General features: G+C 35.2%; 56 protein-coding genes and 3 tRNA genes (1 of these 59 running past the window's edge). 32 read left to right on the forward strand and 27 right to left on the reverse strand.

Annotation, left to right across the window (positions count from 1 at the left end; translation table 11 throughout):
• The coding region (locus tag ZA07_RS16110; RefSeq protein ID WP_197276679.1) for a hypothetical protein at positions 1 to 501 on the forward strand (501 nt) is incomplete at its 5' end.
• A gap of 506 nt (positions 502 to 1,007) precedes the next feature.
• Here the strand turns inward: ZA07_RS16110 and ZA07_RS01005 are convergent.
• From ZA07_RS01005 to tsaD, 11 genes are all read right to left on the reverse strand, one after another.
• Positions 1,008 to 1,081, reverse strand: a tRNA-Arg gene (locus ZA07_RS01005).
• A 37-nt stretch (positions 1,082 to 1,118) separates the two neighbouring features.
• A tRNA-Pro gene (locus ZA07_RS01010) sits at positions 1,119 to 1,193 on the reverse strand.
• A 6-nt stretch (positions 1,194 to 1,199) separates the two neighbouring features.
• Positions 1,200 to 1,283 (reverse strand) — tRNA-Ser (locus tag ZA07_RS01015).
• Between the two features lie 139 nt (positions 1,284 to 1,422).
• Positions 1,423 to 2,082 (reverse strand): HAD family phosphatase, encoded by a 660-nt coding sequence (locus tag ZA07_RS01020; RefSeq protein ID WP_053969873.1) that lies wholly within the window; start codon positions 2,080 to 2,082, stop codon positions 1,423 to 1,425.
• 77 nt (positions 2,083 to 2,159) lie between these two features.
• Positions 2,160 to 3,338: a hypothetical protein gene (locus ZA07_RS01025; RefSeq protein ID WP_053969874.1), complete on the reverse strand. Its 1,179-nt coding sequence runs from the start codon at positions 3,336 to 3,338 to the stop codon at positions 2,160 to 2,162.
• Between the two features lie 7 nt (positions 3,339 to 3,345).
• On the reverse strand, positions 3,346 to 4,434 hold the full coding sequence (locus ZA07_RS01030; protein ID WP_053969875.1) for an AI-2E family transporter: 1,089 nt from the start codon (positions 4,432 to 4,434) through the stop codon (positions 3,346 to 3,348).
• Positions 4,435 to 4,456: 22 nt separating this feature from the next.
• The gene (locus ZA07_RS01035; protein ID WP_053969876.1) at positions 4,457 to 4,954 is read right to left on the reverse strand and encodes a TrmH family RNA methyltransferase; all 498 of its coding nucleotides are present in this window, start codon (positions 4,952 to 4,954) and stop codon (positions 4,457 to 4,459) included.
• A 17-nt stretch (positions 4,955 to 4,971) separates the two neighbouring features.
• Positions 4,972 to 5,613 carry a DUF4159 domain-containing protein gene (locus tag ZA07_RS01040; protein ID WP_053970004.1) on the reverse strand — a complete coding sequence of 214 codons (642 nt, stop codon included), beginning with the start codon at positions 5,611 to 5,613 and terminating at the stop codon, positions 4,972 to 4,974.
• Position 5,614: 1 nt separating this feature from the next.
• A complete protein-coding gene (locus ZA07_RS01045; RefSeq protein WP_053969877.1) occupies positions 5,615 to 6,319 on the reverse strand; it encodes a 16S rRNA (uracil(1498)-N(3))-methyltransferase in 705 nt (234 codons plus the stop codon).
• The gene (locus ZA07_RS01050; RefSeq protein ID WP_053969878.1) at positions 6,319 to 6,945 is read right to left on the reverse strand and encodes a peptidylprolyl isomerase; all 627 of its coding nucleotides are present in this window, start codon (positions 6,943 to 6,945) and stop codon (positions 6,319 to 6,321) included. The genes ZA07_RS01045 and ZA07_RS01050 overlap by 1 nt, the downstream gene beginning before the upstream one ends.
• A 98-nt stretch (positions 6,946 to 7,043) precedes the next feature.
• Positions 7,044 to 8,069 carry a tRNA (adenosine(37)-N6)-threonylcarbamoyltransferase complex transferase subunit TsaD gene (gene tsaD / locus ZA07_RS01055; RefSeq protein WP_053969879.1) on the reverse strand — a complete coding sequence of 342 codons (1,026 nt, stop codon included), beginning with the start codon at positions 8,067 to 8,069 and terminating at the stop codon, positions 7,044 to 7,046.
• A 129-nt stretch (positions 8,070 to 8,198) separates the two neighbouring features.
• Between tsaD and ZA07_RS01060 the strand changes: the two genes are divergently transcribed.
• The 4 genes from ZA07_RS01060 to ZA07_RS01075 all read left to right on the forward strand — a co-directional run bounded on the left by ZA07_RS01060 (position 8,199) and on the right by ZA07_RS01075 (position 15,683).
• Complete coding sequence (locus ZA07_RS01060; protein WP_231628609.1) at positions 8,199 to 12,569, forward strand: translocation/assembly module TamB domain-containing protein; 4,371 nt, start codon at positions 8,199 to 8,201, stop codon at positions 12,567 to 12,569.
• Between the two features lie 155 nt (positions 12,570 to 12,724).
• The gene (pfkA, locus tag ZA07_RS01065; RefSeq protein ID WP_053969881.1) at positions 12,725 to 13,711 is read left to right on the forward strand and encodes a 6-phosphofructokinase; all 987 of its coding nucleotides are present in this window, start codon (positions 12,725 to 12,727) and stop codon (positions 13,709 to 13,711) included.
• 16 nt (positions 13,712 to 13,727) lie between these two features.
• Positions 13,728 to 14,729, forward strand: coding sequence for a type I glyceraldehyde-3-phosphate dehydrogenase (gap, locus tag ZA07_RS01070; RefSeq protein ID WP_053969882.1), 1,002 nt, complete (start codon positions 13,728 to 13,730; stop codon positions 14,727 to 14,729).
• 84 nt (positions 14,730 to 14,813) lie between these two features.
• On the forward strand, positions 14,814 to 15,683 hold the full coding sequence (locus ZA07_RS01075; RefSeq protein ID WP_053969883.1) for an N-acetylglucosamine kinase: 870 nt from the start codon (positions 14,814 to 14,816) through the stop codon (positions 15,681 to 15,683).
• Positions 15,684 to 15,716: 33 nt separating this feature from the next.
• On the opposite strand, the gene ZA07_RS01080 is transcribed toward ZA07_RS01075, so the two are convergent.
• The 4 genes from ZA07_RS01080 to ZA07_RS01095 all read right to left on the reverse strand — a co-directional run bounded on the left by ZA07_RS01080 (position 15,717) and on the right by ZA07_RS01095 (position 21,326).
• Positions 15,717 to 16,754: a GMP reductase gene (locus ZA07_RS01080; RefSeq protein WP_053969884.1), complete on the reverse strand. Its 1,038-nt coding sequence runs from the start codon at positions 16,752 to 16,754 to the stop codon at positions 15,717 to 15,719.
• A gap of 121 nt (positions 16,755 to 16,875) precedes the next feature.
• Positions 16,876 to 18,087 (reverse strand): ATP-binding protein, encoded by a 1,212-nt coding sequence (locus tag ZA07_RS01085; protein ID WP_053969885.1) that lies wholly within the window; start codon positions 18,085 to 18,087, stop codon positions 16,876 to 16,878.
• A 71-nt stretch (positions 18,088 to 18,158) separates the two neighbouring features.
• The gene (locus tag ZA07_RS01090) at positions 18,159 to 18,821 is read right to left on the reverse strand and encodes an ABC transporter ATP-binding protein (RefSeq protein ID WP_053969886.1); all 663 of its coding nucleotides are present in this window, start codon (positions 18,819 to 18,821) and stop codon (positions 18,159 to 18,161) included.
• A 66-nt stretch (positions 18,822 to 18,887) separates the two neighbouring features.
• Entirely contained in the window at positions 18,888 to 21,326 is a 2,439-nt protein-coding gene (locus ZA07_RS01095) for a DUF5916 domain-containing protein (protein ID WP_053969887.1), read from the reverse strand.
• Positions 21,327 to 21,528: 202 nt separating this feature from the next.
• Between ZA07_RS01095 and folE the strand changes: the two genes are divergently transcribed.
• On the forward strand, positions 21,529 to 22,125 hold the full coding sequence (folE, locus tag ZA07_RS01100) for a GTP cyclohydrolase I FolE (protein WP_053969888.1): 597 nt from the start codon (positions 21,529 to 21,531) through the stop codon (positions 22,123 to 22,125).
• A 55-nt stretch (positions 22,126 to 22,180) separates the two neighbouring features.
• Entirely contained in the window at positions 22,181 to 22,471 is a 291-nt protein-coding gene (locus tag ZA07_RS01105; RefSeq protein WP_053969889.1) for a hypothetical protein, read from the forward strand.
• A 36-nt stretch (positions 22,472 to 22,507) separates the two neighbouring features.
• Here ZA07_RS01105 and ZA07_RS01110 read toward each other — a convergent pair whose 3' ends face one another.
• The 5 genes from ZA07_RS01110 to ZA07_RS01130 form a co-directional block, all read right to left on the reverse strand.
• Complete coding sequence (locus tag ZA07_RS01110; RefSeq protein WP_053969890.1) at positions 22,508 to 24,754, reverse strand: TonB-dependent receptor; 2,247 nt, start codon at positions 24,752 to 24,754, stop codon at positions 22,508 to 22,510.
• Positions 24,755 to 24,808: 54 nt separating this feature from the next.
• Positions 24,809 to 25,120, reverse strand: a complete 312-nt coding sequence (locus tag ZA07_RS01115) for a hypothetical protein (protein ID WP_157492013.1) — start codon at positions 25,118 to 25,120, stop codon at positions 24,809 to 24,811.
• Between the two features lie 24 nt (positions 25,121 to 25,144).
• A complete protein-coding gene (locus ZA07_RS01120) occupies positions 25,145 to 25,639 on the reverse strand; it encodes a DUF6787 family protein (protein WP_053969892.1) in 495 nt (164 codons plus the stop codon).
• Positions 25,640 to 25,665: 26 nt separating this feature from the next.
• Positions 25,666 to 26,115, reverse strand: coding sequence for a DUF6146 family protein (locus ZA07_RS01125; RefSeq protein WP_053969893.1), 450 nt, complete (start codon positions 26,113 to 26,115; stop codon positions 25,666 to 25,668).
• A gap of 167 nt (positions 26,116 to 26,282) precedes the next feature.
• Complete coding sequence (locus tag ZA07_RS01130; protein ID WP_053969894.1) at positions 26,283 to 26,924, reverse strand: hypothetical protein; 642 nt, start codon at positions 26,922 to 26,924, stop codon at positions 26,283 to 26,285.
• 406 nt (positions 26,925 to 27,330) lie between these two features.
• Here ZA07_RS01130 and ZA07_RS01135 point away from each other — a divergent pair, with 406 nt between their 5' ends.
• The 9 genes from ZA07_RS01135 to ZA07_RS01175 all read left to right on the forward strand — a co-directional run bounded on the left by ZA07_RS01135 (position 27,331) and on the right by ZA07_RS01175 (position 33,895).
• Positions 27,331 to 27,951, forward strand: a complete 621-nt coding sequence (locus ZA07_RS01135) for a hypothetical protein (protein WP_157492014.1) — start codon at positions 27,331 to 27,333, stop codon at positions 27,949 to 27,951.
• 51 nt (positions 27,952 to 28,002) lie between these two features.
• Entirely contained in the window at positions 28,003 to 28,734 is a 732-nt protein-coding gene (locus ZA07_RS01140; RefSeq protein ID WP_053969896.1) for a hypothetical protein, read from the forward strand.
• Between the two features lie 35 nt (positions 28,735 to 28,769).
• On the forward strand, positions 28,770 to 29,546 hold the full coding sequence (locus ZA07_RS01145) for an enhanced serine sensitivity protein SseB C-terminal domain-containing protein (RefSeq protein WP_053969897.1): 777 nt from the start codon (positions 28,770 to 28,772) through the stop codon (positions 29,544 to 29,546).
• A gap of 5 nt (positions 29,547 to 29,551) precedes the next feature.
• Entirely contained in the window at positions 29,552 to 29,995 is a 444-nt protein-coding gene (locus ZA07_RS01150) for a hypothetical protein (protein ID WP_053969898.1), read from the forward strand.
• 11 nt (positions 29,996 to 30,006) lie between these two features.
• Positions 30,007 to 30,327: a hypothetical protein gene (locus tag ZA07_RS01155; RefSeq protein ID WP_053969899.1), complete on the forward strand. Its 321-nt coding sequence runs from the start codon at positions 30,007 to 30,009 to the stop codon at positions 30,325 to 30,327.
• Between the two features lie 171 nt (positions 30,328 to 30,498).
• Positions 30,499 to 31,578, forward strand: a complete 1,080-nt coding sequence (locus ZA07_RS01160; protein WP_053969900.1) for a serine hydrolase — start codon at positions 30,499 to 30,501, stop codon at positions 31,576 to 31,578.
• 24 nt (positions 31,579 to 31,602) lie between these two features.
• Positions 31,603 to 32,109: a DUF4440 domain-containing protein gene (locus tag ZA07_RS01165; RefSeq protein ID WP_197276681.1), complete on the forward strand. Its 507-nt coding sequence runs from the start codon at positions 31,603 to 31,605 to the stop codon at positions 32,107 to 32,109.
• 31 nt (positions 32,110 to 32,140) lie between these two features.
• Positions 32,141 to 32,992 carry a TlpA disulfide reductase family protein gene (locus ZA07_RS01170; protein ID WP_053969902.1) on the forward strand — a complete coding sequence of 284 codons (852 nt, stop codon included), beginning with the start codon at positions 32,141 to 32,143 and terminating at the stop codon, positions 32,990 to 32,992.
• Between the two features lie 309 nt (positions 32,993 to 33,301).
• On the forward strand, positions 33,302 to 33,895 hold the full coding sequence (locus tag ZA07_RS01175) for a helix-turn-helix domain-containing protein (RefSeq protein WP_053969903.1): 594 nt from the start codon (positions 33,302 to 33,304) through the stop codon (positions 33,893 to 33,895).
• A gap of 108 nt (positions 33,896 to 34,003) precedes the next feature.
• Here ZA07_RS01175 and ZA07_RS01180 read toward each other — a convergent pair whose 3' ends face one another.
• From ZA07_RS01180 to ZA07_RS01195, 4 genes are all read right to left on the reverse strand, one after another.
• A complete protein-coding gene (locus tag ZA07_RS01180) occupies positions 34,004 to 34,642 on the reverse strand; it encodes a DUF937 domain-containing protein (protein ID WP_053969904.1) in 639 nt (212 codons plus the stop codon).
• Between the two features lie 89 nt (positions 34,643 to 34,731).
• A complete protein-coding gene (locus ZA07_RS01185; protein WP_053969905.1) occupies positions 34,732 to 35,694 on the reverse strand; it encodes a D-2-hydroxyacid dehydrogenase in 963 nt (320 codons plus the stop codon).
• A gap of 33 nt (positions 35,695 to 35,727) precedes the next feature.
• Positions 35,728 to 36,789, reverse strand: a complete 1,062-nt coding sequence (gene serC, locus ZA07_RS01190) for a 3-phosphoserine/phosphohydroxythreonine transaminase (RefSeq protein ID WP_053969906.1) — start codon at positions 36,787 to 36,789, stop codon at positions 35,728 to 35,730.
• Positions 36,790 to 36,905: 116 nt separating this feature from the next.
• Entirely contained in the window at positions 36,906 to 37,970 is a 1,065-nt protein-coding gene (locus ZA07_RS01195) for an acyl-CoA reductase (RefSeq protein ID WP_053969907.1), read from the reverse strand.
• Positions 37,971 to 38,089: 119 nt separating this feature from the next.
• Between ZA07_RS01195 and ZA07_RS01200 the strand changes: the two genes are divergently transcribed.
• The 4 genes from ZA07_RS01200 to ZA07_RS01215 all read left to right on the forward strand — a co-directional run bounded on the left by ZA07_RS01200 (position 38,090) and on the right by ZA07_RS01215 (position 40,412).
• Positions 38,090 to 38,443, forward strand: a complete 354-nt coding sequence (locus ZA07_RS01200; protein WP_053969908.1) for a 4Fe-4S dicluster domain-containing protein — start codon at positions 38,090 to 38,092, stop codon at positions 38,441 to 38,443.
• Positions 38,444 to 38,540: 97 nt separating this feature from the next.
• The gene (locus ZA07_RS01205; protein ID WP_053969909.1) at positions 38,541 to 39,059 is read left to right on the forward strand and encodes a DUF3124 domain-containing protein; all 519 of its coding nucleotides are present in this window, start codon (positions 38,541 to 38,543) and stop codon (positions 39,057 to 39,059) included.
• Between the two features lies 1 nt (position 39,060).
• Positions 39,061 to 39,678, forward strand: a complete 618-nt coding sequence (locus ZA07_RS01210; protein WP_082316480.1) for a MarC family protein — start codon at positions 39,061 to 39,063, stop codon at positions 39,676 to 39,678.
• Positions 39,679 to 39,794: 116 nt separating this feature from the next.
• Positions 39,795 to 40,412, forward strand: coding sequence for a matrixin family metalloprotease (locus ZA07_RS01215; protein ID WP_197276682.1), 618 nt, complete (start codon positions 39,795 to 39,797; stop codon positions 40,410 to 40,412).
• Between the two features lie 51 nt (positions 40,413 to 40,463).
• On the opposite strand, the gene ZA07_RS01220 is transcribed toward ZA07_RS01215, so the two are convergent.
• Positions 40,464 to 41,591: a carboxypeptidase-like regulatory domain-containing protein gene (locus ZA07_RS01220; protein WP_053969911.1), complete on the reverse strand. Its 1,128-nt coding sequence runs from the start codon at positions 41,589 to 41,591 to the stop codon at positions 40,464 to 40,466.
• A 280-nt stretch (positions 41,592 to 41,871) separates the two neighbouring features.
• Here ZA07_RS01220 and ZA07_RS01225 point away from each other — a divergent pair, with 280 nt between their 5' ends.
• From ZA07_RS01225 to ZA07_RS01275, 11 genes are all read left to right on the forward strand, one after another.
• A complete protein-coding gene (locus ZA07_RS01225) occupies positions 41,872 to 43,770 on the forward strand; it encodes a M1 family metallopeptidase (RefSeq protein ID WP_157492015.1) in 1,899 nt (632 codons plus the stop codon).
• Positions 43,771 to 43,871: 101 nt separating this feature from the next.
• On the forward strand, positions 43,872 to 44,519 hold the full coding sequence (locus ZA07_RS01230; protein WP_053969913.1) for an FMN-binding negative transcriptional regulator: 648 nt from the start codon (positions 43,872 to 43,874) through the stop codon (positions 44,517 to 44,519).
• A 3-nt stretch (positions 44,520 to 44,522) separates the two neighbouring features.
• Positions 44,523 to 45,284 carry a DUF6090 family protein gene (locus tag ZA07_RS01235; protein WP_053969914.1) on the forward strand — a complete coding sequence of 254 codons (762 nt, stop codon included), beginning with the start codon at positions 44,523 to 44,525 and terminating at the stop codon, positions 45,282 to 45,284.
• Complete coding sequence (locus ZA07_RS16325; RefSeq protein ID WP_053969915.1) at positions 45,277 to 46,371, forward strand: DUF6090 family protein; 1,095 nt, start codon at positions 45,277 to 45,279, stop codon at positions 46,369 to 46,371. Before ZA07_RS01235 ends, ZA07_RS16325 begins: the two co-directional genes overlap by 8 nt.
• Positions 46,372 to 46,375: 4 nt before the next feature.
• Positions 46,376 to 47,122, forward strand: a complete 747-nt coding sequence (locus tag ZA07_RS01245; RefSeq protein ID WP_157492016.1) for a DUF6090 family protein — start codon at positions 46,376 to 46,378, stop codon at positions 47,120 to 47,122.
• 110 nt (positions 47,123 to 47,232) lie between these two features.
• Positions 47,233 to 48,012 (forward strand): DUF6090 family protein, encoded by a 780-nt coding sequence (locus ZA07_RS01250; protein WP_053969917.1) that lies wholly within the window; start codon positions 47,233 to 47,235, stop codon positions 48,010 to 48,012.
• Positions 48,013 to 48,287: 275 nt separating this feature from the next.
• Positions 48,288 to 49,382: a redox-regulated ATPase YchF gene (gene ychF, locus ZA07_RS01255; protein ID WP_053969918.1), complete on the forward strand. Its 1,095-nt coding sequence runs from the start codon at positions 48,288 to 48,290 to the stop codon at positions 49,380 to 49,382.
• Positions 49,383 to 49,522: 140 nt separating this feature from the next.
• Entirely contained in the window at positions 49,523 to 51,382 is a 1,860-nt protein-coding gene (locus ZA07_RS01260; RefSeq protein WP_053969919.1) for a DNA topoisomerase IV subunit B, read from the forward strand.
• Positions 51,379 to 51,873 (forward strand): hypothetical protein, encoded by a 495-nt coding sequence (locus ZA07_RS01265; protein WP_053969920.1) that lies wholly within the window; start codon positions 51,379 to 51,381, stop codon positions 51,871 to 51,873. The genes ZA07_RS01260 and ZA07_RS01265 overlap by 4 nt, the downstream gene beginning before the upstream one ends.
• Positions 51,854 to 52,039 carry a hypothetical protein gene (locus tag ZA07_RS01270; RefSeq protein WP_053969921.1) on the forward strand — a complete coding sequence of 62 codons (186 nt, stop codon included), beginning with the start codon at positions 51,854 to 51,856 and terminating at the stop codon, positions 52,037 to 52,039. Before ZA07_RS01265 ends, ZA07_RS01270 begins: the two co-directional genes overlap by 20 nt.
• A gap of 24 nt (positions 52,040 to 52,063) precedes the next feature.
• Positions 52,064 to 54,718 carry a DNA gyrase/topoisomerase IV subunit A gene (locus ZA07_RS01275; protein WP_053969922.1) on the forward strand — a complete coding sequence of 885 codons (2,655 nt, stop codon included), beginning with the start codon at positions 52,064 to 52,066 and terminating at the stop codon, positions 54,716 to 54,718.
• Here the strand turns inward: ZA07_RS01275 and ZA07_RS01280 are convergent.
• Complete coding sequence (locus ZA07_RS01280; protein ID WP_053969923.1) at positions 54,705 to 55,511, reverse strand: TerC family protein; 807 nt, start codon at positions 55,509 to 55,511, stop codon at positions 54,705 to 54,707. The genes ZA07_RS01275 and ZA07_RS01280 overlap by 14 nt on opposite strands.
• A 1-nt stretch (position 55,512) precedes the next feature.
• Positions 55,513 to 55,899, reverse strand: coding sequence for a hypothetical protein (locus tag ZA07_RS01285; protein ID WP_053969924.1), 387 nt, complete (start codon positions 55,897 to 55,899; stop codon positions 55,513 to 55,515).
• A 167-nt stretch (positions 55,900 to 56,066) separates the two neighbouring features.
• On the opposite strand from ZA07_RS01285, the gene ZA07_RS01290 reads away from it, so the two are divergent.
• A protein-coding gene (locus ZA07_RS01290; RefSeq protein ID WP_053969925.1) for a glycoside hydrolase family 3 N-terminal domain-containing protein crosses the window boundary here: on the forward strand, positions 56,067 to 57,671 show its 5' portion. It continues 1,317 nt past the right edge of the window; only the first 1,605 of its 2,922 coding nucleotides appear in the window; it begins with the start codon at positions 56,067 to 56,069; the stop codon falls past the right edge of the window.

A 57,671-nucleotide genomic window follows, 5' to 3' on the forward strand; every position in this document is an offset into this window, starting at 1 on the left:
ACATTTACTATTGTTAGACCTGTTGAGGATAAATTTTATTTTGAATTTACTCATGGAAGATTGGCTTCATCTGATGAATTATCTAAACAAGAAATTAATAATGAAGAATATTCAAATAGTTTAAAAGAAGCTTCTTTTGCTTGTAAAAAAGATGGAGAACACATTTTTAAAGAATTTGAAAAGACTAATTCAATTGAAGGTAATAAAGTAATTACTAACATAACAGAGGAACTTTCTGATCAAAAAGAATATCATATTAGTGGTAAAGTAATTATGCATCAAAATCTTAAAGAAGATAGAGAATATTCATTTGGTTCAAAACGTATAATAGATGATTTAACAGTTTTTATAGAGCATGATAATAATATTAATGTTATATTTAGTCCGTCAGGAGTTGATAGTATTGAAAAAAATAATGCTTTTCCTGATCATAAATTAGCATTTATAAATAGGGATGTTCTTTTGCCTGGAGAAAAGTTTAAGTTATTCTTTTATAAATAAAAAATTAAAAATTTTATATTCGCGAACAATTAACACTTAAAATAAGATAGAATGAAAAGACGTATAATAGTAGAAGGAAGTTCTTGGTATGGATAATTCATTCATACTTATAAAAACTATGTTTAATTTATAAATTACAAATGCACCTTCCAAGGGGCATTTTTTTTTAATAAAAGATTATAAAAAACTCATTGTAACTTATTTGCGCTTTTTATTTCCTAATAGTTTCCGTTAAATTTCTGAATCGGAATGTAACCTGAGTAAATTAAACAATCATAACAAATTAATAAATCATTAAAAAGCCTTTTAAATAAGGCTTTTTTTATGCGTCCTCTTAAACCATATTAACAGGTTTAATTGATAAGGTTATATTCTAAGTTGATTAAATCAATAATGTAGCTTAAACGGTGTTTGTGTTACAAATGTGTTACAAGAGTAAAAAAATGATAATTTATAAAAATTGTATAAAAACAAAAAAGCCACGTCATTACTGATGTGGCTCTTTGTGATCGCGACAGGATTCGAACCTGTGACCGTCTGCTTAGAAGGCAGATGCTCTATCCAGCTGAGCTACGCGACCCCTCAATCACGCTAGTGCGTGATGAAAATTTTAACTGTCGGGGTGGCAGGATTCGAACCTGCGGCCTCCACGTCCCAAACGTGGCGCGATAACCGGGCTACGCTACACCCCGAATCAGCGGAGAGACAGGGATTCGAACCCTGGCAACACTTACGCGTTGACAGATTAGCAATCTGCTCCATTACCACTCTGGCACCTCTCCTTAAAAACAAATAAAAGAACGTTCTTTAATTGCGGATGCAAATGTAACTTTTCATGCTTAAGAACGCAACTATTTTTTGCTTTTTTTCGTAAAAAATATTTAAAGTGCTGATATCATATTTTTTAGCTCTCTTGAATAATTAATGAAATTCCATTTGAATCAAATCGTGGTGTATTTCAGAATAATCTTTTATCACTTTATCAGCTTGTGTGTAATCTTGATCTTTTGAGTGGAAACTATCATAAGCTACGCAAAATAGTCCAGCCGCCTTAGCTGCTTTTATTCCGTTTGTAGAATCCTCAATAACCATACATTCCTGTTTTTGAAATAAAGTCGATTCATAGGCTTTAAGGAATATTTCTGGATGCGGTTTGGAGGCTTTTAATTCGGCACCACTAAACTTTTCTGTAAAATACTGGTTGAGCTCAAACCTGTCAAATACGCTGTTGATTGTGCTTCTATGTGCCGAAGAGGCCAAAACCAACTTAAGACCTTGAGCATGATAATTCTGAATTAGCTCTAAAACACCATCAATGAGACTCAATTCCTCATCAGTTACAAACAATTCTTTAAAACTATCCCTTTTGATTTGCACCAATTCTTGAGGTGCATGACTTAAATTAAAATCTCTGCAAACTCCCTTACAGGTATCTAGGGTTGAGCTTCCTGTCCAGGAGCGATAATAATCATCAGAGACCTCAATACCTATTTTTTTGAACATGGAAAAATAAGCTTTGTGATGTAAAGGTTCGGTGTTTACAATAACACCATCCATATCAAAAAGTACTGCTTTTAGCATATAAATTGTTTTGTCGCGAAGATACAAAGTGCTGACCTATCTTGATGTTAAAAAGATTTAAAGCTTTTAAATGGATCCTACAAGGGTTTTTGACAAACAAGAATTATTTTATCACCTTCACAATTGGTGGTGAAAAATAAATAAGTTTCACCGCCATCTTTTATCTTAAACTTTTTACGCAATTGCTCTACGCTTTCAGGAAAATTTCTAGTGGTGATATTGGCCTTGGTTATATTCAGTTGTTTCAAGGCCTTTTTATTATAGGTTAAAACATGAAGGATTTTAAATGACCTACCAGGGAATTCCAATAAGGAATCTGATGTGTATAAATGACTATGTTGATGAAGTTTTTCTACGTTGAAGTATTTGGTCAATACTTTAAAACCACCAGATTTTAAAATGGCTGAATTGGGCTCATATACAAATGTTTTAGGCATTCCATAAAGAACTTCTTGTTCCGTTTCCTCAGATGGAAAGAATGAAAATGAAGAATTTTCAGGACCTAAATTGATGGTTTGGATTTTTGGTTCATTTGTAAACCCTTTTTCTAATATCCAAAGGAGCTCTTTTACTTCATTGTTTAAAGCCACTACATGTATTTCCTTTACATATTGTAATTCACCTAAGCCAATGGATATATCAAGTAGAGGCGAGGTTTTAATGAGTATTTGATTTGTTTTTGAAAATAGTAAATCTAAATTCTTTGGGACGTTGGGTAGACAATCATCTAAAAGAAATACCTTTCCTTTATTTTCATTGCGCCGAGAAGGATCAATGTAAACCCAATTATAAGTTTCATCTGTTTTATCGAGGAAATCTAAACCATCTCCACTATAAGGTTGAATATTTGAAACATGGAGCTTTTCAAAATTATGGCGAGCTAGTTCTGATAAATATGAATTCATCTCACAATGAACAACTTGATTAAATTTTTTTGAGAAATAATAATCATCAACTCCGAGTCCTCCAGTAATATCAATTAAAGAATTTCCATCAATAATTTTAGATTTATACTCTGCTGTGACTTCTGAAGAGGTTTGTTCTACATTGAGTTTGTTAGGGTAGTAGATACCCGGTGTTTTAAACCAAGTAGGAAGTTTGTTTTGACATTTCTTCTTGGCTTCAATTTGCTCTGCTAATTCTTTGATATCAACATCACTAAATGGAGACCCTCTTAATATCAACTCATTAATGTTAGAATTAACATAATTTTTTATAAAGTCTTGTTTTTCAGTATGTAATATTGCTTTATTCAAACAATTACTAGATGTCTTTGGTGAGTTCTTTTACAATTTTATTATCAGCTAAAAACTCTTTTAAAATAACCTTGATACTTGAATAGGCAGGAACCGCAACAATTAAACCAATAACCCCAAAAAGGACACCAGCTATTAGGATAACCAAAAAGATTTCTAAAGGATGTGATTTCACACTTTTACCCAGAATTATGGGCTGACTAAAGAAATTATCAATCACCTGGCCAATACTCAAAACAATGAGAACATACATGGCCTTAGGCAAAATAACTTCACTAAAACTGCTGTCCAAATAGTTTGTCATGGTCAGTAGAATCATGAGGCCTCCACCAATCAAGGGTCCTACGTAGGGTATTAAATTTAACAAGGCACATAAAAAGGCAATGACAACAGCATTATTAACGCCAATAATCAATAACCCTATGGTGTAGATGACAAAGAGGACCGAAATTTGAGCAAATAACCCAATAAAATAACGAGATAATAAATCCTTGATTTTTTTTGAGGAATTCCGGTAATGGTCTTCCCAGTTATTTGGCAGGATAATTAAAATAATTCTATCAAACATTTTACTATCCCTTAAAAAGAAAAATGCTATAAATAAGACCGAAAATAATCCAATACCAAAGCTTCCCAATCCAGATACCAGTGCATTAAATAAATCTGGAAGAAAGGTGTAATCAATTTTGTTTAATAGCTCTGATTTCTCCAACTCTTCCTCAAGCGTGGTGGATCCCATATGAAAATGATCGGAGGCATAGGAGTAGATGGTTTCTACTTTTTCCCGCAATTGATCAATGTCCAATAGAGATAAGTTACTTCCCTGTTCCACTATTAAAGGTATAAACAAACTAACCAAGCCTAAAAAAAAGCCCAAAAACATGCAAATTGTTATAACTACGGCCACGGTATTATTGAATTTTAATTTTCGTTTCATGAAAATGATAATGGGCCTGCCTAAAAGTGAAAGCACAACGGCAATCACCAAATAGACAATTATGGAGCTTATTTGATATAAAATAAATAAAACCAAAACTATAGCTGCTATGGTTCCTACGGCTCTTAATATACCTTGGGAAATGATTTTTGCATTCATATTTGTAAATATATAAAATGCTTTACATTAATTGCTTAGTGATTTCATATAAAGCTATAGATGTCGCTTGAACCACATTCATACTGCTGTTTTGGCCAAACATGTCTATGTGTATGACGCTATCTGAAAGTTTAAGTCCTTCTTTCGAAACCCCAAAATTTTCATCTCCTACAATTAAAGCCAAAGGCTGTTTGTGAAACGTTGAAGAAGATAAAGGTCTACTATTGTCTGTGATTTCCAATGAAATTATTTCATAGCCTGACGATTTTAAAATTTGAACCGTCTCTTCAATGTTCTCTCGAATTTCATAAGGAACCACTTTTTCTGTCGATCTTGAAGTTTTGGTCATTTTCCTTCCATTCGGTATAGGTCCTCCTATGAAAATAATCTTTTCAATTCCAAAAGCATCCGCTGTTCTGAAAAGGCTTCCAATATTTGGAGCATTAGAAATATGATCGCAAACCAAAACGATAGGATGGGATTTCTTTTTAAACGTGGTGTTGTAATGCGTTAATTGCACTTTAAAGGTGTAGATTATTAATTGTCAAAAGCATATTTAATGATGTTGGCACCCATTTTCAGCGCTTTTTCCCTAACGTTTGAAGGATCATTGTGCACAATTTCATCTTCCCAGCCATCACCAAGGTCACATTCCAAAGTAAATAAGAGGATTAGTCTTCCTTCATGAAAAATCCCAAAGGCTTGAGGTCTTTTTCCATCGTGTTCATGGATTTTTGGCAATCCATCAGGAAAGGCAAAGGCCGTTGAAAAAATAGGGTGGTTAGCAGGTATTTCTACCAAATCCTTATCAGGAAATACTTTTTTCAATTCTTTAGTTATGTAAGGCTGCATTCCATAATTATCATCTATATGCAAAAAACCTCCAGAATAAAGATAATTTCTAAGGTTCTCAGAATCTTCCTCACTAAAGAAAACATTGCCATGGCCAGTCATATGAATGAATGGATACTGAAAAATATCCATGCTCCCCACTTCAACGGTCTCTGGTTTTGTCTCTATAGTCGTATTGATGTTATTGTTGCAATAAGTAATAAGATTTGGAAGTGCTGTTGGATTGGCATACCAATCACCACCACCTTTATATTTTAAAAGAGCAATTTGCTGGGAATGACCTAAAAGAGCGCAACTAAATAATATTAAAAATAGATATTTTTTCATGCTATTCATTGACAAATGCAACCGAGTGACAAGCAACAATAGCAGCTGTTTCGGTGCGTAAACGAGTGTTCCCCAAAGTTACAGGAATAAATTGGTTTTGGATGGCCATTTCAATTTCATTAACACTGAAATCTCCCTCGGGACCAATAAGAATAAGAATATCTTCCTTGGGATTAAGTTCCTGTTTTAGGGATTTTTTATCCAATTCTTCACAATGTGCAATGTATTTCTTTTCTGAATAATCCTGAGATATAAACGTAGAATAGGGTATAGGAGGATTGAGTTTAGGTAGATAGCAGGATAGAGATTGTTTCATTGCCGATTGCAAAATCTTCTCAAAACGATCCGTTTTTACAACCTTACGTTCACTATGGTCACAAATAATGGGTGTGATCTCATCGATACCAATTTCCGTAGATTTTTCCAAAAACCACTCATAGCGATCATTCATTTTTGTAGGGGCTACCGCTAAATGCAATCTATAAGCTCTTGGAGCCTGTAAGGTGCTTTTAACAATGTTGGCAACACAATTTTTTAAATCCGCCACAGAGATTTCTGCCTCAAATAAATAACCATTACCGTTGGTGATATGTAACATATCACCAACGGATTTTCTTAAAACTCTTACAATATGTTTACTTTCTTCTTTATCAAAGAAGATTTGAGAAGCATTTTCTGAAATGTTTGATTGATAAAATAGCTGCATTAATCTTTTGGTTCAATCACGCGTAATACTTTTATTTCTGTAAGTTCCTTTGGTGCTTGAGTCATAAAAACCATATAGTATTTATCTTCTACAGGAATATCGACGATAAAGATATCATTTTTAGCGTGACCACCATAAATAATAGCTTCTTCCAATTTGGGATGAAGTGAGCCTTCTGTAAACCAACCAGTGTCGCCCCCTTGGCTCGCATTTCTATCCATGGAATAGACTTGGGCCATTTTCACAAACGGGATGCCATTTTCGTAGGAGGTAAGGATACGTTGTCTCAAATCGTTCATTTTATCATAAGATATCTGCTTGCCATCAAAAAATATGTAATTGACGCGATAGTTAGGCACAATGTTTTTCTCTAAAACTTTATAGTGTATAGACTCAAAACCTTGATCATCCGTTAAGGAGCCACCAATAGATTTGTCAAACAATTGTTTGGCTAAGCTTGTTTGATGTTTAGCTTCATTAAAAGTGATGATTTTGCCTTTAAAGGCTTTTGTTTCTAAAAATGCTTCTGCTTGATTCATGTCAAAAATGGAATCCAATTGTTTGGTAGCATTTTGTGCCTGTAGCATGGAAGTGCCCACAAGTAGGGTGAGTAATGTTTTTTTCATTTGGGATTTAGTTTAGAATTTAAAATAAAGAAACTAAAAAATGGGGTGCCGTTTTACGACTCCTCAAAAGTTATCAACAGAGGTTTTAACAACTGAATTTATTGTATGGGTAATCGAGCGGCCGCAGCAACTTCTTGAGAAGCAAAGTCAGCTTCCAAATATTTTAAATATCCTACTATGGCAATCATGGCAGCGTTATCAGTAGTAAATTCAAATTTAGGCACATAGGTTTTCCATCCAAATTTGGATTCAGCATTTTTAAGGGCAGCTCTAATCCCTGAATTGGCAGAAACACCACCCCCAATGGCAATATGCTTAATCCCTGTTTCTTTTGAAGCCTTTTTTAGCTTGTCCATGAGAATTCCAATAATAGTATACTGTATGGAAGCGCAAATGTCATTAAGGTTTTCTTCGATGAAATTTGGATTGGCTTTAATTTCCTTTTGAATGAAATAAAGTATGGCTGTCTTCAATCCGGAAAAACTAAAATTCAAACCATCAACTTTAGGTTTTGTAAATTGAAATGCTTTAGGATTTCCCAATTGAGCATATTTATCAATTAGTGGTCCTGCAGGGTAACCTAAGCCCAATATCTTACCACTTTTATCATAGGCTTCGCCTACAGCGTCATCAATGGTTTCTCCTATGACTTCCATATCAAAATACCCTGATACTTTAACGATTTGGGTATGTCCTCCAGAGATGGTCATAGCTAAAAAGGGGAAGGGAGGTTTATCAAACCCTTCTTCATCAATATAATGTGCCAAAATATGACCCTGCATGTGATTAACATCTATGAGAGGAATGTCTAAACCAAAGGCTAAAGATTTTGCAAAGGACGTACCTACTAACAAAGACCCCATTAAACCGGGTCCTCGAGTAAATGCTACAGCATGTAATTGATCTGCAGTCAAGCCAGCTTTCTTAATGGCACGGTCTACAACCGGAACGATATTCTGCTGATGGGCTCTTGAAGCTAATTCAGGAACCACACCACCATATTCTTCGTGTATTTTTTGACTGGCTACAACATTACTTAAAATTTTGCCGTTATGAATCACGGCTGCAGCCGTGTCGTCACAAGAAGACTCAATACCTAGTATGTAAATATTTTCCGATTCCATTAATTAAAAATAGGCACAATAATTGTTAATTTTGACTCCAAAGTTATAACTTTAAAACGTATCAAAAAATATTTAAAAATACTCGCAAAGATTGCAGGCATTATTGTACTGCTATTTATCATATTAGTTTTGATACTTTCTATTCCCGCCGTACAGACCGCTTTAGGAAATTATGCAACCAATAGACTTAATGAAGATTTCGGAACAGACATTCATATTGGTAAAGTAGGGCTTCAATTTAATGGTGACGTTGAATTAAAAGAGGTTTTAGTAAAAGATTATACGAAGGACACACTTTTTGGAGCAGACGAAATCAATACCTCCATTATTAATTTCAAAAATGTAATGGATTCTAAATTGGCATTTGGGGACATTGATGTTTATGGCTTGGTGTTTAATTTAAAGACTTATCAAGGGGAAGTGGAAACCAATCTCGACCGATTTGTAGCTCTTTTTGACGAGGATCCACCTAGTGAAGAACCTAGCCATTTTTTGATGTCTTCGAGCGATGTGAGTATTTATGATGGTGTTTTTAGGTTGATTGATGAGAATAAGGAAACTCCTGAAATATTGGAATTCACAAATATTGGAATCAATACAACCAACTTCTTAATTAACGGGAGTAATGTAAGCATGCGTATCAATCAACTTACTTGCGACGATAGCAGAGGTTTACATATAGACAATTTAATAAGTGATTTCACCTATACTCCTTCCAATATTTTACTTGAAAATTTGAGTATCAAAACAACTAATTCTGAGTTAGAAGGTGAAGTTAAATTCCTATATAACAGGGAAGATTTAGCTTATTTTACTGATAAAGTCCAAGTCGATGCTACATTTGAAAAAGCAGATATTGCTTTAAATGAACTTAATCACTTCTATAATGAGTTTGGAATCAATCAAAGAGCTAAACTGAGCGCCAAAATATCAGGAACTTTAAATGATATGCAGGTTCGTGATTTAAGAGCTACAACTAGTTCAAGGAGTAAAATCTATGGGGATATAAATTTTAAAAATTTATTTAACGCCGCAGCTGACAATTTTTACATGAATGGTGACTTTACCAATTTAACTTCTAATTATAGAGATTTAAAGGCTCTTTTGCCTAATGTTCTGGGAGAAGCCATTCCATCGTCTTTTGATCGTCTTGGAGATTTTAGAATTGAAGGACAAACAGAAATTACTTCAACCATGGTCAAAGCTGATGTTGAGATTTTGACCGATTTAGGATTGATTGTTTCTGATTTAGAATTGCAAAAAATAAATGATATTGATAATGCATCCTATATAGGTAATGTGGTTTTTGATGAGTTTGATTTAGGTGTTTTTGTAGAAGATAGGTCCTTGGGAGTAACTTCATTTAATTTGGACATAGACGGAAAAGGATTTACTAGAGAGAATTTAAATACACACATCGATGGAGAAATTTTTAATCTTAATTATAATAATTACTCCTATAAAAAAGTTGCAGTTGCAGGAGACTTAACAAGTGACTTTTATAATGGATCTCTGGTTTCGCGTGACGAAAATCTAAATCTGGAATTTAACGGTTTAATTAGTTTTCAGGAAAAATCTAATTCCTATGATTTTGTAGCTGATGTTCAATATGCAAATCTTAAGGCTCTTAATTTTGCTAAAAATGATAGCATTTCCATATTTAAAGGATATATCGATATGCAAATGAATGGTTATGGGATCAATGATGCCGAAGGTGTTATTTATTTCTCAAACACGGTATATAAAAATGAAACTGATGAATATGTCTTTAATGATTTTGAAATCTCTTCAAGGTTCAATGGAAAAGAGCGTGTCATTACTGTTAACTCGCCAGATATTATTCAAGGAAAATTAAGTGGTGTTTTTGTTTTTGAAGAGATTCCCAAGCTTTTCAAAAATGCTATAGGAAGTAATTATTCAAATTTTAAACCCTACAAGGTTAAGCCTAATCAGCATATTGATTTTAACTTTAATATTTATAACAAGATTATTGAAGTTTTTATACCTGATTTAAATCTAGGGAAGGATACCTTTATAAAGGGGCGTGTTGAAAGCAATCAGGAGGAGTTTCAATTAGTTTTCAAATCTCCCGAAATTAAGTTGTTTGACTATTTTGCCGAAGGTTTGGAACTGCAGTTGGACAACAAAAATCCAATCTATAACGCTTATATTGAGGTAGATAGCTTAAACACAAAATATTATAATTTATCTGAGTTTAGTTTGATAAATAAAACATTTCGAGATACTCTGCATATACGAACAGAGTTCAAGGGTGGGCAAAACAACAAGGATGAATATAACATAAACTTCTACCATACAATTAATGAAGAGAACCGTTCAGTAATAGGTTTTAAACATTCTGATGTTACTTTTAGAAACAATAAGTGGATCATCAATAAGGAAAATAATAATTTAAATAGGTTTGAGTTTGATCACGATTTTAAAGAGTTTCAAGTGGATCGTTTAAAAATGGTTCATGAAGAAGAGGAGATCATGCTAACAGGGAGCTCAAAAGATTCTACATTTAAGGATATTCAGCTGCATTTTAAAGATGTTTATTTAAGTCATATAACACCAGAAGTTGAAGATCTTTCCTTAGAAGGAAAAGTAAATGGTAGCTTGGATATTGATCAAATAAAGGGAAAATACTTGCCTTCTTCTTCGATAACTGTAGATGATTTGGTGGTTAATGAAATGTTTTTAGGTGCTTTTAACGCCAACATTGTTGGTAATGAAGATCTAAGTAAATACAACGTGCATGTAACCATAAAAGATGATATTAAAAAAACTTTTGAAATAATAGGGGTCATTAATTCAGATCAGAGGGATACCTCCATGGAGTTGGATCTGATATTTAATAAGTTTAAACTAGACTTATTAAATCCATTTTTAGATGATGTCATCAATAATATAAGGGGAGAAGTAACGGGTACAGCTATAGCCCGTGGAAGTTTAAGTGATCCTGATTTCTTTGGAGATTTAATTCTTAATAAAGGAGGAATGAATATCGTTGAATTGAACACCGATTTTCAATTTGCAGATCAATCTGAAGTGACGCTGGCCAAACAGAGTTTTATGTTTAATTCATTGGATGTTACAGATTCTGTTTATCAAACCAAGGGCAAGATAGATGGTTCCATTTCTCATTCCAATTTTTCGGACTGGAGACTAGATTTGGCTATTTCAAGTGACAATTTATTGGTTCTTAATACAGAAGCGAAAGAAGATGCACTCTATTATGGAACGGCTTTTATCGATGGATCTGCAACCATTAAAGGGCCTGCTGATGAATTAGTTATTGATGTCATTGCAGAAACCAATCCTGGAACCGTATTTGTCATTCCTTTAAGTGAAACTGAAACAATTGGTGACAATTCCTATATTCACTTTTTATCTCCAGAAGAAAAGGCGGCCAAATTGAAGGGGGAAGAATTTATAGCTAGGGATGTAAAAGGATTGGAACTGGATTTTGATTTGGATATTACTCGAGATGCCGAAATTGAAATAGTGATTGATCCTGTTTCCAAAAGTACCATTAGAGGTAGAGGTGAAGGAGCCCTTTTGATTGATATCAATACCAACGGAAAGTTTAATATGTATGGAGATTTTGTAGTGATTGATGGGGTATATAACTTTAGATACGGTGGTGTGGTTCAAAAAACATTTAATGTATTGGAAGGGAATTTAATATGGGAAGGAGATCCTTTAGACGCAAGAGTAGATATCAAAGCCTTGTACAAAACTAGAGCCAATCCTTCACCTCTATTAGATAATCCTATTAATAGAAGTATCGATGTCAATCTAGTCACAGCCTTATCAGGTAAATTAGAACGTCCAAATATCAATTTTGATTTCCAATTTCCAAATGTAAATTCTACCGTTAAATCAGAGTTGAATTATAGACTGGAAGCTAAAGAGGAAAGGGATAACCAAGCTTTATTTTTATTGGCAACAGGGTCTTTCTCTAGTAGAGGAGCTAACGTTAATTTCACTGGTACATTTGCAGAACGGCTTAATGGTATTGTTAATAATATATTATCAAGTGATGGTGGTAAATTAAATGTAGGTGTTAATTATGAAGCGGGCCAAGTTACTCCAGAATATCAATCGGATGATAGGGTAGGGTTAACACTTCAAACCAATATTAGTGACCGCATTGTTCTTAATAGTAAAGTGGGGGTGCCGGTAGGTGGAGCGGAACAATCTGTTATCGCTGGTGATGTACAAATTGATTTTTTACTTAATGAAGAAGGAACTCTAACAGCTACAGTATTTAATAGAGAAAACAGTATTCGTAATTTAGGTGAAGAAATAGGTTATACACAAGGACTGGGAATTACCTACAGTGTCGATTTTGATACATTTAGGGAATTGCTTCAAAAAATCTTCACTGGCAAAGTAAAAACTCCAAAAGTTGAAGAGGAGAAAAAAGAGGAAGAAATTCAAGATAATGAAGTACTTCCTGACTACATGGGATTCAAAAAAGACAACGACGAATAATACCCCAATTTTGTTTTTTTGATCAATTTTTATAACAATTTCTAAAAAATTATTAACGAAAACGATTGAATTCAAAGAATGCTCTAAATAAATGATAAAGAGCATGTTTTAATTCCATTTTGTTTAGTAGTTTTACTCTCCGAAAGATAAAAATCATGTCAAAAAGCATAAAAAAAATTGGTGTTTTCACCTCTGGAGGAGATTCTCCAGGAATGAATGCCGCTATCAGGTCGGTAGTAAGAACCTGTGCCTACCATCAGATTGAAAGTGTAGGAATTTATCGAGGGTATCAGGGGATGATTGAGGGTGATTTTAAACCCATGAATGCTAGAAGTGTAAAAGATATCATCAATAAAGGAGGAACGATTTTAAAGTCAGCAAGATCCGATGAATTTCGTACTCCAGAAGGTCGAAAAAAGGCCTATGAACAACTTAAAAAAGAGAATATCGATGCCTTAGTGGCTATCGGAGGAGATGGAACTTTTACTGGGTCATTAATTTTCAATAGTGAATACAATTTTCCAGTAATTGGAATTCCGGGAACCATTGATAATGATATTTTCGGAACTTCACACACCTTGGGATACGATACCGCTTTAAATACAGTGGTTGAGGCAATTGACAAAATTAGAGATACCGCTAGTTCTCACAACCGTTTATTCTTTATTGAAGTTATGGGACGTGATGCTGGTCATATTGCCTTAAATGTGGGAGTAGGTGCTGGAGCAGAAGAAATATTGATTCCTGAGGAAGATTTAGGATTAGATAGACTTTTGGAATCTCTTAGAAGAAGTAGACGTACGGGAAAAACTTCTAGTATTGTAATCGTAGCTGAAGGAGATAAAATAGGTAAGAGTGTCTTTGAACTAAGAGATTATGTAGAAGAAAATCTTACCGAATATGAGGTGCGTGTCTCTGTTTTAGGCCACATGCAGCGTGGTGGTTCACCGTCTTGTTTTGACCGTGTACTAGCAAGTAGAATGGGAGTAAAAGCAGTAGAGAGCCTATTGGAAGGAAAAAGCAATTTCATGGTTGGTCTTAATGATGATAAAATGTCATTGACTCCATTAGATCAAGCCATAAAAGGACAATCAAAAATAAACTTAGAACTGTTACGTGTGTCAGATATCATGACCACATAAAATTTAATTAAATAATATGTCAACACTAAAATTAGGAATTAACGGATTCGGAAGAATAGGAAGAATAGTTTTTAGAGCTACCGTTAACAGACCAGATGTAGAAGTAGTAGCTATCAATGATTTACTTGATGTAGATCACTTAGCATACTTATTAGAATATGATTCGGTTCATGGAAAATTCGATGGAACGATAGAAGTAAAAGACGGCCATTTAGTAGTTAATGGAAAAACCATCAGAATTACTGCTGAAAGAGATCCAAAAGCTCTTAAATGGGATGAAGTAGGTGCCGATGTAGTTGCAGAATGTACAGGTATTTTCACTACTTTGGATACAGCACAATACCATATTGATGCAGGAGCTAAAAAAGTTGTAATCTCTGCTCCAAGTAAAGATGCACCTATGTTTGTTATGGGTGTAAACCATAAAGAAGCTAAAGCATCTGATACGATTGTATCTAATGCATCTTGTACTACAAACTGTTTGGCTCCAGTTGCCAAAGTATTAAATGACAACTTTGGAATTGTTGAAGCTTTAATGACCACTGTACATGCTACTACAGCTACGCAGTTGACAGTAGACGGACCATCAAGAAAAGATTTCAGAGGAGGAAGAAGTGCTTTATTGAACATCATTCCAGCTTCTACCGGTGCTGCTAAAGCAGTAGGTAAAGTAATTCCAGAATTGAATGGTAAATTAACAGGTATGGCGTTCCGTGTTCCTACGGCAGATGTGTCTGTTGTTGATTTAACAGTTAAATTGGAAAAAGAAACTTCTTTAGAAGAAATCAAAAAGGCTTTCAAGGCTGCTTCTGAAGGAGACATGGAAGGTGTATTAGGATATACAGATGAATTGGTAGTTTCACAAGACTTTGTGAGTGATGCTAGAACAAGTATTTTTGATGCTGATGCAGCAATCGAATTGAACTCTACTTTCTTTAAAGTAGTATCTTGGTATGATAACGAATTTGGATATTCCAACAAATTAGTGGATTTAGCCCTTTACGTTAATAAACTATAATTTAATTTATATACGAATTAAGGCCGCAGTAACATTTGGGCGACTGAACTTCTTACTGCGGTTTTTTTGTATCTTTATATAATTATGATTTTAATAGTTGATAGCGGTTCCACTAAGTGCGATTGGATGCCAGTTGACCTTAATGGAAACCAAATTTCCGAGAAAATCAGGACTAAAGGTTTAAATCCTGCCATTCTTGAACAAGATCAGCTTCGTGAACGAATTTTGGAGAGCGAAGAGCTGATGGCGTTTAGAGATAAAGCAACCCATTTATATTTTTATGGTGCAGGTTGTGGTACAGAGAAACCTAAGCAAGCGCTTAGAGAAGTTCTGAATGAAATTTTTCTTTCTACTCATGTAGAAATTGAAGAGGATACAATGGCAGCGGTTCGATCTACCATTAATCATGATGACGAAGCCGCAGTGGTTTGCATTATGGGTACGGGATCTAATTGTAGCTATTATGATGGAACTAAACTACATCAAAGAGTAAAGTCCTTAGGGTATAGCTTAATGGATGAAGCAAGTGGAAATTACTATGGTAAAGAGCTGATTAAGGACTATTACTATAACCACATGCCATCAAACTTAAGTGTGGCCTTTGAGCACAAGTATAATTTGGAAGCAGATCACATTAAGTACAATTTATACAAACAACCCAATCCTAACGCCTATTTGGCCGGTTTTGCTGAATTCATGATTTTGAATAAAGAATCAGAATACATGAAGGAGCTTATTAAAAGAGGATTTAGATCTTTTGCAAGAAACATGATTATGCAATTCAAGGAGGAGCTTAAAACGGCACCAGTTCATTTTGCAGGATCCATTGCTTTTTTTGCTAAGGATGAGATTATAGAAGTCGCTGAAGAAATGGGCTTTAAACCAGGAAATTTTATTAGAAGACCAATTGAAGGTTTAGTAGAGTATCACGTAAGAAGTCTAAAGCACGCTTAATATAAAAAGCCTTGAGAAATCAAGGCTTTATTTTTAGGTGTAAATTTGATTTTCCTGCTCAGAAACCCTTATAAAGGTTGTTCGTTTAGTAAGCTCTTTTAATCGTTGTGCACCAACATAAGTACAGGTGCTTCTTAACCCACCTAAAATATCTTGCAAGGTGTTTTCTACCTCTCCACGATAAGGAACTTCTACAGTTTTTCCTTCACTTGCCCGATATTCGGCTACACCACCAACATGTTTTTCCATGGCAGTTGAAGAACTCATACCATAGAATTGTTTAAAAACTTTCCCATCCTTTTGAATAATTTCTCCGCCACTTTCATCATGTCCAGCCAGCATACCTCCAAGCATGACAAAATCAGCACCGGCACCAAATGCTTTTGCTACGTCCCCAGGAGACGTGCATCCACCATCACTTATAATTTGTCCTCCCAAACCATGGGCGGCATCAGCGCATTCTATGATAGCTGATAATTGCGGATATCCTACACCTGTTTTTACACGTGTCGTACAAACAGATCCTGGTCCAATTCCTACTTTTACCAAATCTGCGCCAGAGAGTAATAATTCTTCAACCATTTCGCCTGTAACGACATTGCCAGCTATAATGACCTTATCGGGGTAATGTTCTCGTGTTTTTTTGACAAACTCCACAAAATGCTCAGAATAACCATTAGCCACATCAATACAGATAAACCTTAACTCAGGAAGTGTATGAAATAATTTCTTTAGTTTGTCAGAATCCATAGGACCTGTTCCTGTGCTGACAGCGATATGGTCGTAGATAGTAGTATGAGAAGTTTGAATGAAAGACTGCCATTGCTCTAAAGAATAATGTTTATGAATAGCGGTGAACAAATTTTTCTTGGCCAAGGCTTGCGCCATTTCAAAGGTGCCAACAGTATCCATATTGGCTCCCATAATGGGTATACCTTTCCATTTATATCCACTGTTTAAAAATGTGAATTCTCTTTCTAAATCTACTTCAGACCGACTTTTCAATGTAGATCTTTTAGGGCGAAACATGACATCTTTGAATCCCAACTTAATTTCATATTCAATACGCATATCTTCATAGGTTTAAAGTACCTTTAAAAATACGAGTTATCGACCTCAAATGTTCGGTCTATATAAAAAATTAAAGATTTTTTATCAACAATAAAGCTGATAAATAATGGCGTAGAAAATGTTATTCGGTTTTGATGGAAAAGATAAAGGACGTTCCTTGACCCAATTGGGATTTAACCCTTATTTTACCACCCAAACTATTCACTAATTTCTTTACCGTTGAGAGTCCAATACCATGGCCTTTGTTGCCAAATCGGTCGACATGCTCTAAGGTTGAGAATAACTCAAAAATTTGTTTCTTTTTTTCCTTAGGGATACCCATTCCATTATCTGTTACACTAATAATCACATGAGAATCCTGTCGTTCCTGATCTATAATAATTTCTGGGTCGTCCTTATCATTGTATTTCAAGCTATTGGTCAAAAGGTTTATGAGAATTTGCTCCAAAGCAGCCTTATTTGTATGTAGTTCAATGTCTTCTTTGGGAATTTCAATACTGCAATTGATCTTAATATTTAAAATATCAATGACCTCTTCAATAAGTTGGTTTAAGGAGAAGGTCTCTGAAGGGAAAGTACTTTCAAAAGTATTACTTTCGTAATAACCCAATAAGTTGTTGATATAATCACTCAAAGAAAGGGAAGAAGATTTTAAGTTGTCTAAATAACTTACTCCCTGATTATCCAATTGAGATTTGTATTTTGATTTTATGATGTCTGAGGTAACAATCATATTAGCCAAAGGCATTTTCATATCATGAGCTACCTGGCCAGCAAAATCTTTAAGTTGCTTGTTTTTCTCTGACAGTTTTTTTCTGGTTCGCTTTAATCTTTTATTGTATCTGTTTAATTCAATAAGTTTAACCGTTTGTTTGGCCAATAGCATCAAAACATCTTTTTGTTCCTTGCTAATTCTATTGGGTTTGCTATCTACCACACAGAGCGTACCTATTCGGTAATTATTTTTATCAATTAAACTTACTCCTGCATAAAAGATAACAGGGTTGGTTCCAGTTTGTGTAAATGGATTATTCAAGAATCGTGGATCGATGGTAGCGTCTTCAACAATAAAAATGTCCTCTGGATCTCCAATGGCGTGATTGCAAAATGAAAATTCCTTTTGCGTACTGCAGATATTCATTCCTTTTGCGGATTTTATCCATACATCATTCTCATCGACAATGGAAATTAATGAAATGGGTAAATTGGTGGCAGCAATGGCCAAGTCTGTGATATTATTGAAATCAGAGCTATTTTGGCTTCTACTTAATTGATAACTTTTAACGGCTTTCAGACGTTTTTTTTCATCAAAATTAACGATTGAGGTTTGCATGGATTTTTTTAAGGGATCTAATTTTCTAAGATAGTGATTATAAAGTAATAAACACTATAAACCGTGGAAAATTAAGAAATTATATTTCCATCCACCATTGTCAATTTTCTGTCGGCCATATCAGCCAATTCTTCATTGTGGGTCACGATTACAAAAGTTTGTCCGAATTCATCTCGAAGTTTAAAAAATAAATTGTGAAGATTTTCTGCAGATTCACTATCCAAATTACCCGAAGGTTCGTCAGCAAAAATAAGCCCAGGATTGTTGATTAAAGCCCTGGCAACCGCAACACGTTGTTGTTCTCCTCCAGATAATTCGTTTGGTTTATGGTCGTATCTGTGTTGTAAGCCTAAGAAGGATAATAATTCTTTAGCTCTTTTTTCAGCTTCTTCCTTCTTTGTTTTTTTAATAAAAGCTGGAATACAGACATTTTCAAGCGCTGTAAACTCTGGCAATAATTGATGAAACTGAAAAATAAAACCTATATGTTCGTTTCTAAATCGCGCCAAAGCTCTTTCTTTCATTAAATGGACATTTTCTCCATTGATGATCAATTCGTAAGGATCTTTAGACGAACCTTTATCTAAAGTCCCCAAAATTTGGAGCAAAGTAGTTTTTCCAGCCCCAGAAGCACCCACTATAGAAACAATAGATCCTTTATCAATATGTAGATCAACTCCCTTTAAAACATGTAATCCATCAAAATATTTATGGATATTTTTTGCCTGAATCATATTACTTTTAGTATGTGTGTGAAAATACCATTTTATGTTGATTTGGTAGTCAACTTTACTGAAATTTTAGGAATTTTCATTCTTTTTAAAAGCCTGTTTCAAATCGTTATAATCGATAAAATAAATGAGTTTCAGGGAAAAAACATGTTGGAAGGGCTCATCAAATAAATCCTTCATACTACGTCCATAGGTTTTTAAGGATTCTGAGGTGTAGCTAAACAATTGGTTTCTATAAAGAGCTGATAACTGACTACCAGGAGCAAACTGCCAAGAATAACCGAAATCTAAATTCCATGTGTTGAAGTTAATATCTGGGTCATTGATGTCTGATTTTCGCAGTCCCAATTCCTTGGATAAATGCCCATTGTCCTGCAAAGTAAATAATTCATCATTGTAGTTGACGGTTGACCAATAATTTCTAAAGGTGAGTGTCAAAGCATGGTAAGCATTGAAATTATAACTCCCAGAAAGACTGTTTACAATGGTGCGTTGGTCTCTTTGTCCAAAGACTATTTCTTCTTGATACTTGGTTGTGTAACCTCGATCACCATTAACATTGTCAAATTGAAAGTCGTATACAATTAATAGTCGATCACTTAATTTAAACCTGGGACTAACACCAAACCAATAATTAAACATATCCCTTCCTGTCTCTATAAGGCCCGCACCACCAAAATTAGTGTCTAGCGCAAAGGTTTTGTTGTAATTTGATGAGTACCACAAATTGAAATTGTACCAGTTTTCATAGATAAAGTATTTCCCTTTGGTTCTGGCCTCAAAATAATCGTATTGTTTTCCCGGTTCAAAATTGATGTTGGCACCGTAAGAATTAATTTTTTTGTTTGTAGCATTAAAACTAGCACCCAAATTCATCCCTGTGTAGGTACCTGGGTCGTAAAGCCTATTGTAATTGGCCCATACACCAACGTAGAAATTATTGAGCTTTTCTGTTGGTTCAAATATGCGATAAGAAGCATCAGCTGAGAAATTGTTATAGTTATTTCTTAGGTTCACACCAAGATCATTGATGTCAAAATCATCATCTGCCATGGTATTGTAAAGGCTGAACCTATAATTGCCACTTATTTCACTAATCCCCAAAATGGAACTCCAACCTGTTTTGGTACCGCCTTCTTCATTGATATTGCTCATTTTAAATTGAGCGTCCACATTATATGTATTGCTTTTATTGGTATAGTTAAGAAGACCGGCAGTAACATTACCATCCCTAAAATGACCATTTCTAGTTACATTGGTGTTGATCAAACTCACGGTTGAGTTTTTATTGAATTGTTGGTCTAGTACAAAGATGTTGTAATTAGCCAAAGGTTCTATCAATTCTTTTCTGGTTTCTCCATTCAGCACATTTTCGATTGTGGCATAAGTTTTTTCGGTGATGGCATTGAAGACTCCTATTCCCAAACCTTTTTTTGTTCTTCCTGATACCTTAAGGGCATTTAAGGTTTTAATTTTAGTTGGATACTCTCTTATTTGTTCGTTCTCTTCCAATTCTACATTTCCTACCGGAGCTCCACCAACACGACGGGAATAAAATAGATTCCCTTTATTGAATAAATCCACACCTTCTGTAAAGAATTGTCTTTGTTCGGCAAAGGTCTGCTCAAATGGCCCCAAGTTTAGAACGACATCATCAAAGGCGGCTTGACTAAAATCTGGAATCAATGTGGCATCCAATGTGAAATTCTCACTTATGCCATATTTTAAATCCAATCCTATATTATAAGTGTCTTCAAATTCACCATCATAACTTTCTAAAATGGTGGAGGCAAAGGGGTAAAAACTAAGACGGGTAGGAGGACTAATATTCTCAATACCGATAATTTCACCATGGTACAAACCTATGTTTCCTTTAGTAGGATCGATAGGATTCCAAGTGTACTGTTCTCTAGTAGTTCTAAAATGCCTATGAAATTGTAACCCCCAAGTTTGTACTTCTTTGTTGGCAAAACGCAAACATCTATAGGGAATTTTTATTTCAACAATCCAACCATCATCTACTAACTTTACGGCACTATCCCATACAGAATTCCAACTAAAATCTTCACCATTATATGGAGAGTAGGAGGCGTCTGCTTGGTTTCCTGTTGGAAAAACAAAAAATTCAGCATCGTTTTGTGCATCATTGTTTGGGTTTAATACCACTCCAAAGAAATCCTGTTGTCCAAAATTATCCCTTTGATTAAATTGTTTCATTATTTCATCGGGGTGATCATACAGGTAGGCCGCAAAATAGATGGCATGGTCATCATAAGTAACCTTAACTTGAGTTGTTTGGTAATTTTTTGGAGCATTACCTACATCAGGCCTAAATTGAACAAAATCTGTGGCTGTTTCAGCATTTACCCATGCAACATCATCCAAAATACCATCAATTTTAGGAGCAGTTTCAGTTCTTCGAATGTGTAATTGCTTTTTATCCTTGTTTTGAGCTTGGATGGTTAGTACTCCCAAAAAAAAGAGTACCCAAAGAAGGTTGGTTTTCATTGATTTGTAATTCGTCTTTTTGATTGATATTATAAAGACAAGTAACCAGTTTAATTGTTACAAAAATTTTGACAAAACTATAGGGTCATCCTCCTTCATGGTCTTAAAAAAAAGTTAAAACCTTCCATGCAACTGTTAAGGCAAATGGATTTCTGCGGGTTTCATTTTTTTGACTAATTTTAACCTATAATAACACACAGCTATGCTATACAAACATTTTGAAGAATATAATATGCAGGTCACAGATGATGTGAAGGCACGATATAAAAGTATTATTGCTGATTTGGGGGAAGATGTCACTAGGGATGGACTTGTAAAGACTCCTGAACGAGCTTCCAAAGCAATGCAATTCCTTACACAAGGTTACCATCAAGATGCTGCTGAAATTTTAAAGAGTGCCATGTTTGAAGAATCTTATAATGAGATGGTTATTGTTAAGGATATTGAATTATACTCTTTGTGTGAACACCATATGTTGCCTTTTTTTGGAAAAGCTCATATCGCTTACATTCCAAATGGCAGGATTGTAGGTTTAAGCAAGATTCCTAGGGTGGTAGATGTTTTTGCCCGACGACTTCAAGTACAAGAGCGCCTGACAGAACAAATTCTGGATTGTATTAATAACACCCTAGAACCACAAGGGGTTGCCGTGGTGATTGAAGCGTCTCATATGTGTATGATGATGCGTGGGGTACAAAAGCAAAATTCTGTTACTACAACCTCTGGCTTTAGAGGTCAGTTTGAAAAGATTGAAACTCGAAGTGAGTTTTTAAAGCTCATTAGTGAAAAATTGTCCTAATCTTTTTTTGGTACACTTCTTGTTACAATAATTGTAACCTTTTAAACTGAAAATGATGAATTTAAGTAATTTAAGCAAGCATAAAAAATTAGCCTTAAGCATTCTTTTTGATGCTATTGGTATGGTTACATTATTTGATATTATTTGGGCTCCTATATCTGGTTATTTAATGGCCAATATGTACAAAGGAACCAAAGGTAAAGTAGCAGGGGTGATTTCCTTTATTGAGGAAGCCCTACCAGGATTTGATTTCATTCCTACGTTTACCCTTATGTGGCTTTACACCTATGTTATCAAAAAAGAATCTAATGAGGTTCAACCCATTAAAGTAAGGTCCAACAATTAAAGAAAAAAGCTCAGTAAAACTGAGCTTTTTTTTGTTTTATATTCTGTAAGATAAACCAAAGGTTAGGTTCCTTCCCATATTATAAATGCCATCGGGTTTTAATCTTGAAAGATGGTTGATATAGGATTCATCAAGGATATTGCTTCCAGAAATGGTTACATCCAAATCCCTTTTGAACACCTGTATTGTGCCTCCAAAACCAGCACTTAACAATTGATATCCTGCTGTTGTGGTTTCAAACGGACTTACATGGTTTTGATCAAAGGTCGTTTTTAATCTAACAAAAGCGAACCCTTTTTGAAGCCAACCTGTATTGTATTCAACACGAATGGTATTATTTAAAGAATTGGCTGGAATCAATGGTAGGTAGTTATCGTTCTGTTGTTTACCGGTTACGGTTTCAAAACTACTTTCAACATGCAACCAATCAAGTGGGTGCGGGTGAAAATGAAATCCGAATTCTCCTCCATATAAAGCAGCATCATCTTGGACATATTGATAAGCTGCAAACTCTTGTATCTCTTCTCCTAATGGAGATAAGAAAATGTAATTGTTGATTGTGTTATAGAAACCATTGGCAAATACTTCCCAGTGGTCATTTTTATATTCCAAATTAAGGTCAAACTGAATGTTTTGTTCATTCTTTAAGTCTATATTGCCAATCTCATAACGGTAAGAACCATGGTGAACACCATCTGAAGTAAGCTCTGCTAAATTGGGGGCTCTAAATCCAGAGGCTACATTGAATCTGGCTGTTACGTTTTTTGCCAAATTGGTTTTGGCACCTATAGCACCATTAAAACTATTAAATTCACGTTGTAAACCTTCTGGTAATTCGATAGATCGGTGGTCAAATCTGGTACCCACTTGTACATCTACTTTTTCAAAGTGAATGTGGGTCATTCCTAAAACGCCTACATCATTGGTAGTCGCATCAGGGATTAATTGTTCCTCTCCATAATTTGTATTGGTTTGGTGCATCCCTTGAACCCCAACAATGGTTTCCGTTCTTCCTATTTTGGGAAGATGATACTTAACATCATAATTAAAGGTTTTTAATTTCATTTGAAGTGCAGGGTGTAGCTCTTCGTTTTCCTCATGCTCGTCATGTTCCTCTTCTTCATGGTGGTCTTCTTCTTCCTCGCCATGTTCCTCGTGGTGGTGCTCATCTTCAAATTCTTGACGGTTGTTATAAATGTAGCCTAGATTAAATTCTAAGCTCGATTTGTCAAAGAAAACCGTTGATTTGGAACTGAACACATGGTTTGTTAAATCTTGATAGGGAAGCATGGGGTATTTTGCTTTAGACTGTAACGTCAATTCTTCTGGGATACCCAATTTGCTGTGGTTGACGTTGTATCTGAATTCGGTTTTAAATTTGGAATCCTGAAAGCCGATACCTCCTTTAAAATCCTTTTCATTCCATCGGGTGTTCGTTACTCGATAGTTTGGTGTTTCATAATCGGAATGCTCTGCCAAACTTCCTCTGAACAAGAATTTGAACTTGTCACCAGACGCTTTATAAGCTGCAGTAGTGTTATAACCCAGTGTATTGCTAAAGTAAGTGGCACCCAAATGTCCTTCTGAACTGTTTTGAGAAGCAAATCTTTCTGGGTTAAGGTAAAGGACTCCTCCTAAAGCATCGCTTCCATATAAAAGTGAAGAAGGGCCTTTAATTACTTCTACACTTTCTATTCCAGCATCACTAACGCCCAGTCCATGTTCGCTACCAAACTGTTGGTTTTCTAATCGAACTCCTTGGGTATATACCAAAACCCGATTTGAACTAAGCCCTCTGATGACCGGTTTGCCTATTCCTGTTCCTGTGGTAACGCTTTCTACACCAGCTATGTTGGTAATCCCATCTGCAAGTGTTACGGCTCCCTGACTTTTTAAATCGGAAACATTTTGACGTTCCACCTTCATAACATTCTCACTTTGGAGTTTGTGAAAGGGTGTCGAAATGATTACTTCTTCCATTTCAATTGCCGACGATTTTAAACCTATTACTAAAGTTTCAGGAATTGGAATCTCAATGGTTTGGGAATAGGTTTCATAACCAACAATGGAGACAACAATTTTGTAATTACCTGTGGGTAGATTGTCTATTGTAAAAACTCCTTGTTCATCTGTGGCAGCTCCTTTTTCAAGTTGAGGAACATACACAGAGGCATATGGAATGGGTTCTTGGGTATCTGTATCGGTAATAATTCCGTGGACGGAATTTTGAGCATAGATTGATGGAATAACCATCATAATCAATGCTTTAAATAAAAATTTCATTTAAATAATTGGGTTTAATAGTAAATAATGATTCAAATTGATTTGAGGCGAATATTAACTATTAAAAGGTGGGCCGCGTAGGCTGATATGTGATTTCTGAAACTCACTTATGAACTGGTATTGCGAAAGAATCAGTTCGTGGTTGTGCTCTTCTTTAAGAAGATCATATTCAAATACTGAAAGGGTGAAAGTAGGAGTGATTTTAAACTTTTGAAAATCACAATCTACGTCCCAAGTATGAAAGTGCGCTTGTGGTTCTCCTTGACAAACTTCATGTTTGTGCTTAGATTCCAAACTGTGGTGTAACTTAATAGCAGCTGGCATCATCACCAAAAGGATCAGACCTAGGGCTGCTATTCTAAACATGATATGTTGCTTTAGTTTTTCCACTTAATCCACAAATCGTTTTAAACCAAATCGTCTAAGCATTTTCTTTTCAAATTCCCAGAAGAATTTAAACTGGCCTAAGGCCCATCCAAAGAAAACCAATAATATTTGGTAAAAAATGAGCCCAATGATAAGGTATAGTACCCAATACAGCAAGGGATTTAAGTTTTCTTTAGTAATTCCTATGAATTTGATAAGGGGTCTGCTAACAAAGACAGAAGAGGTTCCGGTCATGGCAAAGATGATAAACACCCTAATCATTTCCCAACGGTACTGCAAGATCCATTTTTTTTCCAATTTTTTAAATAAGAATAGGGTGACTCTTAGTAGTATGAAAAAGATAACTACAGTTGTACAAATAAACAAAAGAAGGTTTAAATGCTTAAAGAGTGCTGCAGCCAATTTATAGGAGCTATAGCCCAAACCAACCAAGCCCAAAAACGGAAAAATGAGTTGCCAGTTCTGTTGAATTTCCCAATTTTTCTTGAATGTTTCCATAGGCTATATTGCTGTGCAAATATAGTCTAAATACGTGGAACTATTCCTGTTAATTGTTGTTTGTATTTTAATTGAAAGTAAATGAAATAATTATAAAGTTTGTAGTTTACATCATAGCCATAATCAATGCCTGGACTGTAATTGATTTGCATTTCATAAAGACTGGGATTATAAACTTGAGGTTGAAGTACCCTTTGGTTCCAAGCGGTCACATATTGAATGTTTCGACCTTCCAAGAAAGACTGCGTATAAAAACCTTCAGGTCTGGCAGTAGACTGCAACCATGTATTAAAACCGGGTTCAATAATGATGATTTCATATTCTACTTCCTCATTAGCAATTCTTACCGTATCATTATCAATAGTTTTTATGGAATCCCTGGTTACTTGGCTATTTGACTGGTTAGTATTGGATTTGGTTGAACTACAAGCCCAAATGCACATAACAAGTATTCCTATGAGATAAAATTGTTTCATAAGTTTAAAAATACGAAAATTAAATTTGATTAGAAGTAGTCAAATATAGTTTGAAATATGATGTGCCTTATGAATAAGTTGTTTGCGGCTATTTAAATAATTTCAACACTTTTCTTAATACAAGAAAAATGGAGCTACCTAGGGCAGCTCCATAATGCAATAACTTTCTAATTGGAATTGGCACCTGGATAAAATGTTAAGGTACCTGTAAATACATGATCTGTTTGATGTTCAGCTATGAAACCATCAGGGAAATTGCTCCATCCTCCATCAATTAAATTCACCCAACTATCTGTGGTACCACTACCAGTTGCTCCAGCAAAGCGACCAGTGCCTCCTGTAAATTCAAAGGCATCCCCAAACCATAATTCGTAGAGAGGGTCATCAAATACTTGGTAAATTTGTCCGATTACATCTGTTGGTGGAATATTGAAATACAATTCATCCCCATTGGCCGCAACAAAAACACCTTCTCCTGCACGATACTGGAAATTAGGTCCACCACAAAAAGAAATGGTTGTCATAAATTCACCTAAATGTGTTCCATTTCCACCACCGACTTGATAATTTCCGGGAGCACCAAAATCTTCATCTGGATTTTCAGACCCATAGGCAGAACAATCAAGTGCAAAAGAATAATCTCTAAGCGTATAGAACGTTGCCTTAAATGGTACCGTGACGGCTCTAGGTTCAGCCTTTCTCAAGGATTCATTAGTTGCAACTTCATAAGAATCTAATTGTTCATGAGAACAAGAAAAGAAAATCAACAATAAGATAGGGGCCATCCAAATTAAATTTAAACGCTTCATTTTTTGAAAAATTTAAAATTGATAAATCGAATAGTACCAATAATGGTGATCGGGAAGGTAGTTGGTTAAGATTTATTCGGCACATAAAATACCTAGCCATTTTATACTCTAAAAAGGAGTAAAGCTTGTGCTTAAAGCATTTGAATTTAAGCTTTTAATTATGATTTTCGGATGATGGAAATCATAAGAAATTAGGATAATATTTTGTAACTTATAAAGTTAGTTTTAATAACTAGATCTAATTCGAAGTTTAGATATCTCTAGTAATATTTTCCTGCTCAAAATTATATTAGGTTCCCTCTAAATGTATCCATAATATATTAGTAGTTAAAATGTAAGTAATTAATGTATTTTTAGAGAGAGAGAATGACTTCCTCCTATTTTGAGAATTTTTTTTATCATATTATTGAGTCTGGTTATACCACAGTTCCTTTTTTCACAAAGGGAAATTGTTGGTAAGGTAGAATTTTATAAGTCGGTGGAAAGCGAATACAAAATTTTAGAATCCTTTCCAGACGAGACAATTCAAAATTTGACCAACCGAAAACACAAGATTAGTATAAAACAAAAAAACAAACTCTTTGAATTAGAAACAGACTCCAGTGGAATTTTCAAATTTAGAACGGATTTGAATGATTCCATTCATATTAATGTAAACCACCATTCAACTATTTTCAATGAAACTTTTAAGTTCGATTCATATGAACTTAACGATACTTTAAAACTTCGGATATCTGATAGAAAATTAGCTGTTTATCGTGATTCTTTAGTTGAACCGGAATTCTATAATAAGTACAGTGAAAAGCAGGCTTATATAGACTTCAACAACGGAATCCGACGTCTTTTCAGTGCAGGCGGTTTTTTATCCGAGGATACCATTCAAAAAAATAAACTGTTTGCTGAAAAATACGATTTGAATTACGAATACCTTTTTGGTTGTATAGTTAACAGAACTGAAATTAGGATTGTATATCGATACAATCAAGTAATGAAAAAGTTAATGGGTATTAGCGAAAAGGTGTGGTAGAAATCCTGATATTTGGCCTTAAGAAATTCCTAATAAATTACAACTGTAACCATGGGTTATAAAAATGATATGACTTTTAAAGCCTATATATTTCATATTGTGAAACATGAAATTTCTAATACAAAAATCCTAGCCTTGTCTGGATTTGTTTTCCTTGTCTTTGGAGTGATTTTTTATTACCTGTTTAAAAACACCTATTACTTCATACCCGGAATTCCTCCTGTTTGGACTTTAATTGTCATTGGGAGTTTGGTTATGGTCTTTAGTCAATTTTATCAGTTTTATGATTTTGAGAAAATCATACATGAGAAAGTTGGGTTTTTTGAATTAGGTTCCGATGAATTGATTTTAAATTATACAGAGAAAATAAAATATGAAGAGTTGACTGATTTTGAAATGGTTATTGATGCCTATTTCGATGAAAAAATAAACATAACCAATCGAGCTCCTGAAGAGAAAAGAAGTTTAGGAATTAGTAATACTTTGAAAATTACCCACCAATCAAAAACACGAATGTTTAATTTTAAACTTGAGAATGAATCTCATAAAAATGTTTTGGAGCGAAATATTTATGAATTGGTCATTCATGAAAAATTGAAATATATTGATGCTAAAAAGTCCAACAAATTAATTCCAGAACGCTACAGGAAATATGAAGAGTACCGAGAATATGTAGGCAAACAACTGAAAGCAAACAAAGTAAATTGTACTGAAGGTTTACTGCTAATTGGGTATAACACCTATGAGGAAGCCCAGGAATTAAAAAAGAAGTATTGTGATTAAATGGATTAAGTTTTAACATCTGAAAAAATTATAAAATGGGACTATTTGACATCTTTAAAAAGAAGAAAACAGGAAGCAGTTTTCCAGAAAATGAATTGGAAAAAAACTTAATGGAAGCTGCTACAAAAGCATCGGCTAGACCGCAGTTTTATCAAAAGTTACTATGGAATGACCTTATTGTTTTAACCAATGGCAACCATGGTATTTCAGAGGGGATGCAGACATTGGAAAAAGATAGCACCGTGGCTTTAGTTACATTTGAAAATGGACAAATTCCAGTGTTTACATCAACGAATCGTATTTTTGATAAAGACATCATTAAAGAGGAGGTGCCTTATTTAGCCATTAGAGGTCAGGATTTGTTTGGAATGACCAAAGGTGCCACCTTGATTCTAAATCCTTATTCTGACTATGGTAAGGAACTTATTCCTCAAGAAATCGAAAAATTGATGGATGGTTCCATTTTAGAAGAAAGTAACGATAAAGTGATTGAGGAGAATACCCAGATCCAAATTGGTCAACCAGCAGCCTATCCAACAGAATTGGTAAATGCTATGAGTGATTTGTTTAGGAGACAAGGCCTTGTTAAAGCGGCATATTTGGCCGCCATAAGCATGGGGCAAAGCGAAACGCGCCCACATTTAATGATTGCACTTGATATGGATGGAACTATGAAGGCTGTTACCAATGAAGCTGGTCCTTTGGCTGAAAGAATTTTTAAAGAAGGGATTATTGACTTTATTCAATTGGACACAAAAAATGATTTATCTCAATATTTTTTAACCGAAACACAACCTTTTTACAAGAGATAGAAAACATGACCCTTTCAGAAGTCTATTTTTACATGATAATTTTCATTTGTATCGGTCTTACCTTTTTCGTGATTTTTACTTCAGAAGACTTAAAGGATGAAAAACGTTACAATTGGTATAGGAAATATTTCTTATTTATAGGGTTTGGAGGTGTTACTATGGAATTATTGGGCTGGAATTATTTATGTCCTATCAATTGCGCCCTTCTCACTTTTTCACCGTTCCTGACAGTAAATATTATAAAAGCGACTACCATTATATTTAGAAAATTATTTGACAAAGAACCATATCAAACATATCGTCATGAATTGTCAGATGGAATTTGGGTTGATAACAAAGGGGATTTGAAGCATAAAAATTATTATATTATTTATAGTGTCTTTCTTAACTTTCTACCAGTGGCAACGGTCCTGTTAGCTTATAGTTTGATTAGAAATCACTTTTGTTAGTATCAAAAACCATGAACCATTCCGAAGTTATTTATGTTAAGGCTCAATTAAAAATGCATACCACCCAAGAAGGTGGACGTAGCACTGGTTTTCTATCTGGTTTAAGACCGAATCATGTTTTTGAGTATGATGATAATGGCTTTTTAAGGACCTATATAGGAGACATTCAGTTTGACGGACAAGAATTGATTATGCCGGGGGAATCCAAAGAAATCTTGGTTAGATTTATAGATGATCCATCGTTACATAAATACTTGCAAGTTGGTCGGACATGGTGGATTCATGAAGGAGCAAAACAAACTGGTGAAGCGCAAATATTGAAAATCTTATAAGCTAGATCATGCTGAAATTGTCATCACATTTTTTTAAAACACAATAAATCAGATTATTAATGCGTCACATTGTTCCATATTTCCTTTTCTGTAAGAAAATAAATAATTAGTTTTAAAGGATACTCCCCAAATTTATTCCTACGTTTTAATTATTTTTTAAAAAATACAGTAATGAAAGTATTGTCTATTGTTTTCTGCTTTTTGTTTTTCCATTATGTCTCGGCCCAATTGAAGGCTTCCCAATATTCCCAGATTGATCAAATCATGGAAAAACTTTATGCCGACGGGGACATACATGGTGGCATTCTTATAGCTGAAGGAAAACAGATTATCTATGAAAAAGCCTTTGGAATGGCCGATAGAAATCTTGAAATTCCTAATACTACAAACACTAGTTTTGTCATTAATAGCATGGGAAAAATGTTTACAGCTATTTTGACCTTACAATTGGTTGAAGAAGGATTGATTCGTCTTGATGACCCCATTACCAAACATTTACCATGGTTTAAACATCCAAAAGCCAAAGATATTACGGTGCATCAATTATTAAGTCATCGGTCGGGGCTAAAAGGATATTTTGATGAACAAATTGATGGTCGGTTGGAATTCTTTTTACCCCAACGGGAGGTTTTGGACCGTATGGCCCAATTGGAGTTGAATTTTGAACCAAATACTGGTTATGATTACAGTAATACAGGGTATTTGCTGTTGGGAGAACTCATCATGAAGTATCGCCAAGTTGATTATTACGAGGTGCAGCAACAACGTATTTTTAAACCTTTGGGAATGGTCAATACCTACAATTCAATTTCTGTTTATGGCCCTGGAGCCCCAGTTTATTATTTGAGCGATGGTAGTGCCGCTACACCTTTTCCTCATGGCAATTATCGTGGGGATGGAGGTGCCAAATCCACGCTCCATGACTTGCATACCTTTATGCTAGCATTGGGTTCTGAGCAACTTCTAAAACCTGAGAGTTGGAAACTTATGTTTACTGAGTATTCCTTTCCAGAAGAAGCCAAAAGACCTTTTGGAGCTCATTTCTATCCATACGGGTATGGATGTGGTTTTTTTGAATTGCCATTCAGCAGAGGTAAGAAAGCCATAGCCATAGGGCATGCCGGTGCGGGTTATGGGTCTTCCAATTTAATGATCAAGTTTCAGGATCATGACCGCATTATTATTCTTTGGAACAACGAATATCTAAACCCGATGCCTATGGCCTTATTTGAAGCCTTGGCTCAATTATAATAAACACCTAAAATCATGACCTCTATGAAATATTTCATTCTTATTCCTGTTTTGGCATTACTATCGTGTAACAACCCATCACCAAAAGTAGAGAATAAAACATCTGATGAAAATCCTCAAGTGACTCGTAAAACAGATTCGGTTGCAGTAACCCAGATGGTTGGTGCTTTTTTCATAGCCTTTGATGCTAGAGATTACGATCAGATGGAGGCTATGATGACACCTCAAACCAAATTGGTGCACCATAATGGCGTAACAACAAGTGCCAGGGAAATGTTGGATATCATTAAAACAACCGAACCTTGGTATCCCAGAGAACGGATATTGTCACAGTTCGAGTATGAAGGAGGCAAAGATTGGGCTCTGGTAGGCGTGGTCAATGAGGCTACTTTTTTATTGCCGGAAGGGGAGAAGCTTTATGCACCGTACAAGGAAACCTGGTTCTTTCAAAAAACAGATGGGAAGTGGCACCTATTAAGATGTCATTATTCAAAGATCACTAAAGAAACACACACTGAAAGTGTAGAATAAAACTATTTTACTGATTTAATACCCAGACGACATGAAAGCATTAAATTTCATTTTTATAATCCTCTTTATCCCGCTCTTTAACGCATGTAAAGATAAGGAGGAAGTCCCACAACAATCAACATCGGAAAGGGTTTTAAATCTAGAACCAACTGTTGACTTCAAAACCATGGAAACGGATTTTAAAAGTTGGTGGACATATTATTCTAATCACACCCCATTATCATTAAATTTTATACCCATAGACGAGCAATTTGACACCATTGGTAAACGGCTATTTTTGGAAAAACTAAGCACGGGGAACTTTATCCCTTTAAAAATACAATCTAATCAAGAAAATGATGCTTACCAGCTTTTTAAGCTAGGAACTGAGGCTGACAAAAGCATAAAAACTACCATAAAAAATCAAGCTTTGATAAATTTGAAGCATTATAACATGGAAGGTCGTCCTTTTCCAGAATTTAAATTCACCGACTTGAATGGAACTAATTATACTAATGAAAATATAAATGGAAAAACCCTTATTATAAAGACTTGGTTTATTCATTGCAAAGCGTGTATTGCCGAGTTTTCAGAACTAAATGACTTTGTTGAAAGACACCAGCAAAATGAGGATGTGATTTTCTTGAGTTTGGCCTTAGATTCCAAAACAGATTTGGAAAAGTTTTTAAAGGAAAACAAATTTGAATACCAAGTAGTATCTGACCAAAGGCATTTTATAGAAGATAAGTTAAATTTGAATATGTATCCTACCCACTTGATAGTTGATAAATCAGGAACTACAACTAAAGTCGTTAACAAGGCATCAGACATGATGGCGTTTTTTGAAAATAGAAAGGCAGAGAAGAGCCCTAAAAAGATACTACCACCAGCACCGCCTATGTAAAAATTATTGGAATTATAAAACAATAAGGAAAATGAAGAAATGTATCAAGTGTTTTTATTTGACGAGAATGAAGGCTATTATCTTTTTAATGGAACTTATATCTCAGGGAGCGAAAAGGCCATATCAGATATTAGGAATGCAATATTGACTTTTAAAAGAAATAAATAAGTACTCCAATTTTGGATATTATCAAATTATAAAATTCTTGCTAATTAGGTGCTTGTCACTTTTGTCGCAGAAATGTCACAGTAATGACGCTACCAAAATTTATACAACAACCTACTTTTACAGAAAAAAGTTATCTACTACATGAACCAATCTCATTTAGCACAACGTCTTAAAGAAATAAGAAATAGAAAGGGAATATCTCAGGAAGTTCTGGCCGAAAAATCGGGTTTAAGCCTAAGAACTATTCAGCGCATTGAAAACAATGAAACGGTGCCACGGGGAGATACACTAAAAAGAATAGCAATGGCTTTAGGAACCTCACTAGATGACATCATAGACTGGAAAATACAAGAGAATCAAAACTATTTGATTTTAATGAGTCTATCTGCCCTCGGTTTTTTATTCTTTCCTTTACTTGGTATAATTATTCCACTAATCTTTTGGATATTTAAAAAAGATAAACTCAAACATGTTAACAGTTTAGGTAAATCAATTTTGAACTTTCAAATTTCATGGACGCTTTTCCTTATCCTCAATTATATTTTAATTCTTACAGGAAGTTATAGTACCATTCTTAATATGCTTTTTCCTAATTTAGTTTTAAATATTTACAGCATCTTTATTCCCTTAATTATTCTTTATCCTTACAATATACTGGTCATACTGATTAATACGCTTCGCATTTATAGAAAGAAATCATTTAGGTTTGTACCTGCAATTCCTATATTGAAATAAACCAAAATCAAAAATTTGATTCATTAATTCCGTTTAAAAATAATAGTATATTAAAAAGAAAAGGAGGCTCTTATAGAACCTCCTTTTTAACTTTAAATTGAGTAATGTTTATTTTCCAAATAAACCACTCAGAAGGCCACCAAGACCACCCTTGTTTTTACTAGATCCCAAAACCATACCGGCTACATCATCAACCACACTGCCATCACCATCGACATCTAAGATGGCTTCTAAAAACGATTGTTCGTTATCACTAGAATTGCCTTTTATCATGCCGCCTAATAAATCATCCAAACCAGCCGGACTAGATACGTTGTTTTGCCGTGTTTGTTTTCCTAATAATCCCAATAGGATAGGGGCGGCCACTTTAAGAATTTCAGCTACTTGGTTGGCATCCATTCCAGATTTGTCGCCAATCAATTTATTGACCCCTTGTTGCTTGCTTCCCAAAACATGGTTCAGAATCTTGCTACCGTCTTCCAACATGTTATCATTGACGCCTCCTTCAAAAAAGCCTCCCAAGTTGTCCAATAAACTTCCGTCGTGTTTACTATTGTTAAGGGCACCTAACAAATTGGCGGCGCCTTCAGGCGTTGCAGCATTTCGTTTCATGGCCTGCATCATGACCGGTAGGGCCATGGTAAGCACGCTGGCGGTTTTATCTTGAGGTTGATTAGTTTGGTTGGCAGCACCATTGATGATGGATTGGCCTAAATCGCTATTCAGTATATCGAGTATTCCTGACATGTGTTTAAATTTTTGGTTATGAGAAAATAAGGTACAAAAAAAAGTCCATAAGCAGTTGTTATGGACTTTAAGATATAATCAATTTTATTTTAAGCTTCCTGCCCTTTAAAAATGGCAATGATTTGACTTGCCAGTTCTGTTCCAATACGGTCTTGAGCCTCATTGGTTGCCGCACCTGTATGAGGAGTTAACGACAAGGAAGGATTCATCAATAATTGAATTTCTGGAGTAGGTTCTTTTTCAAAAACATCCAATGCCGCTCTAGCAACTTTACCAGAGTCAATAGCATTAACCAAAGCCACTTCATCAATCACACCACCACGTGCTGCATTAACCAAAATAACACCATCTTTCATGGTTTCAAATTCTGGCGCACCAATCACATAATCGTCTTGCGCTGGTACGTGAAGGGTAATAAAATCAGATTGCTTTAAAAGCTCTTCTTTAGAAATGGTTTTGATATTGAAGGTTACTGTTTGTCCGTCAAAAAAGTCTAATTCCAAAGAAGCTTCTTCCATAAACGGGTCAAAAGCCACAACTTTCATCCCTAATCCTAAGGCCACTTTGGCAGTCGCTTGACCGATTCTTCCAAAACCTAATATACCAATGGTCTTGCCTTTAAGTTCGATTCCTTTGGAGTAGCTCTTTTTAAGAGCTTTAAATTTAGTTTCTCCTTCCAAAGGCATATCTCTGTTGGCATTGTGTAAGAAGCGTGCTAGCCCCAACATGTGTGCAAAAACCAATTCTGCCACAGAGTGGGAAGAAGCCGCAGGTGTATTAATCACGTGAACTCCTTTATTTCTAGCATAATCCACATCGATATTATCCATGCCAACACCGCCACGTCCAATCACTTTAAGATTCTTACATGCATCAATCAAGTCTTTTCTAACTTGGGTTGCACTTCGAACTAAAAGAACATCAATATCATTTTCGTTGATATAATCGATTAATTGTTCTTGAGCAACCGTTGTGGTGTTTACATTAAATCCGCCAGCTTCGAGAGCCTCGATACCGCTTTTTGAAATACCATCATTTGCTAATACTTTCATGCCTGTTTGTTTCTATATTTTAATTGTATATTATTATGCTTTTCTCTCTAATTCACTCATGACTTCCACCAATACCTTGACGCTATCAAGCGATAGGGCATTGTACATGGAAGCGCGATATCCACCCACACTTCTGTGACCGTTTAAGCCATTGATACCGGCTTCTTTCCACATGGTGTCAAAAGTCTCTTTAAGGTCTTCGTTTGCCAAAGTGAATGTGGCGTTCATATTTGATCTATCGGCCTTTACAGCAAAACCATTAAACAATGGATTTAAGTCAATTTCAGAATAAATAAGCTGTGCTTTTTTCTCGTTTTCCTTTTCAATAGCAGCAATTCCACCAAGGTTTTTAAGCCATTCCATAGTCAACATAGACGTATAAACAGCAAACACAGGAGGTGTATTGAACATACTGCTTTTATCAATATGTACTTTATAATCCATCATGGAAGGAATCTTGCGAGACACCTTTCCTAGGATATCTTCTTTAACCACAACTAACGTTACACCCGCAGGTCCCATGTTCTTTTGGGCACCGGCATAAATCAGATCGAATTTTGAGAAATCCAATTGTCTTGAAAAGATATCACTACTCATATCACAAACCATTGGGATTGGTGAGTTAGGGAATTCTTTTATCTGGGTTCCAAAAATGGTATTGTTTGAAGTACAGTGGAAATAGTCATACTCCTCTGGAATGTCATATCCTTTTGGGATGTAGTTATAGTTGGCATCCTTAGAGGAAGCTACTTCATAAATGTCGTCATAAATTTGAGCCTCTTTAATAGCTTTGGCGGCCCAAGTTCCTGTATTTAAATATCCTGCTCTTTTTTCTAAAAGGTTAAGAGCTACCATCAAAAATTGGGTACTAGCTCCTCCCTGTAAGAACAGAGCTTTATATCCCTTACCTTCCAAACCTAGCAATTCTAGGGCTAAGGCTCGAGCATTTTCCATTACATCAACGAATGCCTTACTACGATGGGATATTTCAATTAGCGATAAACCATTATCAAAGTCTAAAACTGCTTGAGCAGATTTTTCAATAACCTCTTGTGGAAGCACACATGGTCCGGCGCTAAAATTGTGTCTTTTCATGGATTAAATAGTTTTAAATTATGTGTTGAAACCGTTTATTTTCAACTGTTTTTTGAAATGAAATGAATACAAATTTGCTAATTAATTATGACAAACTTGTCACTTCTATGATAATTTTAAGAAGATATTGTCAACAAGAACTCCAAGGTATCCACTCCGTCGGCATAGTCTGTTAATGCTGGTCTTTGGGTCTGTCCGAAAGCGATATCGTTTGAATTCTGGCCTTTTGAAACGATGCATTGAATTTTCTCTGCGTCAGTATCCAATTTTCTTCTCAGGTCTACCATACTTTCGTAGTGTTCATAAAAAACCGTAGCAATGGGGGAGGCGTAGCTTGTATCTTCCTTAATCATCAAAAAACCGTTCTCCAACATATCAAACTCGCTCATCAAATATACGGCCTTGTTATAGTCGTAATTGTTGGCATATTTAGTTTCATTGATAATGGGATGCCATTCATAGACACCTTGAAAAAAGGCATCAAAGTTATAGTCTTTAGGTACAAACAATTTAGACACATTTCTGCAGCCCAATCCATAATACCTAAAAATATCTTCAGCCAGTTTTTCCAATTCTTCAGGGGATTCTTCACCTGTAAGAACCGCTACTGAATTTCTATTTTTTCTGATTATGGCTGGTTTGTCCTTAAAGTAATATTCAAAATATCGAGCTGTATTGTTACTTCCAGTAGCAATTACGGCATCAAAGTCTGATAATTTTTCTTCGGTAAAAGTGATTTTTCCTTTGAATTCAGGCTCAACGAATTCAAGATATTTTGCCAAAAAAGGCAACAATTGTTTATCATTTGAAGATTGTTTGACCAGCACATCATGACCACTAATTAAAACGGCTAAAAAATCGTGAAACCCAACCAGAGGAATATTTCCTGCCATGATGATAGCAATGCGCTTGGGATCTACGGCTTGAAGGTCATATGACGAAACCCAATTATTTAGGTTTTCTTCAGCAAGCAAATGTGACCAACCAGAAAGGGCATAGATTAAATTAGCACGGTTAAACCAACCGTTGTGTTCTTCTGCCAATTTCATTTGGTGCTTAAAGCCATCAAAAAACAAGTCATTATGTGGGATTTCCTCTTTTTTAACAGGGGTTTCCTGATCAAATTGACTCATAAAGTCCCCCAATAATGTAAAAGCTTTAATTCTTTGATGTAAATCCATTCTGTGTTTGGTTATGAATTGTTTTGGCTTTATTTTTGCGCAACAAAGTTAGAAAAATGAACTTGAACACGGGTCTTTTTTATACAGAATAAAGACCTGTCAAAAATCTAAAATTCGCTATGGCAATTATTATAACAGACGAATGTATTAACTGCGGTGCTTGTGAGCCTGAATGCCCAAACACGGCTATTTATGAAGGTGCCGATGACTGGAGATACAACGATGGCACCAGTCTTTCTGGTGATATTGTTTTGCCTAACGGCAAGCAAGTGAACGCCGAGGAAGCACAAGAACCAATCAGTGATGAAATCTATTACATCGTACCAGATAAATGTACTGAATGTAAAGGATTCCATGAAGAACCGCAATGTGCTGCGGTTTGTCCGGTAGATTGTTGTATCCCAGACGATGACCATGTAGAAACTGAAGATGTGTTATTGGGAAAACAACGTTTTATGCATCCAGAGGATTAATATCCCGAAAAATAAACTTTAAGAACCCCAAGCAATCACTTGGGGTTTTTTATTCGTTTGAAATAGTTTAAATTAGACCATTATCAAAAACTGGATTATGTTCAAAAAGTTTGTGTTGTTTGTTTGTGTTGTTATGGTGTTTGCAAATTGCCAAAATCCTAAAAAGGTGAATAGCTCTGTAGATCCTGTGAACTGGAAAAAAAGACAGACCTTTTCTCATTCTGGTTTGGACTCGTTGCAAACCGGGACTACCTATTTGTCTGTGTATTCGGAAATATATAGCCAGACCGAACATATTACACATGAATTAACCGTTACAGTAAGCATGCGTAATGTAAACAGAAAGGATTCCATATTCGTTGCAAGTGCCCAATATTTTGATACGCACGGGGAGTTAATCCATTCTTATTTTGAACAGCCCATTTTTATAGCACCCATGGAGACCGTTGAAATTGTTATTGATGAAAAGGATACCCAAGGAGGTACAGGAGGTAATTTTTTGTTTGACTGGAAACAACAAAGCGGTGTATTAGAACCTCTATTTGATGCTGTGATGATCTCCACCTCTGGGCAACAAGGGCTTTCTTTCTCAACTCAAGGAAAGCGTATACAATAGTATGATAGCAAGTATTCTCTCAACCATTTTTTTTCTTATAGCTGTTATTGATCCTCTAGGGAGTATCCCAGTTTATCTTGAGGCAACTAAACATTTTGATGGTAAACACAAAAAGAAAGTAGCAATCATTGCCTCATTTGTCGCTTTTGGTATTTTGTTGTTTTTTATCCTTTTGGGGCAACTGATTTTGGAAGGGATGAATGTTTCTTTAGATGCTTTTCAAATATCAGGGGGTGTCATTCTGTTTCTGTTTGCTTTGACCATGATCTTTGGAGAAGGAAAACCTGAGTCAGAGAAGCATTTAATAAAAGATTACAAACATGTGACTATATTCCCAGTAGCAATTCCATCTATTGCATCACCTGGAGCTATTATGGCTGTAGTATTGATGACCGATAATCACATTTATGGTTTTCAGCATCAAGCTTTAACTACTGTTTTGGTTTTTATAGTTGTCATGCTAACTATGTTTTTACTTCTTGCAGCCAACCTTGTACAAAAGCGTATAGGTGATTATGGTATTACTGTAATCAGTAAGATTATGGGCTTAATACTGGCAGCTTATGCGGTTCAAAGTATCCTTACTGGATTAAAGGATTTCTTTCAGGTACTGCGATAAGTAATTCTTCCAATTTTAATAAGAAATAACTTTAAATAACCTTTAGAGAAATAATTGATTTTCAGGAACGTTTAAAGACTGACTCCTTTTTTTAAAAAATTATGTACCTTAAAGTCATGAGATTAGCTAGTTGGTTATTATTAATACTTCTTTTTAGTTGTTCTAAAAGACAGAGTGATTCTGTAATTATAGGCGTACAAGCATATGGGGAGGTCAATCCTGCTTTTTTAGATTCTATATCAGATGCATTAGAAGCATCTTTTGGCAATGAGGTGGTTGTCTTAAATCAATTGTCTCTACCTGACCATGCTTTTGTTCATATAAAAAACCCAAGGTACCGTGCTGATTCTTTGTTGCGCGATTTAGTAAGGAACAAACCGTGGTATGTGGACCATGTGATAGGAGTCACCAATCACGACATTTCTACCACTAAAAAGAACGACTTAGGAGAAATCAAAAAACCAATTTATAAATATATGGATTGGGGCGTATATGGCTTGGGATATGTGGATGGGCCAAGTTGTGTGGTTTCTACCTACAGACTCGGAAAAACCTGCGAACCCCAATTTTATGCCCGTCTCAAAAAAATTGCTATTCATGAAATAGGACATAATTTAGGTTTGAATCATTGTGATAATGAACTTTGCGTGATGCAAGACGCTGCCGAAACCATTGCAACCATTGATCGCGTGGGTTTCAACATATGTTCTGATTGTAAACGGATTATTAAATAAAAGAGCTGCCCATAAAGACAGCTCCAAATATTATATTCTTTTCGTTTCGTTTTAAGGTTGAATAACCGACATCTCAAACACAAAAAATTCCATAATTCGATCGACGTCACTGAATTCAGGATCGTAGTTTTCAGTATGAAAGGATGAATAAAAAACAGCACCATCACCATGTAAAAAGGTGAAGGCTAAATCCTTAGTTTCGGTAATAATATTATTTCCTGAATCTCTATAACTAACTTCACCTTCAAGCCATGAAATAGTTGTTGTAGTGTCATAACTGTCAACTACTTGCCAAGAACTTAAAAATTCGTCTATTTCAATTGTATCTTCTAATACAATATCAAAATTCAATTCCAACCAATCGCTTAATGTAGTGTCTAAAAGGGTAGCCGTTGTAGTCAAAGATGTTCCACTTTTTTCGGGATCATAGAATGTCATATAATCAGCACCACCATTAGTAATATCATTTAAGTATCCAGCGGCCCAGTCTGTAGCATATAAAATTCCTCCGTTGTAAACATAATCCATCAAGACATCTCCCATATCTTCTAATGATTCATTCAAACCACAATTTAAAAACAGAATGTCATAACTACCTAAAAGTGCCTGATCATTCATTAAATCTTCAAAATTGAAATCGACATTAGGCTCCAGTAAAATTTCATCCATCACACCCTTATTTTGGGACATATGAAGCGATTCCCTGTGGCCATGTGCGCCTGAAGGTCTTCCAAAATTGTTCCCTTCAATGATATCAAATAAAGGCTCTTGAGTTATTGGATCAACCAATCCTATATTAAGAAGAACATGCTCAATATGATCAAAATGTCCTGTAACAACCCCAATAGTTGGTAAAATATCCAATAAGGCATCTTCATTGGTTTTAGCGCCTTCTACATCAATTTGTAATAAGCCAGAAAACTTCCCTTTTGTGAATGTTAATTCGTAATTACCTTTTGGAAGTGATAAAGCATATTGACCTTGAACATCTGTAAAAGACTCAGCTACAACTGTGTTGTTGGAGCGAGCACTAACCATAGCATTGGGAATCGGGTCCGTGCCATTTGGAGCCAACAAACGACCGTTTATTGCAAATCCAGTAAGGTCATCGGTAGTTTTATCATCAGAACAAGAATAAATGAGCGTTAAAATAAGAAAGAGGCGTAAAATGTTTTTCATGAAATCTGTTAGTTTAAGTTTAGTGAAGTTTTAAATATATGGATATTCAATTATTTATGTTAAGGTTATCGATAAAATACTGATTGAAAGCGGTTAATTGATATTTTATTGATGATTTTTGGGGTTGAACTAAGAATTATACAATATTCATAAAGTATTTAAGGAATAAGAACTCCTGTTCATTTATAGATTTTTAAATCATTGTAAAAATATTCTGATATTTTAATATATTTATGCTTCTCTCTATCAGAATGTTATAAACTTTAAAATATTCAAAATTATGATTCACACCTTCAAATGTTATTTCACCTGTTGTCTTGTTATAATGGGGGGCTTGTTATTTGGTTATTCCCAAACCATACCTGCGGATATCTATGTGCCGCTGGAATTTCAAAAAGCCTATCAACAAGGAACACGAATGGCCAATGGAACGGTTTCGCCTAAATATTGGCAAAACCATTCAGTATACAATATTAAGGCTACCATAGAGCCATCAACCCGATTACTCACTGGAGAGGCCATCATTACTTATTATAATGAAAGCCCAGATAGTTTAAAAAGTATCACATTTCATACCTATCACGATTATTACAAACCGGATTCCAAAAAAGCAGGTTTTTTTAGGGCAGCAGATGCAAATGAAAAGCCACATGAGGGTATGGTATTGGATCAAGTTTTGGTTGGTGACCAACCCATTGATTTAAAAGACAGAAAACAGGCAAGGTATGGCGGCACCAATTACAACATTGTTTTGGGCGATAACCCTGTTCCTCCTGGCGGACAAGTGAATCTAAGAGTTGATTGGCATTATGTCATTCCAGGAGAAGGTTTTGAACGCAGTGGTGCCATAGACCCAACATCAATGTTTGTAGCATATTGGTACCCTGAAATGGCTGTGTATGATGATATTGATGGATGGGATCGGGTTGTTTATGATGCAGCCACCGAATTTTATCATGATTATTCTGATTATCACGTGGAGTTGACAATTCCTGATAATTTTATGGTTTGGGCCTCTGTAGCACCAGACAATCCCACTGAGGTTTATTCAGAAGAAGTGCAGAAACGTTTGGAAAAAGCTTCAAAAAGTACTGAAGCAGTATCTATAATTGGAGAATCAGATTTTAAATCTACGGCTACCAAAAACCTAACATGGAAGTACACCGCTAAAGACTTCCCTGACTTTTCTTTTGCCTTGAGCGATCACTTTGTTTGGGATGCGGCTCATTATTCTGATAAAATGGGAGATTACTTCATCCAAGTAGCTTATCCAACTAGTCATCAAGAATTTGCTGCTGTTTTGGAAACTATTGGAATGTCTCTGGAGGTGTTTCACAATCAATTTCCTGTCTATGAATTTCCATTTCATTATTTCACCATTTTCAATGGGTTAGTAGGAGGAGGTATGGAGTTTGCTGGAATGGCCAATGACCAAGAAACCTCTGCAGAAAAATTAAAAACTTATGGGTATGAAGTCGCAAATGATACCGAAGCGCAATTTGGTTTGTCCTTGCATGAAATGTGCCATATGTATTTTCCATTTATGATGGGAATTAATGAAAAAAAATATGCTTGGATGGATGAAGGTTTTGCTTCATTTTCTAGCTTTTTTATGGACAACCCATTTAAGATGCCTGAAAGAGATTTACCATATCTTGGGTCTCAAGAGGTATTGCCAATAATGGCTCCTTCGCATTTATTTGAAGGTAGCGGACTTAATTCCTATACCATAGGATCCCATTCCTACAAGAGCCTTTATGAGCTTTTGGGAGAAGAAACTTTCACCAATTGTATGAAAGCCTATATGGATACATGGAAGCATAAGCATCCAACACCGTATGATTTTATGATGACCTTTAATCGGGTATCAGGTGAGAATTTGAATTGGTTTTGGAAAGCCTGGTATTTTGATTGGGGTTATATGGATATGGGGATAGAGCAGGTCAATGGACAACAGGTGACGCTTAAGAATTTAGGTGGTAGACCCATGGCAATGACCATTAAAGCAACTCTTGATGATGGAAGCGTCTTAGAAGAAAAAATTAACCCTAAGGTTTGGAAAGACAGTAATACATTTCATTGGAAGCTATCTTCGACCAAAGGCTCCTTGAAAAAAGTTGAGCTTGAAATTCCTAGTTATGACGCCAAAGCCAGCAACAATACCTGGGAGAAAAGTTAATAATTCTATTAGAATGTAATTATAAGACCTGATCATTTTTCCATCAGGTCTTTTTAATTTGATTTTTCTATAAGTTCCCTTAATTCTGTATTTTTATTTTTATGTATGATATTCCTGTTTTTAAAACCCAAGATTCCCAAAAGGTAATTGATTTTATTTCCAAACATCCTTTTGCCATGTTAATAGGTGCCAATGACAGCAACGAACCAGTTGCTACACAAGTTCCCATGTTTTTGGAATTTGAAAAGGATCAAGCCTATCTGCGTGGACATTTAATGAAACATACTACCCATTATCAAGCTTTTGAAAAGAATCCGCAAGTTTTAGTCGTTTTTCAAGGAGCACAGACTTATGTAAGTGCGACTTGGTATCAAAATCCACAGTCGGCCTCAACTTGGAATTATATGAGTGTACATTGCCATGGAAGCTTGCGGTTTCTTGATGAAACTGCTTTGGAAACTATTTTACAAAAAACCACCCTTCATTTTGAAAAGGGGAATCAGGATTCGCCAACGGTTTTCAATAATTTACCCAAAGACTACAAAGATCGGCTTATGAAAGCTATCGTTTCCTTTGAAATAGAGGTGACAAACATGGAGCATGTATTTAAGCTGAGTCAAAACCAAGATGCTCAAAGCTTTCAAAACATTATTTCCGAATTGAATAAAGGGAATGCCCAAGCCCAAGAAATAGCAGAGGAGATGCAAAAGTTGGAAGCCGATTTGTTTAATAAAAATCAAGGTTTTTAAAGGATGATTAAATTTTTTAGAAACATTCGGAGACAGCTTATCAATCAAGGCAAAACTAGCAACTACTTTAAATATGCTATTGGCGAAATTGTTCTGGTAGTTATAGGTATTCTTATTGCTCTTCAGGTTAATAATTGGAACAATTATCGAAAAGACAGAAATGACGAAAAAATGGCGCTCATTGAAATATATCAATCTTTATATTATCAAAACAACCAAGTGATTCCCTATCAACTTAAACGCACTATAACGGCAGAACATGGAATCAACACGTTTCTGAATTTAAGAGAACAACATGCAACTATCTCAGACTCGGTTTTTAAAAGACTTTGGGGTGAAATCAATATGGGAGCACGCTTCACTTACGAGTCTGGGCCTTTCGAGGCGATTAAGAATAGAGGGCTCAATCTTATTTCAAATGATTCAATTAGAACCATGCTGGTGACTCTTTATGAAACAACATTTCCCAGAACCCAATACTTTACAAACAGCTATTTAGACTCACAGGATTATAGTACTTCAACAGTAAAACTGCAAGAATTCTTTTCAAAAACAAAGGTTTATAAAGACAAAACTGAGAATTGGACTTTTGAGCATGTTTTCGAAAATCCAGATATGCTTTACAGCAATGAATTTCTGGACTACCTAAGTATTAAGAAAGAAGGCAGTGTCTATTTCAGAAAAAGTATAAACCCTTTAATTTCAGATATTAAAAAGGTTATGGATGCCATAGATCAAGAATTAAAAATCGAAAAAAATGATTAAGTTTTTCAGAAACATCCGTAAAAAACTTTTAAATAATGGTAAAAACTCAAAATATTTCAAATATGCTATTGGTGAAATTATACTTGTTGTAATTGGTATACTTATCGCGTTACAAATAAACAACTGGAACGAAAAGCGCAATCAAACCGAATTAGGCTATCAATATTTAACCGAAATGCGCTATGAGCTACAGGATGATGTTACTATGCTCGACTACTATATAAACGCATTGAAAAAAAGCATTGAAAACCATGAGGCTGCTTTAAACACGAAAAACATAAACACCTTACCCTTAGATAGTCTTTATATGCTTGTATCACCTCAAAATTTAGATTTTAAGGTAAGTGAATTGACTTATAATAAAATGACCAATTTGGGTATTACCAAATTATCTAATAATGACCAGCTAAATACAATGATTACCAATTACTATAACCAACGAGTGGTTATCCAAAAACAATCACTGGCTTACTTGTTTGAAGAGTTAATAAAATATACGGACTATTTGAAGTATCAACAAGACTATTTTGATAGGTATCCTGTTGATGAATACCCGTCGCTTGTTAATGAAACCCCAGAAGAACACGATAGCTTAAACAGGCTAGGGCTTATAAAATTTGCAACTTCATCTAGAGGAAGAAAGCTCATCATTAATGATTTAGGCAGTAAACAGTATGCATTAAATGGTTTGGAATATTTTCAAGGTGCCACAGTCGCCTTATTAAATGCTGTTTACAATGAACTAAAACAGCAAGACCCTACTATAGACCCTTTACCTGATTTACCCCAAGAATTTAATTTTAAAGCCTTTGAGCTACCCGAAGCTATTCTAAAACAGTACGTTGGACGATATGAGTCAACTAAAGAAAACTATGTGTTAATAGTATTTGAAAAGGGTAAACTCATTTTAAGTTATTATAATGAAGATGGCGGCAACTTACTTAATAATGAAATTTTGCCTTACGAAACGGATAAATTTTATATAGAAAAATATTTTCAAAAAGTATATTTTAAAAAGGAAAAAGGTAACATAAAAAGTCTTGCTTTTAATCAAAATGGGGAAAGGGAGTATAAAAAAATTAACTAATACTATGATAAAGCTCTTTAGAAACATACGTCAAAAGCTTGCTGCAGAAAACAAATTTATGGCCTATTCCAGGTATGCCATAGGTGAAATAGTGCTTGTTGTGATTGGGATTCTCATTGCCTTAAGTATCAATAACTGGAATTCTCAAAAGAAATTACGAGGAGAGGAATTGAACATGCTCAACGAAATAAAATTAAACCTCAAAACCTGTAAGGAGGAGCTACAATATACTTTAAAAAGCAACAAACAATTTGAAAACAACTATATACTGTTACTAGAACATATTGAAGGCAAACGCCCCTATAAACCCGAACTAGACACTATTTTTTCACAAGTGCATGCCTGGCAATCTCCCTATTTAACCTACTCAGCTTATGAAACATTGAAGTCTAAAGGTGCCGACATTATCCAAAACGATTCGTTAAGAATTCAAATTATCAACATTTACGAAAGTGCCTTTACTTACTTATCCAAAGACTGGGATCAGTCTGAATGGCGTGATAGCCAGTCTGTGGTTGTGCCCTATTTTGTAAAACATTTTGCTCGGGATATTGATTCCCTTAAAGCAAAACCTATAGATTATGATGCCCTTATTGCAGATCCTGAGTTCGCAAATATCCTTAGAAAGCTAATTACTAACAGGAAATGGGGAAATAATGCTTGTGAAGGGATTAGTAATTACTTAGATACTGTTGTAGCAAATATTGACAAAGAACTGGAGACCAGAGGATTTAAAAGTGATACCCAATGAACGGCATTGACATTGTTATCGTTTTTGCAGTTATCCTATTTGCCAGATTGGGCTTAGGTTAATTAGTAAGTATTTTGAAATGAAAAAGAGTGATAAAAAGGAAGAAGAGCATGATTAAATTCTTTAGTACTATCAGGAAAAGACTTCTTGGTGAAGGCAAAACCACCAACTATCTAAAATACGCTATTGGCGAAATTGTACTCGTCGTTATTGGTATTTTGATTGCACTTCAAATAAACAATTGGAATGAACATAGAAAAGAACTTCGAAAAGAATCGGCAATTGTAAAAGAACTGTACAAAGAATTGCAGCAAAACTTAAAAGTAACCACGAAACACAAGGAACAAATTGAAAAAATAAACCAAGAAGTACTTTTCCTACTTAATATAAGTGATGATTCGCTAAAGTCATTAACCAACAAGGAGCTAAACCAACATATTTTTAAATCTTCTAAAATTATAGGTTTCACACCAATTAATCAAAAATTGAATAGAATATTGGGTATTGAAAATTTTGGTTTTAGTCATTCTAAAACGCTTCTAAACGAATTTCAGGATTACAATAATTCCATAAAAGATATTTCTGCAATGAACTTATCGGCTGTTGATGTATTTAGAAATAAGTTAGTTCCATTTTTAAGCAATAACGTTAGCATAAAAAATTTGATGCATGAAATTTACCCTAACAAAATTTCCAAAAGTGACAATTATGTTGATCTTAGACCCATTATTAAATCTTTGGCATTTGAAAATCTGTATGCCGATTTTTTTGCTAGCTACGCTTCTTATATTTTCACTTTAGAGCATAATATTGATTTAATCGATGACTTGATAAAACATATCGAAAAAGCCTACCCAACAGTTATCTCAACCAAAAACACTGGTTCATGATTAAATTTTTCAGGAACATTCGGAAATAGCTTATCAATGAAGGTAAAACTTCCAGATATTATTGAGTCATTAATTCAAAATTTAGAAAAGTAGGCATCATAAACCATTTCAATATTTGATTAGGGTTACGAATCTCAAGTAAAGTTTGAGTATTTTAACTTAATTGTAAAATACCGTTTACCAGCGTCTATATGTTTCCATACACATATTGAAAAAACCGTAAAAACAACCAAACAAAATCCCTACATTTGCACCCGTAAAAAACGTCATAATACATGAAAGCAGGAATTGTAGGATTACCTAATGTTGGAAAATCAACCTTATTCAATTGTTTGTCCAATGCTAAAGCACAAAGTGCCAACTTCCCATTTTGTACCATTGAACCTAATATAGGGGTGGTAAATGTACCCGATCCAAGATTGCGTAAACTGGAAGAATTGGTTAAACCAGAACGTGTTATTCCTGCAACAGTGGAGATTGTTGATATTGCAGGTTTGGTAAAGGGAGCAAGTAAAGGAGAAGGATTGGGAAATCAATTCTTAGCAAATATTCGTGAGACGGATGCCATACTTCATGTGTTGCGTTGTTTTGACAACGAAAACATTGTTCATGTGGATGGCAACGTGAATCCTATTAGGGATAAGGAAACCATTGATATGGAGCTGCAATTGAAGGATCTTGAAACAGTAGACAAAAAGCTTGAAAAAGTTAAACGTGCGGCTAGAACTGGAAATAAAGAAGCTCAAGCTGAAGAGGCTGTGTTGTTAAAGATCAAGGAGGGATTGGAATCTGGCATTTCTGTTAGAGCATTGGAATTTGGAGAAGATGAGTATGAGGACTATGTAAAACCAAGTCAGTTCATTACAGATAAACCTGTTTTATATGTGTGTAATGTAGATGAAGGATCAGCAGTTTCAGGTAATACTTATGTGGAACAGGTTAGAGAAGCTGTGAAGAATGAAAATGCCGAAATTCTTGTGTTAGCTGTAGGTACAGAAGCTGATATTAACGAATTGGAAGATTTTGATGAGCGCCAGATGTTTTTACAGGACATCGGGTTGGATGAACCAGGTTCTTCTAAGTTAATTCGTTCAGCTTATAAGCTATTGAACCAACAAACTTATTTTACTGCAGGAGTGAAGGAAGTTAGAGCATGGACCGTATCCATTGGTGCAACAGCGCCACAAGCAGCAGGAGTGATTCATACTGATTTTGAAAAAGGTTTTATTCGTGCTGAAGTCATAGGTTATGATGATTATGTATCTTTTGGTAGTGAGGCTAAAGTTAAAGAAGCAGGTAAAATGCGCGTTGAAGGAAAAAATTACATTGTAAAAGATGGCGATGTCATGCACTTCTTGTTTAACGTTTAGAAATTAAAATATAAATATTACAGGCCCATGTTATTAACGACATGGGCCTTTTTATTGTTAATTACTTTACATCATCCAGGTTTCATTTTTTATGGGGTTATATTATATTAGCAACGATTCACTAACTTTTGCTCGTTTCTATGCCTGAAAATACCCAATATACCGAAGATAATATTCGTTCACTCGATTGGAAGGAACATATCCGTATGCGTCCCGGTATGTATATCGGAAAATTAGGTGATGGTTCCTCGCAGGATGATGGGATTTACATCTTGGTTAAAGAGGTGCTTGACAATTCCATTGACGAATATGTCATGGGATCTGGAAAGACCATCGAAATATCTATTCAAGGCAACAAAGTGATTGTACGAGATTACGGAAGAGGAATCCCCTTAGGTAAGGTGGTCGATGTGGTTTCAAAAATGAACACCGGTGGAAAATATGACACCCGAGCATTTAAAAAATCAGTAGGATTAAATGGGGTAGGTACCAAAGCCGTTAACGCCCTTTCTACTTATTTTAGAGTAGAATCAACCAGGGATGGTAAATCGGCTTCTGCCGAATTTGAGCAAGGGGAATTAATGAATGAGGAAACACTTGATGAAACCTCTAGAAGACGCGGTACCAAGGTGTCTTTTATTCCCGATGAAACCATTTTTAAAAATTACAAATTCAGGAATGAATACGTAGAGCGTATGTTGAAAAACTACGTGTATTTGAATCCCGGTTTGACGATTGTTTTTAATGGTGAAAAATTCTACAGTGAAAATGGACTAAAAGACTTACTGGAAGAAAACATCAATGATTCTGATAAGATTTATCCAATCATTCACCTCAAAGGGGATGATATAGAAGTAGCCTTAACACACCATAAAACCCAGTATAGTGAGGAATATCATTCATTTGTCAATGGTCAAAACACCACTCAGGGAGGAACGCATTTAGCGGCGTTTCGTGAAGCATTGGTAAAAACGGTTAGAGAATTCTACGGAAAGAATTTTGACGCAGCCGATATTAGAAAATCGGTCGTTTCTGCTATTTCCATTAAAGTTATGGAGCCCGTTTTTGAAAGTCAGACCAAAACCAAGTTGGGATCAACCGACATGGGAGGAAAATTGCCAACGGTAAGAACTTATGTCAACGACTTTTTAAAGACCCATTTGGATAACTTTCTCCATAAAAATCCAGAAACGGCAGATAAACTGCAACGTAAAATACTTCAGGCTGAACGGGAGCGAAAGGAACTTTCAGGAATCAGAAAATTAGCAAAAGAGCGTGCTAAAAAGGCCAGTCTTCACAATAAAAAATTAAGAGATTGTCGGGTACATTTTGGTGACCTAAAGAATGATAGAAGACTGGAAACTACTTTGTTTATTACCGAGGGAGATTCTGCATCAGGAAGTATAACCAAATCTCGAGATGTGAACACTCAAGCCGTGTTTAGTTTAAGAGGGAAACCCTTAAACTCTTATGGGATGAGTAAAAAGATTGTTTATGAAAATGAAGAATTTAATTTGCTCCAGGCTGCTTTAAACATAGAAGAATCCATGGAGGATTTAAGGTACAATAACATTGTTATTGCTACGGATGCCGATGTGGATGGCATGCACATTAGATTACTATTGATTACCTTCTTTTTACAGTTCTTTCCAGAACTTATTAAAGAAGGGCATTTATATATTTTGCAAACACCATTATTCAGAGTAAGAAATAAAAAGAAAACCTATTACTGTTATACAGAACAAGAACGTGTTGATGCTATTGAGGAACTAAAACCTAAACCAGAAATCACTCGATTTAAAGGGCTTGGTGAAATATCCCCAGATGAGTTTAAGAACTTCATTGGAGAAGATATTCGTTTGGATCCTGTTATGTTAGATAAGGATATGTCCATTGAAGAGCTTTTGGCTTTCTATATGGGCAAGAATACGCCAGACCGCCAAGATTTCATTATAAATAATTTGAAAGTGGAGTTGGATGTAGTGGAGGAGAAGGCATGAGAACCAACAATGCTAAAGTGAGGAATGTTATTGTTTCTGTATATTTTATACTGATTGTTGCAGGCATTCTTCTCACTGTAGTTTTTAAAGCATTTAGTGATTTGTCAAAGAATCCTTTGGTTACCTCTTTGGTAATAACGGTGGTTTTTAGCCTTATTTTCTTTTTGTTTCATTTCATTTCAAAATATTTTGAATACGACAGTGATGGTATGAAGGTTGTAATAACAAACAAAGGATTGCTATTGGCAGATCATTTTAATTATCGGGAAAAAACCGTAGATTTTGATAAACGCCAATTAGCAGGATTTAAGTTCAGAAATTTTATATTTTATAAAACCTTGGTTGTTTATTTAAAAAGTGATCGCGGCAACCATAAATCGGAAAGTTTTAATGTGACTTTAGTCGCAAGAAAAAAACGGAAATATATCAAGCAATCTTTAAGCAAGATTATTAAACTTAACGCTAAAGCCCTTGAATCAGAAAAAAATTAAAATATTTATTGTTTTTGCCACCTTTGTTTTGGCAGCGGTATATATCAGTCGAATAAATTTTGATGATTTGGGTTGGGATGAAAATTCCACGCAATATATCGGCATTACCGCTATGTTGTTGGTAGGGATTGGCAACCTTATTCCGTTAATAAAAAAGAAAAACTAACTTACAGAAATATCAATACAATTAATGAGCGAAGAAAACGATGATTTGCTGAATGAGCCCAATGACAATCAAGAAACCATCACCAAAGTTACTGGGATGTATAAAGATTGGTTTTTGGATTATGCTTCCTATGTCATTTTAGAACGGGCTGTACCAGCTATTGAAGATGGTTTTAAGCCTGTTCAACGCAGGATCATGCATTCCATGAAGGACTTAGATGATGGACGTTACAACAAGGTAGCTAATATCGTGGGGCACACCATGCAATACCACCCTCATGGGGACGCCAGTATTGCAGACGCTATGGTTCAGATTGGTCAAAAGGATTTATTGATAGACACCCAAGGTAACTGGGGGAATATTTTAACTGGAGACAGTGCAGCAGCTTCCAGATATATTGAAGCACGCCTTTCCAAATTTGCCCTAGAAGTTATTTACAATCCAAAAATCACAGAATGGCAGGCTTCGTATGATGGTCGAAGAAGGGAACCCATTAATTTGCCTGTGATGTTCCCTTTGCTATTAGCTCAAGGCGCAGAAGGTATAGCCGTTGGTTTATCCACTAGGGTATTGCCGCATAATTTTTTGGAATTGATTGATGCTTCCATTAAACATTTAAAAGGCAAACGATTTACCATTTTTCCAGATTTCCCAACCGGAGGAATTGCTGATATGGGAGATTACAAGGATGGAAATCGCGGTGGAAAAGTAAGGGTGAGAGCTCGTATTTCGCAATACGACAAAAATACCTTGGTCATCACTGAAATTCCTTTTGGAACCACAACATCAAGTCTTATTGATTCCATCCTTAAGGCCAATGACAAAGGGAAGATCAAGATTAAGAAAATAGAAGACAATACAGCAGCTCAAGTAGAGATTTTGGTGCATTTGCCAGCTGGTATTTCACCAGATAAAACCATAGATGCCCTTTATGCCTTTACCAATTGTGAGATGTCTATTTCTCCGTTAGGTTGTGTTATTGAAGATAATAGGCCTTTGTTTATTGGAGTTTCTGAAATGTTACGTCGCTCTACCGATAACACAGTGCAATTGCTAAAAAGCGATTTGGAAGTCCAGTTAAGTGAACTGGAAGAACAATGGCATTTTGCATCATTGGAGCGTATTTTTATTGAAAATAGGATATACCGAAATATAGAAGAGGAAGAAACCTGGGAAGGCGTTATAAAGGCTATTGACGATGGTTTAAAACCTCACATTACCCATTTAAAAAGGTCAGTAACTGAAGAGGATATCGTTAGGCTAACCGAAATCCGAATTAAAAGAATTTCCAAATTTGACATTGATAAGGCACAACAAAAAATTGAAGCTTTGGAAGGTCAAATTGCTGAAGTTAAACACCATCTAGAACATTTAATCGATTATGCAATTGCCTATTTCAACCGATTAAAAACTAAATATGGTGAAGGGAAAGAGAGAAAGACCGAAATACGAGTGTTTGATGACGTTGACGCTACCAAGGTAGTCATAAGAAATACCAAGCTTTACGTCAATAGAGAGGAAGGTTTCATAGGGACATCACTAAAACGTGATGAGTATGTGTGTGATTGTAGTGATATAGATGACATCATTGTTTTTACCAAGGAAGGAAAAATGATGGTCACCAAAGTGGACTCTAAAACCTTTGTAGGGAAAGATATTATTCATGTAGCTGTCTTCAAGAAAAAAGACAAACGTACTATTTACAACATGATTTATCGTGATGGCAAAAGCGGGCCTACTTACATCAAACGTTTTGCTGTGACTAGTATCACAAGGGATCGGGAGTATGATTTAACCAATGGCAATAAAAACTCAATGGTTTGGTATTTTTCTGCCAATCCGAATGGAGAGGCCGAAGTTGTCACTATATTCTTAAGACAAGTTGGAAGTATTAAGAAATTGAAATGGGACATGGATTTTGCCGAAATCCTTATAAAAGGAAGGAATTCCAAGGGTAATTTAGTTTCTAAATATGCGGTTAAACGCATAGACCTTAAAGAAAAGGGTGTTTCAACTTTAAAACCAAGAAAGATTTGGTTTGATGACACCGTACAAAGACTTAATGTGGATGGAAGAGGGGATTTACTAGGTGAATTTAGAGGGGAAGACCGCATATTGGTAGTTACCCAATCTGGACTAGTAAAAACCATTATCCCTGAAATGACAGCTCACTTTGAGGATGACATGATTGTGATTGAAAAATGGCTACCTAACAAACCCCTTTCTGTTATCTATTATAATGGCGAACGCGAACTTTATTACGTTAAACGCTTTTTGATCGAAAATGAAGGTAAGGAAGAGAGCTTTTTGCCAGACCACCCAGAGACTAAATTAGAGATTGTTTCGACTGATTGGCGTCCATTGGCAGATATAGAATTTACTAAAGAACGAGGAAAAGACAGAAAACCAAACTTAGAATTAGATCTTGAAGAATTTATTTCAATAAAGGGAATTAATGCCATTGGAAATCAACTTACTAAAGAAAAAATAAATCAAGTAAGCTTATTAGAGCCTTTGCCTTATGAAGCTCCAGAGGAGGTTCACGCTGATGATCTTGAAGTCATTGATGAAGAGGAAGTGAATAATTCAGAAACAGGTACAGCTAGTAATACCAACAACTCTGTAAATTCAGAAAGTGATTCGGATGCAGATGAGGAGGGGCAAACTAGTCTTTTCTAGGATTGGATTTGGATTTCTTTTGAATTCTAAAGTTGATAAATTCCACCAATAGCGAAAAGGCTATGGCAAAATAAAGATATCCCTTAGGTATAGCTCCCACTTCCTGGTCAAAGAATGTTGTATGGGAAAGATGTGCGGCTTCGGTAATCAGCATAAAACCTATCAATATCAAGAAAGCCATCGCAAGAACCTGCATGCTAGGATGATTATCAATGAATTTTCTAATGGGATTAGCAAATGCTATCATGATGAAGATGGAAATCATCACAGCTATAATCATTAGGATTAAGGCGTAATTGTGATTGGGATGAATGCCATTGGTCATTCCCACTGCTGTTAAAATAGAGTCGATGGAAAAGATAAAATCGATTAATAGGATTTGTGTTATGGCTTGTTTTAGCGAATTAACTTTCTTTTCTTTTAATTCTGAAGTATCCTGTTCAGGAGATTCAACTTTTTCTTTTATCTCTGAGGTACTCTTATAAATCAAAAATAGGCCTCCCACAAAAAGAATAATGGCTTGCCAGCTAACTCCCATATGTAACCATTCCAAATCAAGGGTGTAAAAAGACTCTTTTAAACCTATTAAAAACGAAACACAAAAAAGAAGAATAATTCGCTGAACCATTGCTAAAATAAGTCCAATATTGGTTGCTTTAGCTCTTTGGTTTTCTGGTAATTTATTGGCTGTTATTGAAATAAACACGATATTATCAATACCTAAAACTATCTCAAGAAAGGTCAAGGTCAATAACGCTATAATGGCATCTCCAGAAAACAAGAATTCCCACATATTATTCTATTTTAAAGGCTACTCCACGCTGTTTCTGTCTTTCTCCTACATAAGAATACTCAAAGGTGTAGCTGCTATCGGTGGTTGTCAAAATTTTTAGGTGGATATCCTTTCTTTCTGCCATATTTTTGGGGTTGATGGTTTTAAAAACAACTTCACAATCATTAATCCACCTGACATTGGAAGAGTCTATCTTATTATCGTAGGTTTCCACCTGAAGTGTTTTGGTTCTAGTAAATTCAGATTTGAAAGTTTTTCCATTTAGAATAATCTCACTTCTAAATGTGCCAATTTGAAAATCGGAGCAATTCCTTTCCGTTTCATAACAACCTGATAAGGTTATCAATAACAAAAGAAGGGAAGAGTAATAATAATGTTGTTTAATCATTTACCAAAAATAGCAAATTTCGGTATCTATGTGAATATTGATTCCTTGAAAATCCGTTAACTATTTTCTTTATAAATCTATCTTAAAGTTTTTTTAACTTCTTTTGATTTATGCTATTTTGCAGTGAAATAAGTTTTGAACTTTACCTTAAGAAATTTCCGTTTTTTATGCGATCTATATCCCATCTACTATTTGTAGTCTTTTTGTTTTCACATACTGTTTTTTCCCAAACCAAATCGCCTCTTTTAACACAAGATGCAAAGGCACAACAAACATGGGTAGATAGTGTTTATCAACAGATGACTTTAGATGAAAAGATAGGCCAATTGTTTATGGTGCAAGCATTCTCAAATAAAGGGGAGGCTCATGAAAAAATGATAATCAACCAAGTTAAGAATTTACATATTGGCGGTATCATTTTTTCAACAGGCGACCCAAAAAGTCAAGCCGTTTTTAACAATAAATTACAGGCAACAGCCAAATTACCTTTGCTTATAGGTATGGATGCTGAATGGGGTTTGAGCATGCGATTAAAAGAAACTTATGCCTTTCCTTGGAATATGACACTTGGGGCGATAGAAGATAATACTTTGGTCAAATTGACTGGTCGCCACATTGGGGAACATTGTAAACGCTTAGGGGTACATTTCAATTTTGCTCCCGTTGTTGATATTAACACCAACCCCAAAAACCCCATTATTGGAAATCGATCATTTGGTGAGGATCGTGACAATGTAACAACCAAGGCACTCGCCTTTATGCAAGGAATGCAAAGTGCTGGAGTGCTAGCCAATGCAAAGCACTTTCCAGGCCATGGCGACACAGAAACAGATTCCCATAAAACGTTGCCGAGTATTAGTTTTTCTGAAAAACGAATTGATTCGGTAGAATTATACCCTTACAAAAGACTAATCAAAGAAGGTTTAGCCAGCGTTATGGTTGCCCACCTAAATGTACCTTCGTTAGAGCCTCGGGATGGTTACCCATCTTCCATATCGCACAATATTGTTACAAACATTCTAAAAAATAGATTAGGGTTTGAAGGTTTGATATTTACTGATGCTTTAGGAATGAAAGGTGCTTCTAATTTCAGTAGTCCAGGTGATGTAGATTTAGCAGCATTCTTGGCAGGAAATGATGTGCTTTTAATGTCTGAGGATGTCGGGAAAGCAGTGGAGAAAATTAAAGAAGCTTTAAATCAGAAAACAATTACCGAAGAACGTTTGGCTTACTCTGTAAAGAAAATTTTAATGGCCAAGTATAAAGTAGGGTTAAATCATTTTAAGCCTGTTGAATTGGAGCATTTGAATGAAGATTTAAATCGATTAGAAGATGATCTTTTGTCTGAAGAATTATTTGAAAATGCGATTACTGTAGTTAAAAATAAAGCAGATCTTTTACCATTAAGACAGTTAGAAACCAAATCTGTAGCCTACGTCCCAATGGGTGAGGAGTCAGGTTCAGATTTTTTAAAGGAACTACAAAAATATACCAAGGTTCATGAAATTAAATCAGACAATTTAGATGATTTAATCACCAAGTTATCTGGCTATAATACGGTGATTATAGGATTTCATAGATCTAATGATACGCCATGGAAAAGTTACAAATTCACAGACAAAGAATTGGTTTGGCTGTATGAGATTGCTAGAACTAATAGAGTGATTCTCGATATTTTCGTTAAACCATACGCACTTTTAGACTTATCTACTATTGAGAATATCGAGAGTATAGTGGTAAGCTATCAAAATAGTAGGATTGCTCAAAAAAAA

The sequence above is a fragment of the Mangrovimonas sp. ST2L15 genome (genome assembly GCF_001280515.1).
Classification (GTDB): Bacteria; Bacteroidota; Bacteroidia; order Flavobacteriales; family Flavobacteriaceae; genus Mangrovimonas; species Mangrovimonas futianensis.

Bases quoted from the DNA above. Each gene is read 5' to 3' on its own strand.
- ZA07_RS01220 (WP_053969911.1), bottom strand. From the start codon at position 41,591: ATGAAAAACATTTTACGCCTCTTTCTTATTTTAACGCTCATTTATTCT.
- ZA07_RS01115 (WP_157492013.1), bottom strand. From the start codon at position 25,120: ATGTTTAGAATAGCAGCCCTAGGTCTGATCCTTTTGGTGATGATGCCA.
- ZA07_RS01275 (WP_053969922.1), top strand. From the start codon at position 52,064: ATGAGCGAAGAAAACGATGATTTGCTGAATGAGCCCAATGACAATCAA.
- ZA07_RS01150 (WP_053969898.1), top strand. From the start codon at position 29,552: ATGACCCTTTCAGAAGTCTATTTTTACATGATAATTTTCATTTGTATC.
- ZA07_RS01085 (WP_053969885.1), bottom strand. From the start codon at position 18,087: ATGCAAACCTCAATCGTTAATTTTGATGAAAAAAAACGTCTGAAAGCC.
- ZA07_RS01225 (WP_157492015.1), top strand. From the start codon at position 41,872: ATGATTCACACCTTCAAATGTTATTTCACCTGTTGTCTTGTTATAATG.
- ZA07_RS01105 (WP_053969889.1), top strand. From the start codon at position 22,181: ATGAATTTAAGTAATTTAAGCAAGCATAAAAAATTAGCCTTAAGCATT.
- ZA07_RS01205 (WP_053969909.1), top strand. From the start codon at position 38,541: ATGTTCAAAAAGTTTGTGTTGTTTGTTTGTGTTGTTATGGTGTTTGCA.
- ychF (WP_053969918.1), top strand. From the start codon at position 48,288: ATGAAAGCAGGAATTGTAGGATTACCTAATGTTGGAAAATCAACCTTA.
- ZA07_RS01260 (WP_053969919.1), top strand. From the start codon at position 49,523: ATGCCTGAAAATACCCAATATACCGAAGATAATATTCGTTCACTCGAT.
- ZA07_RS01235 (WP_053969914.1), top strand. From the start codon at position 44,523: ATGATTAAATTTTTTAGAAACATTCGGAGACAGCTTATCAATCAAGGC.
- ZA07_RS01045 (WP_053969877.1), bottom strand. From the start codon at position 6,319: ATGCAGCTATTTTATCAATCAAACATTTCAGAAAATGCTTCTCAAATC.
- ZA07_RS01020 (WP_053969873.1), bottom strand. From the start codon at position 2,082: ATGCTAAAAGCAGTACTTTTTGATATGGATGGTGTTATTGTAAACACC.
- ZA07_RS01050 (WP_053969878.1), bottom strand. From the start codon at position 6,945: ATGAAAAAAACATTACTCACCCTACTTGTGGGCACTTCCATGCTACAG.
- ZA07_RS01165 (WP_197276681.1), top strand. From the start codon at position 31,603: ATGAAATATTTCATTCTTATTCCTGTTTTGGCATTACTATCGTGTAAC.
- ZA07_RS01095 (WP_053969887.1), bottom strand. From the start codon at position 21,326: ATGAAAACCAACCTTCTTTGGGTACTCTTTTTTTTGGGAGTACTAACC.
- ZA07_RS01080 (WP_053969884.1), bottom strand. From the start codon at position 16,754: ATGCGTATTGAATATGAAATTAAGTTGGGATTCAAAGATGTCATGTTT.
- folE (WP_053969888.1), top strand. From the start codon at position 21,529: ATGCTATACAAACATTTTGAAGAATATAATATGCAGGTCACAGATGAT.
- ZA07_RS16325 (WP_053969915.1), top strand. From the start codon at position 45,277: ATGATTAAGTTTTTCAGAAACATCCGTAAAAAACTTTTAAATAATGGT.
- ZA07_RS01120 (WP_053969892.1), bottom strand. From the start codon at position 25,639: ATGGAAACATTCAAGAAAAATTGGGAAATTCAACAGAACTGGCAACTC.
- ZA07_RS01180 (WP_053969904.1), bottom strand. From the start codon at position 34,642: ATGTCAGGAATACTCGATATACTGAATAGCGATTTAGGCCAATCCATC.
- ZA07_RS01140 (WP_053969896.1), top strand. From the start codon at position 28,003: ATGGGTTATAAAAATGATATGACTTTTAAAGCCTATATATTTCATATT.
- gap (WP_053969882.1), top strand. From the start codon at position 13,728: ATGTCAACACTAAAATTAGGAATTAACGGATTCGGAAGAATAGGAAGA.
- ZA07_RS01200 (WP_053969908.1), top strand. From the start codon at position 38,090: ATGGCAATTATTATAACAGACGAATGTATTAACTGCGGTGCTTGTGAG.
- ZA07_RS01130 (WP_053969894.1), bottom strand. From the start codon at position 26,924: ATGAAGCGTTTAAATTTAATTTGGATGGCCCCTATCTTATTGTTGATT.
- ZA07_RS01110 (WP_053969890.1), bottom strand. From the start codon at position 24,754: ATGAAATTTTTATTTAAAGCATTGATTATGATGGTTATTCCATCAATC.
- ZA07_RS01155 (WP_053969899.1), top strand. From the start codon at position 30,007: ATGAACCATTCCGAAGTTATTTATGTTAAGGCTCAATTAAAAATGCAT.
- tsaD (WP_053969879.1), bottom strand. From the start codon at position 8,069: ATGGAATCGGAAAATATTTACATACTAGGTATTGAGTCTTCTTGTGAC.
- ZA07_RS01185 (WP_053969905.1), bottom strand. From the start codon at position 35,694: ATGAAAGTATTAGCAAATGATGGTATTTCAAAAAGCGGTATCGAGGCT.
- ZA07_RS01195 (WP_053969907.1), bottom strand. From the start codon at position 37,970: ATGGATTTACATCAAAGAATTAAAGCTTTTACATTATTGGGGGACTTT.
- ZA07_RS01265 (WP_053969920.1), top strand. From the start codon at position 51,379: ATGAGAACCAACAATGCTAAAGTGAGGAATGTTATTGTTTCTGTATAT.
- ZA07_RS01175 (WP_053969903.1), top strand. From the start codon at position 33,302: ATGAACCAATCTCATTTAGCACAACGTCTTAAAGAAATAAGAAATAGA.
- serC (WP_053969906.1), bottom strand. From the start codon at position 36,789: ATGAAAAGACACAATTTTAGCGCCGGACCATGTGTGCTTCCACAAGAG.
- ZA07_RS01040 (WP_053970004.1), bottom strand. From the start codon at position 5,613: ATGAAAAAATATCTATTTTTAATATTATTTAGTTGCGCTCTTTTAGGT.
- ZA07_RS01145 (WP_053969897.1), top strand. From the start codon at position 28,770: ATGGGACTATTTGACATCTTTAAAAAGAAGAAAACAGGAAGCAGTTTT.
- ZA07_RS01170 (WP_053969902.1), top strand. From the start codon at position 32,141: ATGAAAGCATTAAATTTCATTTTTATAATCCTCTTTATCCCGCTCTTT.
- ZA07_RS01280 (WP_053969923.1), bottom strand. From the start codon at position 55,511: ATGTGGGAATTCTTGTTTTCTGGAGATGCCATTATAGCGTTATTGACC.
- ZA07_RS01285 (WP_053969924.1), bottom strand. From the start codon at position 55,899: ATGATTAAACAACATTATTATTACTCTTCCCTTCTTTTGTTATTGATA.
- ZA07_RS01250 (WP_053969917.1), top strand. From the start codon at position 47,233: ATGATTAAATTCTTTAGTACTATCAGGAAAAGACTTCTTGGTGAAGGC.
- ZA07_RS01125 (WP_053969893.1), bottom strand. From the start codon at position 26,115: ATGAAACAATTTTATCTCATAGGAATACTTGTTATGTGCATTTGGGCT.
- ZA07_RS01245 (WP_157492016.1), top strand. From the start codon at position 46,376: ATGATAAAGCTCTTTAGAAACATACGTCAAAAGCTTGCTGCAGAAAAC.
- ZA07_RS01030 (WP_053969875.1), bottom strand. From the start codon at position 4,434: ATGAATGCAAAAATCATTTCCCAAGGTATATTAAGAGCCGTAGGAACC.
- ZA07_RS01210 (WP_082316480.1), top strand. From the start codon at position 39,061: ATGATAGCAAGTATTCTCTCAACCATTTTTTTTCTTATAGCTGTTATT.
- ZA07_RS01090 (WP_053969886.1), bottom strand. From the start codon at position 18,821: ATGATTCAGGCAAAAAATATCCATAAATATTTTGATGGATTACATGTT.
- ZA07_RS01075 (WP_053969883.1), top strand. From the start codon at position 14,814: ATGATTTTAATAGTTGATAGCGGTTCCACTAAGTGCGATTGGATGCCA.
- ZA07_RS01160 (WP_053969900.1), top strand. From the start codon at position 30,499: ATGAAAGTATTGTCTATTGTTTTCTGCTTTTTGTTTTTCCATTATGTC.
- pfkA (WP_053969881.1), top strand. From the start codon at position 12,725: ATGTCAAAAAGCATAAAAAAAATTGGTGTTTTCACCTCTGGAGGAGAT.
- ZA07_RS01230 (WP_053969913.1), top strand. From the start codon at position 43,872: ATGTATGATATTCCTGTTTTTAAAACCCAAGATTCCCAAAAGGTAATT.
- ZA07_RS01215 (WP_197276682.1), top strand. From the start codon at position 39,795: ATGAGATTAGCTAGTTGGTTATTATTAATACTTCTTTTTAGTTGTTCT.